The sequence below is a fragment of the Actinopolymorpha sp. B17G11 genome (genome assembly GCF_040196095.1).
Lineage (GTDB): Bacteria > Actinomycetota > Actinomycetes > Propionibacteriales > Actinopolymorphaceae > Thermasporomyces.
Map to the genome: position 1 here is coordinate 172,331 of NZ_JBEFTW010000001.1, position 57,097 is coordinate 229,427.

49 protein-coding genes (2 of these 49 cut by a window edge) are annotated in these 57,097 nt (G+C 69.6%); 18 read left to right on the forward strand and 31 right to left on the reverse strand.

Annotated elements, in window-relative coordinates:
* From ABN028_RS00770 to ABN028_RS00805, 8 genes are all read right to left on the reverse strand, one after another.
* A protein-coding gene (locus tag ABN028_RS00770; protein WP_349695214.1) for an NAD(P)/FAD-dependent oxidoreductase crosses the window boundary here: on the reverse strand, nucleotides 1-831 show its 5' portion. It extends 384 nt beyond the left edge of the window; only the first 831 of its 1,215 coding nucleotides appear in the window; its start codon is at nucleotides 829-831; its stop codon lies off the left edge, out of view.
* An 88-nt stretch (nucleotides 832-919) separates the two neighbouring features.
* Complete coding sequence (locus tag ABN028_RS00775) at nucleotides 920-1,414, reverse strand: 2Fe-2S iron-sulfur cluster-binding protein (protein WP_349329583.1); 495 nt, start codon at nucleotides 1,412-1,414, stop codon at nucleotides 920-922.
* Between the two features lie 11 nt (nucleotides 1,415-1,425).
* Nucleotides 1,426-3,375, reverse strand: coding sequence for a PepSY-associated TM helix domain-containing protein (locus tag ABN028_RS00780; protein WP_349695215.1), 1,950 nt, complete (start codon nucleotides 3,373-3,375; stop codon nucleotides 1,426-1,428).
* A 36-nt stretch (nucleotides 3,376-3,411) separates the two neighbouring features.
* Complete coding sequence (locus tag ABN028_RS00785; protein ID WP_349695216.1) at nucleotides 3,412-5,238, reverse strand: copper resistance CopC/CopD family protein; 1,827 nt, start codon at nucleotides 5,236-5,238, stop codon at nucleotides 3,412-3,414.
* On the reverse strand, nucleotides 5,235-6,209 hold the full coding sequence (locus tag ABN028_RS00790) for a DUF1775 domain-containing protein (RefSeq protein WP_349695217.1): 975 nt from the start codon (nucleotides 6,207-6,209) through the stop codon (nucleotides 5,235-5,237). The genes ABN028_RS00785 and ABN028_RS00790 overlap by 4 nt, the downstream gene beginning before the upstream one ends.
* Nucleotides 6,210-6,360: 151 nt before the next feature.
* On the reverse strand, nucleotides 6,361-8,838 hold the full coding sequence (locus ABN028_RS00795) for a YncE family protein (protein WP_349695218.1): 2,478 nt from the start codon (nucleotides 8,836-8,838) through the stop codon (nucleotides 6,361-6,363).
* Between the two features lie 472 nt (nucleotides 8,839-9,310).
* Nucleotides 9,311-10,423, reverse strand: coding sequence for a lactonase family protein (locus ABN028_RS00800; protein ID WP_349695219.1), 1,113 nt, complete (start codon nucleotides 10,421-10,423; stop codon nucleotides 9,311-9,313).
* Between the two features lie 115 nt (nucleotides 10,424-10,538).
* Nucleotides 10,539-11,156 (reverse strand): class I SAM-dependent methyltransferase, encoded by a 618-nt coding sequence (locus tag ABN028_RS00805; protein ID WP_349695220.1) that lies wholly within the window; start codon nucleotides 11,154-11,156, stop codon nucleotides 10,539-10,541.
* Between the two features lie 46 nt (nucleotides 11,157-11,202).
* On the opposite strand from ABN028_RS00805, the gene ABN028_RS00810 reads away from it, so the two are divergent.
* The 3 genes from ABN028_RS00810 to ABN028_RS00820 all read left to right on the forward strand — a co-directional run bounded on the left by ABN028_RS00810 (nucleotide 11,203) and on the right by ABN028_RS00820 (nucleotide 14,640).
* Nucleotides 11,203-11,655, forward strand: a complete 453-nt coding sequence (locus tag ABN028_RS00810) for a MerR family transcriptional regulator (RefSeq protein WP_349329576.1) — start codon at nucleotides 11,203-11,205, stop codon at nucleotides 11,653-11,655.
* A gap of 241 nt (nucleotides 11,656-11,896) precedes the next feature.
* Nucleotides 11,897-12,688, forward strand: a complete 792-nt coding sequence (locus tag ABN028_RS00815) for a YcnI family copper-binding membrane protein (RefSeq protein ID WP_349695221.1) — start codon at nucleotides 11,897-11,899, stop codon at nucleotides 12,686-12,688.
* Nucleotides 12,685-14,640: a copper resistance protein CopC gene (locus tag ABN028_RS00820; RefSeq protein ID WP_349695222.1), complete on the forward strand. Its 1,956-nt coding sequence runs from the start codon at nucleotides 12,685-12,687 to the stop codon at nucleotides 14,638-14,640. Before ABN028_RS00815 ends, ABN028_RS00820 begins: the two co-directional genes overlap by 4 nt.
* A gap of 52 nt (nucleotides 14,641-14,692) precedes the next feature.
* Here the strand turns inward: ABN028_RS00820 and ABN028_RS00825 are convergent, their stop codons facing one another.
* Genes ABN028_RS00825 through ABN028_RS00835 form a run of 3 tightly spaced genes read right to left on the reverse strand, consistent with a single transcriptional unit; the run spans nucleotide 14,693 to nucleotide 17,997 of the window.
* On the reverse strand, nucleotides 14,693-15,826 hold the full coding sequence (locus tag ABN028_RS00825; protein ID WP_349329573.1) for an NAD(P)/FAD-dependent oxidoreductase: 1,134 nt from the start codon (nucleotides 15,824-15,826) through the stop codon (nucleotides 14,693-14,695).
* A gap of 15 nt (nucleotides 15,827-15,841) precedes the next feature.
* A complete protein-coding gene (locus ABN028_RS00830) occupies nucleotides 15,842-16,402 on the reverse strand; it encodes a methylated-DNA--[protein]-cysteine S-methyltransferase (protein WP_349695223.1) in 561 nt (186 codons plus the stop codon).
* A complete protein-coding gene (locus ABN028_RS00835) occupies nucleotides 16,399-17,997 on the reverse strand; it encodes an AlkA N-terminal domain-containing protein (protein ID WP_349695224.1) in 1,599 nt (532 codons plus the stop codon). Before ABN028_RS00835 ends, ABN028_RS00830 begins: the two co-directional genes overlap by 4 nt.
* Before the next feature lie 276 nt (nucleotides 17,998-18,273).
* Between ABN028_RS00835 and ABN028_RS00840 the strand changes: the two genes are divergently transcribed.
* Nucleotides 18,274-19,455 carry a lytic transglycosylase domain-containing protein gene (locus tag ABN028_RS00840; RefSeq protein WP_349695225.1) on the forward strand — a complete coding sequence of 394 codons (1,182 nt, stop codon included), beginning with the start codon at nucleotides 18,274-18,276 and terminating at the stop codon, nucleotides 19,453-19,455.
* Between the two features lie 200 nt (nucleotides 19,456-19,655).
* Here ABN028_RS00840 and ABN028_RS00845 read toward each other — a convergent pair whose 3' ends face one another.
* The 5 genes from ABN028_RS00845 to ABN028_RS00865 all read right to left on the reverse strand — a co-directional run bounded on the left by ABN028_RS00845 (nucleotide 19,656) and on the right by ABN028_RS00865 (nucleotide 24,930).
* A complete protein-coding gene (locus ABN028_RS00845; RefSeq protein ID WP_349695226.1) occupies nucleotides 19,656-20,552 on the reverse strand; it encodes a DUF6807 domain-containing protein in 897 nt (298 codons plus the stop codon).
* Nucleotides 20,553-20,726: 174 nt separating this feature from the next.
* Entirely contained in the window at nucleotides 20,727-21,800 is a 1,074-nt protein-coding gene (locus ABN028_RS00850; RefSeq protein WP_349329568.1) for a Gfo/Idh/MocA family protein, read from the reverse strand.
* 425 nt (nucleotides 21,801-22,225) lie between these two features.
* Nucleotides 22,226-23,116 (reverse strand): SDR family NAD(P)-dependent oxidoreductase, encoded by an 891-nt coding sequence (locus ABN028_RS00855; RefSeq protein WP_349695227.1) that lies wholly within the window; start codon nucleotides 23,114-23,116, stop codon nucleotides 22,226-22,228.
* Between the two features lie 237 nt (nucleotides 23,117-23,353).
* Complete coding sequence (locus tag ABN028_RS00860; RefSeq protein ID WP_349329566.1) at nucleotides 23,354-23,512, reverse strand: hypothetical protein; 159 nt, start codon at nucleotides 23,510-23,512, stop codon at nucleotides 23,354-23,356.
* Between the two features lie 434 nt (nucleotides 23,513-23,946).
* Nucleotides 23,947-24,930, reverse strand: a complete 984-nt coding sequence (locus tag ABN028_RS00865; protein ID WP_349695228.1) for a carbohydrate kinase family protein — start codon at nucleotides 24,928-24,930, stop codon at nucleotides 23,947-23,949.
* A 151-nt stretch (nucleotides 24,931-25,081) separates the two neighbouring features.
* On the opposite strand from ABN028_RS00865, the gene ABN028_RS00870 reads away from it, so the two are divergent.
* The 7 genes from ABN028_RS00870 (at nucleotide 25,082) to ABN028_RS00900 (ending at nucleotide 32,628) form a co-directional block, all read left to right on the forward strand.
* Nucleotides 25,082-25,798, forward strand: coding sequence for a DUF4129 domain-containing protein (locus ABN028_RS00870; protein ID WP_349695463.1), 717 nt, complete (start codon nucleotides 25,082-25,084; stop codon nucleotides 25,796-25,798).
* Nucleotides 25,795-26,334: a hypothetical protein gene (locus ABN028_RS00875; RefSeq protein ID WP_349695229.1), complete on the forward strand. Its 540-nt coding sequence runs from the start codon at nucleotides 25,795-25,797 to the stop codon at nucleotides 26,332-26,334. Before ABN028_RS00870 ends, ABN028_RS00875 begins: the two co-directional genes overlap by 4 nt.
* Complete coding sequence (locus ABN028_RS00880) at nucleotides 26,316-27,395, forward strand: AAA family ATPase (RefSeq protein ID WP_349695230.1); 1,080 nt, start codon at nucleotides 26,316-26,318, stop codon at nucleotides 27,393-27,395. Before ABN028_RS00875 ends, ABN028_RS00880 begins: the two co-directional genes overlap by 19 nt.
* Nucleotides 27,392-28,774 carry a DUF58 domain-containing protein gene (locus tag ABN028_RS00885; protein WP_349695231.1) on the forward strand — a complete coding sequence of 461 codons (1,383 nt, stop codon included), beginning with the start codon at nucleotides 27,392-27,394 and terminating at the stop codon, nucleotides 28,772-28,774. Before ABN028_RS00880 ends, ABN028_RS00885 begins: the two co-directional genes overlap by 4 nt.
* Complete coding sequence (locus ABN028_RS00890; RefSeq protein WP_349695232.1) at nucleotides 28,771-29,349, forward strand: hypothetical protein; 579 nt, start codon at nucleotides 28,771-28,773, stop codon at nucleotides 29,347-29,349. The genes ABN028_RS00885 and ABN028_RS00890 overlap by 4 nt, the downstream gene beginning before the upstream one ends.
* Before the next feature lie 64 nt (nucleotides 29,350-29,413).
* Nucleotides 29,414-30,442 (forward strand): aspartate-semialdehyde dehydrogenase, encoded by a 1,029-nt coding sequence (locus tag ABN028_RS00895; RefSeq protein WP_349329559.1) that lies wholly within the window; start codon nucleotides 29,414-29,416, stop codon nucleotides 30,440-30,442.
* An 80-nt stretch (nucleotides 30,443-30,522) separates the two neighbouring features.
* Entirely contained in the window at nucleotides 30,523-32,628 is a 2,106-nt protein-coding gene (locus tag ABN028_RS00900) for a prolyl oligopeptidase family serine peptidase (RefSeq protein ID WP_349695233.1), read from the forward strand.
* Nucleotides 32,629-32,662: 34 nt separating this feature from the next.
* Here ABN028_RS00900 and ABN028_RS00905 read toward each other — a convergent pair whose 3' ends face one another.
* Complete coding sequence (locus ABN028_RS00905; RefSeq protein WP_349695234.1) at nucleotides 32,663-35,182, reverse strand: Tex family protein; 2,520 nt, start codon at nucleotides 35,180-35,182, stop codon at nucleotides 32,663-32,665.
* A gap of 102 nt (nucleotides 35,183-35,284) precedes the next feature.
* Between ABN028_RS00905 and ABN028_RS00910 the strand changes: the two genes are divergently transcribed.
* Together ABN028_RS00910 and ABN028_RS00915 are read left to right on the forward strand one after the other, a co-directional pair.
* Entirely contained in the window at nucleotides 35,285-36,955 is a 1,671-nt protein-coding gene (locus tag ABN028_RS00910; RefSeq protein WP_349695235.1) for a beta-N-acetylhexosaminidase, read from the forward strand.
* A 146-nt stretch (nucleotides 36,956-37,101) separates the two neighbouring features.
* Nucleotides 37,102-39,243 carry a glycoside hydrolase family 84 protein gene (locus ABN028_RS00915; protein ID WP_349695236.1) on the forward strand — a complete coding sequence of 714 codons (2,142 nt, stop codon included), beginning with the start codon at nucleotides 37,102-37,104 and terminating at the stop codon, nucleotides 39,241-39,243.
* Here the strand turns inward: ABN028_RS00915 and ABN028_RS00920 are convergent.
* The 3 genes from ABN028_RS00920 to ABN028_RS00930 form a co-directional block, all read right to left on the reverse strand.
* Nucleotides 39,231-39,929: a pentapeptide repeat-containing protein gene (locus ABN028_RS00920; protein WP_349695237.1), complete on the reverse strand. Its 699-nt coding sequence runs from the start codon at nucleotides 39,927-39,929 to the stop codon at nucleotides 39,231-39,233. The two genes, ABN028_RS00915 and ABN028_RS00920, sit on opposite strands and share 13 nt — an antisense overlap.
* A 95-nt stretch (nucleotides 39,930-40,024) precedes the next feature.
* Complete coding sequence (locus ABN028_RS00925) at nucleotides 40,025-40,273, reverse strand: ferredoxin (RefSeq protein ID WP_349695238.1); 249 nt, start codon at nucleotides 40,271-40,273, stop codon at nucleotides 40,025-40,027.
* A 29-nt stretch (nucleotides 40,274-40,302) separates the two neighbouring features.
* Nucleotides 40,303-41,517: a cytochrome P450 gene (locus tag ABN028_RS00930; protein ID WP_349695239.1), complete on the reverse strand. Its 1,215-nt coding sequence runs from the start codon at nucleotides 41,515-41,517 to the stop codon at nucleotides 40,303-40,305.
* Between the two features lie 115 nt (nucleotides 41,518-41,632).
* Between ABN028_RS00930 and ABN028_RS00935 the strand changes: the two genes are divergently transcribed.
* Entirely contained in the window at nucleotides 41,633-42,250 is a 618-nt protein-coding gene (locus ABN028_RS00935; RefSeq protein WP_349695240.1) for a TetR/AcrR family transcriptional regulator, read from the forward strand.
* A 62-nt stretch (nucleotides 42,251-42,312) separates the two neighbouring features.
* On the opposite strand, the gene ABN028_RS00940 is transcribed toward ABN028_RS00935, so the two are convergent.
* Nucleotides 42,313-42,801: a GNAT family N-acetyltransferase gene (locus tag ABN028_RS00940; protein WP_349695241.1), complete on the reverse strand. Its 489-nt coding sequence runs from the start codon at nucleotides 42,799-42,801 to the stop codon at nucleotides 42,313-42,315.
* 18 nt (nucleotides 42,802-42,819) lie between these two features.
* On the reverse strand, nucleotides 42,820-44,151 hold the full coding sequence (locus ABN028_RS00945; RefSeq protein ID WP_349695242.1) for an HNH endonuclease signature motif containing protein: 1,332 nt from the start codon (nucleotides 44,149-44,151) through the stop codon (nucleotides 42,820-42,822).
* Nucleotides 44,152-44,467: 316 nt separating this feature from the next.
* Here ABN028_RS00945 and ABN028_RS00950 point away from each other — a divergent pair, with 316 nt between their 5' ends.
* Nucleotides 44,468-44,704, forward strand: coding sequence for a hypothetical protein (locus tag ABN028_RS00950; protein ID WP_349695243.1), 237 nt, complete (start codon nucleotides 44,468-44,470; stop codon nucleotides 44,702-44,704).
* On the opposite strand, the gene ABN028_RS00955 is transcribed toward ABN028_RS00950, so the two are convergent.
* On the reverse strand, nucleotides 44,691-45,692 hold the full coding sequence (locus tag ABN028_RS00955) for an acetamidase/formamidase family protein (protein ID WP_349695244.1): 1,002 nt from the start codon (nucleotides 45,690-45,692) through the stop codon (nucleotides 44,691-44,693). The genes ABN028_RS00950 and ABN028_RS00955 overlap by 14 nt on opposite strands.
* 238 nt (nucleotides 45,693-45,930) lie before the next feature.
* Here ABN028_RS00955 and ABN028_RS00960 point away from each other — a divergent pair, with 238 nt between their 5' ends.
* Nucleotides 45,931-47,067: a mandelate racemase/muconate lactonizing enzyme family protein gene (locus ABN028_RS00960; RefSeq protein ID WP_349329546.1), complete on the forward strand. Its 1,137-nt coding sequence runs from the start codon at nucleotides 45,931-45,933 to the stop codon at nucleotides 47,065-47,067.
* On the opposite strand, the gene ABN028_RS00965 is transcribed toward ABN028_RS00960, so the two are convergent.
* Nucleotides 47,057-47,260: a hypothetical protein gene (locus tag ABN028_RS00965; protein WP_349329545.1), complete on the reverse strand. Its 204-nt coding sequence runs from the start codon at nucleotides 47,258-47,260 to the stop codon at nucleotides 47,057-47,059. The two genes, ABN028_RS00960 and ABN028_RS00965, sit on opposite strands and share 11 nt — an antisense overlap.
* 275 nt (nucleotides 47,261-47,535) lie before the next feature.
* Here ABN028_RS00965 and ABN028_RS00970 point away from each other — a divergent pair, with 275 nt between their 5' ends.
* A complete protein-coding gene (locus tag ABN028_RS00970; RefSeq protein WP_349695245.1) occupies nucleotides 47,536-48,666 on the forward strand; it encodes a Gfo/Idh/MocA family protein in 1,131 nt (376 codons plus the stop codon).
* Here the strand turns inward: ABN028_RS00970 and ABN028_RS00975 are convergent.
* The 3 genes from ABN028_RS00975 to ABN028_RS00985 all read right to left on the reverse strand — a co-directional run bounded on the left by ABN028_RS00975 (nucleotide 48,647) and on the right by ABN028_RS00985 (nucleotide 51,632).
* Nucleotides 48,647-49,657 (reverse strand): transketolase family protein, encoded by a 1,011-nt coding sequence (locus ABN028_RS00975; protein ID WP_349695246.1) that lies wholly within the window; start codon nucleotides 49,655-49,657, stop codon nucleotides 48,647-48,649. The two genes, ABN028_RS00970 and ABN028_RS00975, sit on opposite strands and share 20 nt — an antisense overlap.
* Before the next feature lie 14 nt (nucleotides 49,658-49,671).
* On the reverse strand, nucleotides 49,672-50,367 hold the full coding sequence (locus ABN028_RS00980) for a thiamine pyrophosphate-binding protein (RefSeq protein WP_349329542.1): 696 nt from the start codon (nucleotides 50,365-50,367) through the stop codon (nucleotides 49,672-49,674).
* Nucleotides 50,368-50,471: 104 nt separating this feature from the next.
* Nucleotides 50,472-51,632: a baeRF3 domain-containing protein gene (locus tag ABN028_RS00985; RefSeq protein ID WP_349695247.1), complete on the reverse strand. Its 1,161-nt coding sequence runs from the start codon at nucleotides 51,630-51,632 to the stop codon at nucleotides 50,472-50,474.
* Nucleotides 51,633-51,860: 228 nt separating this feature from the next.
* Here ABN028_RS00985 and ABN028_RS00990 point away from each other — a divergent pair, with 228 nt between their 5' ends.
* Entirely contained in the window at nucleotides 51,861-53,390 is a 1,530-nt protein-coding gene (locus ABN028_RS00990; protein ID WP_349695248.1) for a ferredoxin reductase family protein, read from the forward strand.
* A 33-nt stretch (nucleotides 53,391-53,423) separates the two neighbouring features.
* Here ABN028_RS00990 and ABN028_RS00995 read toward each other — a convergent pair whose 3' ends face one another.
* The 4 genes from ABN028_RS00995 to ABN028_RS01010 all read right to left on the reverse strand — a co-directional run.
* Entirely contained in the window at nucleotides 53,424-54,686 is a 1,263-nt protein-coding gene (locus tag ABN028_RS00995) for a glucarate dehydratase family protein (protein ID WP_349329539.1), read from the reverse strand.
* Nucleotides 54,683-55,624: a 5-dehydro-4-deoxyglucarate dehydratase gene (locus ABN028_RS01000; RefSeq protein ID WP_349329538.1), complete on the reverse strand. Its 942-nt coding sequence runs from the start codon at nucleotides 55,622-55,624 to the stop codon at nucleotides 54,683-54,685. Before ABN028_RS01000 ends, ABN028_RS00995 begins: the two co-directional genes overlap by 4 nt.
* 146 nt (nucleotides 55,625-55,770) lie before the next feature.
* Nucleotides 55,771-56,775 carry a hypothetical protein gene (locus tag ABN028_RS01005; protein ID WP_349695249.1) on the reverse strand — a complete coding sequence of 335 codons (1,005 nt, stop codon included), beginning with the start codon at nucleotides 56,773-56,775 and terminating at the stop codon, nucleotides 55,771-55,773.
* Between the two features lie 12 nt (nucleotides 56,776-56,787).
* On the reverse strand, nucleotides 56,788-57,097 hold the 3' portion of the coding sequence (locus tag ABN028_RS01010) for an RNA polymerase sigma factor (RefSeq protein WP_349329536.1). 266 nt of this gene lie beyond the right edge of the window; 310 of the gene's 576 nt are visible here — the last part of the coding sequence; the start codon falls outside the window, past its right edge — the gene reads right to left on this strand; the stop codon is at nucleotides 56,788-56,790.

Sequence of the window (57,097 nt, forward strand, 5' to 3'; positions counted from 1 at the left end):
GGCGGCGCAGTCGCCGATCGCGGAGATATCGGGGTCCGACGTGGACATGTGGGTGTCGACGACGACTCCGTTGTCGACGGCCAGTCCGGCTTCCGCGGCGAGCTCGGTGTTGGGCACCACACCGATTCCCACCACGACGACGCCTGCCAGCAGCACGGTGCCGTCCGCGAGCTCGACCGCCGTCACGTGCTGCGTGCCGTGCAGGCCGGCCACCGGGACACCGCGCACCACGCGATTGCCATGCCGCTCGTGCAAGGCTTCGTAGTGCTGGGACACCACCGGCGACACCGCCCGCCGCATCACCCGGTCCGCCACCTCGACGACCGTCACCGTCAGCCCGAGCTTCGCCGCTGACGCGGCGAACTCCAGTCCGATGAAGCCGCCGCCGATCACCACGATGTCGCGGGCGGTGCCCAGCCGTTGGCGGATGCGGTCGGCGTCGGCCTTGGTACGCAGGCCGAGTACGCCGTCGAGCTGGGCACCCGGAACGGACAGCTCCCGATTGCGGGTGCCGGTGGCAAGGACGAGATGCCCGTACTCCAGCTCGCGGCCGTCGGCGAGGCGGAGTCGGTGGCACTCGCGGTCGATGCCGACCGCGTGCCCGGCCACCAGTTCGATGTCGTGCTTGGCATAGAACGTCATCGGACGCAGCGCGAGCCTGGCGTCAGCCAGCGCTCCAGTGAGGTACGCCTTGGACAGCGGAGGCCGTTGGTAGGGGATGCCCGGTTCATTGCCGACCAGGACGACGCGGCCCCGATATCCCTTGTCCCGCAGCGACGCGGCCACCTGGTAGCCCGCCTGCCCGGCACCCACGATCACGACGGTGCTCATTGTTCGCTCACCGCTCCTCGTTCGCTCCGCGGACGGCTCGCTGCGCATCGCCAGCCACTCCGCTCACTGCGTCGGGTTCGCTCGGTGGTCACGTCTGCTCCTCGGGAACGGTGACGATGAGACCATCGAACTCGCCTGTGACCCGCAGCTGGCAGGACAGCCGACTGTTGGCTTCGCGAGGGCTCGCGGTGTTGTCGAGCATCGCGTCCTCGTCGATGCGCATCTCGGGCAGCCTGTCGAGCTGTTCGGGGTTGACGTAGACATGGCACGTGGCACAGATGAGGTTGCCGCCGCACTCGGCGACGATGCCATCGACGCCGCCTTCCAGCGCCGCCTCCATGACCGACATCCCCGTGCGCACATCGAAGGACATCGCGGAGCCGTCCTGCTGACAATAGGTGATCTTGGGCATCATCAAAGCTCCGACCTTTCCAAATGCCTTTCCGGTGGACGTGGGCGTCGATGCCGCGTAGAGGAAACGGTAATAAGGGCTTATTGCCGGAATGTTAGATTCGCTCTCAATGAGCCAGCCGTGCGTTGTGCGGTAAATGTTCGCCCCCCGCAATCCGCCCCCAGTGAGCATGCGCGGTGTCCTCACCAGGGGAGGTCGACGATGACGCACAGGTCAGCGATCCGAACCGTGCACGGCGTCGGACTGTCGGGCGGTGGCGGACTGGGCGGCTGAGTGGGGCTCGGTGACGTGGGCGACGGGCTCGGTGGTGGTTCCGGCGCGGTCGGCGACGGACTCGGCGCGGACGTGGGGGGTTGCTCGGTCGCGGTCGGCGTAGGCGTCCCGGCTGGCCCGGGTGCGCCGGGGTCCCGGTTCGGCCGCGTGACCGGCGGCGACCAGTCCGCGGCGGGCTCCGAGCCCGGTCGTGTCCGTTCGGGCGTCGGTGTGGGCCCTGTCACCGACTCCGTGGGAGTCGGCTCGCGGGTCTCCGGTGGTACGGCCGGGCGGGTGGGCGCCGGTGCGGGTAGCGCCTCGCCGATCTCTCGCGCGCCGAAGGGCCACAGGACGGAGAGCACGAGGACGACGGAGGCAACCAGGGCGGCCGACCCCGCTGCCACCGTTGCCGGACGCCTACGGAGTCGCCGTACCAGGGCCGTGGCGCCGGCACTGACGGTACCCGCGGTGAGCGCCGCTCGGGTGCGGAGCGACTGTCGACGCCGCCGGATCGCGTTGATCACCGCGTCGACGACCACGAAGCCAACCAGGCTCACGCCGAAGACCGGCAGCAGCCAGCCGAGCACGGCGGCGGTCACCACGACGCCAGCCAGGACGGTACGCGGCAGCTGCCGCCACGCCGGCGGAGGCGCTGACGCCCACGGGTCCTTGTAGGGGTTGCGCGTCCACCACATCCGGTAGCCGAGCCAGGCCAACGCGATCACGCCGAGCGCCAGCAGCGCCACGATGATCTGGTTGGCGAGTCCGAACAGCCTGCCGGTGTGGAACTCGACGCCGATGGTCGCGAGCTTGGCGCCCAGCGGGTAGTCGCTCCAGCCGATCCGTTCGATCACCTTCCCGGAGGAGGGATGGATCGCGATGCTGTCGTGCCGGAGGGGCAGGCCGACCGACCTCTCGGCGGCGGTGTACGGCCGACTCTCCGCGGCGGGGAGAGTCACCACCAACTCACCACCGAGCCCCTCCGCCGCGGCGACGGCCAGCGCCTCGTCGATGCCGATCCGGTCGGCGTTCGCCGGCACGTCGACGGGGGCTCCCGTGAGCGCCGGAGCTCGCGCGTCGAGTGGGTCGACCGCCTGCTGCGTACGACCGCCCGCGAACTGGGACATGGTCAACCCGCTGAGACCCAGGAGGAGCAGGCCGACGGCCAACCAGAGCCCGACCGGGCCGTGCACACCCAGCAGGCGCAACCGTTCCGCCTTGCTGCGGGTCGAGGGCCTGAGCAGCTCACCCCACCGCCGTCTGCGGCCCGGCTGGAGGAGCCACACGGCCACGCCACCGAGGGCGATGAACGGCAGCCAGCTGGCGGCGAGCTCGGAGTACAGCCGTCCAGCGTCGCCGAGGTGCAGGTTGCTGTGGAGATCGCGAAGCCAGGTGTTGGCGGGTAGCTGGTTGGCGACCGTGGTCAGCTCACCGTTGAGGTAGCCGGTGTAGGGATCCACGAACACCGTCCGGGTCGCGCCAGGCTCGCCGGAGTCGTCCAGGTCGGGCACCGACAGCAGGACACGTGTGGTGCGGTCCGGTGCGGGCGGCGGCATGACTGCCCGAACGGTGGCCTCCGGATGTGCGGTGAGTGCTGCCTCGACCTGGTGCGACATCGGGTGTGGTCTGCCGTCGGCGTTCTGGACGTACAACATCGAGTGGTACAGGCTGTCGTGGATCTGCGGGGTGAACACGTAGAGCAGACCGGTGAGGCACAGCACCACGAGGAACGGTGCGACGAAGATCCCGGCCAGGAAGTGCAGCCGGCGGGCAAGCACGCGGACGACGGTGCGCGTGTCGGCGGGTCGCGGTTTCCTGGTGTGGGAGGCCGGCCGCCGGACCTGCCGAGCGGTGTCCTGAGCGGCGTCCGATGTGGACAACGTGAACTCCTTCTGTGTGCCCTGGCGGGACAGCCGTCAGCCGACGTCCACGACGCCGGTGAGGGTTTGCCGATGCCCGCCGACGGACTGGATGGTCAGCGCGAGCTCCCACTCCCCGCGGGCCGGGATGGTCGCGGTGCTGACCAGGTGGCCCGGTGCGACCTCCTGGCTCGTCACCCGCACCGACCTGCCCGTACCGCCTGTTCGCTGGAGGACGGCCTTGACCGCGCTGCCGTCTTTGGGAGCGCCTTTCCGGTCGAGCACCGAGAAGTGCAGAGTGTTCTCGCCGACAGTGGCGGGGACGACGACCAGATCCAGCCAGCCCTTTCCGCCGGGGCCGCCGGTGTCGAACGCGAGCCGTGCCGGGGCGGGAAGCGTGTGTGCCGACCCCTGTATGGCCGACCCCTGTGTGGCCGACCCCTGTGTGGCCGATCCCTGTGTGACCGGCCGCTGTGCGCCGGTCGCCGGGAGCAGCCCGGGCTGGACGGCCACGAGGAGTGCCGTCACGGCCAGGAAGGTTCCGGCAACCCCGGCCTCGACCGCCATGAGCCGGCGAAAACCCTTGGTCGGAGCGACCGGCTGACGTCGCTTGCCCGGACCATGCCGCGGCCAGTCGTCGCGCCGGCGCAGCCACCAGCGGCCCGCGACGCAGACCGCCGCGAGTGCGACCACCAGCGCGGTCCTTGCGAGGAGCAGCCAGCCGGACGGGGTGGCGGTCACCGCGTCGAGGCCACCGAGTTGGCGCCAACTCTGGTAGCCGCCGGTGAGCACGAGCACGCCGAGGCACACCAGCGCGACGCGGAAGAACCGGGCACCCGCTTCGCGTGCGTCGGTGACCTCGCGGTTGCGCAGCGGCGCCGCGCACGACAGCACCAGGCCACCGACCAAGACTCCGAACGCGGTGAGGTGCACGATGTCGACGGCCACCTCGAGCGGCCCGAGCGCGGACGTGGTGTGACCCGGGAGGGCCCAGGTGGCCGCGAGCGCTGCCGTGCAGCCAAGGACACCGCCGCTTCGCAGCCACAGCTCCCCTCTGGTCTCGGGCGGCCGGGCGGCAACCAGCTCCGCAACGGCGAACCCGGCCAGCACGAGCACCAACAGCCGCGCCAGCAACGCGGCGCCCTGCTCCGACTGGAAGGTGGCTACCAGGAGCGCGGGGTCGAGAGCGTCGGTCAGCGGTGCCCAGGCCGCATAGGGTCCGTACGACACGAGAACCGCGAGCGTGGCGGCGACGAGCCCGAGCCAGGCGTAGGTGATCAGGCGGCGGACACGACGGGCACCGGCCGGCCAGATGACGGCGACGAAGAACACGGCGCCGACGAGCACGGCCATAGCCGCGAACGCGGCGAACCGAGCCAGCGTGCAGACCACCACGATGACCGTGCTCGGTTCGGTCTCGATCCGTGGGGCCGGATGCTCCCGGCTCCGGGACACGAAGTCGAAGGTGAACGTGCCGCCGACGGGTTCCAGTTGGCTGGACGGCAGGCTCCACGCCACGGCGTACGTGCCGGCGAACCGCGTCCTCGGCATCGGCACGGAGATCGTGTCGGCGCGACCGTCCACTCTGCTCGGACGGTCGAGGACGACCTCCCTGCGGTACGGGTCGGTCATGCGGACGGTGACGAACCCCGCGGGAACGGGCCGGTCGAAGGTGAGCAGCAGACGCTCCGGCCGCGCGGTCTCGCCGTTACCCGGCGAGGTGGATCGCAGCACGGCGTCGCCGGTGGATGGCGACGCCACCACGAGCAACGCGGCCCAGCACCCGAGTACGAGCAACGAGACCGCGATGGCTCGCCCGACGAGCGACGGTGTACGCGTGCCCTGCGCCGAGGCCCTTCGGCCTCGACTCTGGACAAGTGTCATCGGGTGCTCGCCTCGGTCGCCGCCGCCGTTCCCGCCTCGTCCGCCGGATCGGCCGCGTGGTCCGCCGGATCGGCCGCGTGGTCCGCCGGATCGGCCGCGTGGTCCGCGTGATGCGCGTGGTCGGTGTCGCCCGCCTGGTCGGCACTGTCCGGCTGGTCGGCATCGTCCGTAGCTTCGCCGGATGAGGCGCTCCGGTGCGTTCGCACCTGCCGGACGAGAGCGATCCCGAAGATCACCCCGATGCAGGCCAGTACCAGGACGAGCAGCAGGGTCAGGATGTCGTCGTCGGACTGCCCGCCCGACTCACCGGCGCTTTGGGCAGAGGCGCCTCGGTCGGCGGAGTCGTCGGCCGACTTGACGGCCGCGGCGTCGGCCGCCGGCGGGCTCGCGGACGGGGTGGCGACCCTTCCCGCGCCGATGGTGATGGCCGGCGCCACGGGGTTCTGCTGACTGGATGCCGAGGCGTCGGGCCACCTGTCGGTGTCGCCGTTCGCGTACGTCTGGGTCGCTTCGAGGGCGAGGCGGCCGTGGCGAGGAAGCGGCCCCAGCGTGACGAGGAACTGCTCGAACTGGCCAGGGCCGACGCGGCCGCCTTCCCACACGATGGACTCGGCGACCTCGCGGACGGCCCGACCCTCGACCTCGGCCGGCGGGTTCAGCGGCCTTGTCGAGATGCTCACCGTCCAGCCCTTCACGGGGGTGACCTCGACGATCGAGATCGGTGTGTCGTCGGGAAAGACGAGCGCGAGCCGGTTCGTCGACGTGTCCTGCCGCTCGTTGGCGAGCCGGATGGCGAACGTCTCCGTTCCTCCGCCCTTCACCGTGCCGGGCACGATCGAGACGCGGGCCGCGGCGGGTTCGGCCATCACGAGGACGCCGAGCGTGGTCGCGGCCATCGTGGCGAGCACAGTGGCTAGCACGGTGAGTACGAGAGTGACATAGCGGGGAAGGCGGGACTGGCAGAGCGCCATGGTGGGACTCCCTGGGGATGGCAAGGCCGGGACGACCAGTCACGAATGCACGAATGAAGGAGGCGGCCCTGAGCAGGGACCGTTCATGGAGACTCTGTTCATCGAGGGTGCGGCCCGGGGCAGGGCGATGCCCCGGGCCGCGTTCAGATGCCTACGAGCAGGCGTCTGGATCAATCGGGTTGAGCTGCTCGCAGGTCAGCTTCTCCCGCCAACCGGCGGGAACCTGCTGCGACCAGCCGTTGTAGACAATCGGGACAGGCAACACACCCTGTCCGCCCATGCCGTCCTGACCCGTGATGGTGTCTTCCATCGCGGTGCCAGGCTCCTGCGACATCACGAGCTGCCCAGCGATGGTGGCGTCAGAGATGTCGCCATCCATGTTCGGGTCGATGTCGATCACCTGTGCCGCGTTGGAGAACTTGTTGGACACGTAGCCGTAGTAACCGCCGCCCTTCTTGGCACCGAAGTTGATGCCGTGACAGCCGGCGTTACACGGCAGGTCCTTGACCACTTCGTTCGTCGACGGGTCGATCACGGAGACCGTGCCGCTGTAGGTGTTGGCCGCCAGCAGCGCCTTACCGTCCGGGCTCACCGGGAGCTGGATGGTGAGGCCACCGAATGGACCGCCCGTGGGCCCCGAGATCGGGTCGTAGTTCTCCCACAGGTCGATGCTGCTGTTGGTCACCAGTTCGCCATCCTGCATACACGCGTCCTCCGCGATGGAGATACACGAGATGCTTGCGCCGAGGAAGTCCGCCAGGTATGCCCTCGACGAGTCGGGGGTCATGCCCGTGGCGATCGGCAACTCACCGGTTGGTGCCTTGCGCCACGTCCCTGACTCGTTGTCGACGATGGTGGCGTCGTACGGATTGACGTTCGGGGTGACCGTCGTCTTTCCGTCATGGCTGAGCCAGAACGCATGCGGGTGCTGCGGCATGGCCTCCTGGCTCTGCGGGCCGACCGGTATGCGCCGATCGATCTTCGTGGCGCCCGGCGTGAGCTCCACGACATCGGTGCCACCGTTGATGGCCACCTGCACCTCGTCCGTGTCGGTCCGGGTCATCACGTGGGAGGGGTCTGGTCCCACCTTGACCGTACGAACGTGCTTGCCGCTCTCCCGCTCGAAGACGGACAGCTCGTCGTCGAACCATTCCGTCTGGTACAGGTACTTGTAGTTCTTGTCGGTCCACATGTTGTGCGGGTTGTTCATGTTGATGGCTGAACCGGAGATCTTGCGAGCGATCTTCCAGTTCTCGACATCGATCTTCGTGGCCGCACCCACCTTGTCCTTACCGGCGTACTCCTCCATCTGGGTGTCGATCCAGACCTCGCCGACCCCAGGGGTCTTCGGCGGACTCAGCGCCGGCAACTCCTTGGGGTACTTGAACTTCTGGTCGTAGTACGCATCCAGGTTGGGGATCAGCACCTGGTCGCCGTCCTCGTCGTACTGCAGGATCGGCGCCGGCGGGAACACCGGGTTCCAGCTGGAGGACTCGGTGTAGCTGAACTCCTGCCAGTTGTCCGGCACGGTGATCGTGAAGAACGACCGCACCAGTTGCTGGATGACGTCCGCGCTGGACGGGACGCTCAGGTCGCGCGATGTGACCTCGAGCTCCTTGCCGAAGTCGAGCCCGACCGTGAGCGGGTCGTCGATGACGGCCGCACCGAGCATGTACGGGTGGATCGTGCACGTCCACGCGTACAGTCCCGGCTCGGTGAGCTGGGTCGACGCCTCGCCCATGAAGGCACCCGGCTGCTCGAACATCGGAGCGCCCTTGGGCCGGATCAGCGAGGTGATGTCGTGCACCGACTCGTTGTCCGGACCCGCGATGTTGAAGGTCGCCGTGACCGCAGGGCCTTTCTGGGCGAACTTCGTGAGGTCATCGAGGGCCTTCTGCAGGTCGACGCCGACCGGCAGGCTGTCGAGGCTGATCGGCGCATCGACCGGAAGGTCGGCCGTCCGCTCGGCGAACTGCCCGAGCAGCGACTCCGCCTTGGCGGCGGCCGGAGCCGCCTCCTTGTTGGACTGCGCGATCGACGTCACGGCCGCCAGGGTGCTGTCCAGGTTGAGCATCTCGGACAGGTTGACCCCGGTTTCCCCGAGCAACGGCACCCCGCCGGTCGCACCCGACACGAGGCCGGAGAGCGAGTCGGTCAGGTTGGCGTTGGTCAGGCCAGAGGCCTGAGCCGACGTCAGTCCACCGATGCCTGGTACGCCGGAGGTCAGCCCCTCGACGCCCGCGGCACCGCCGGTCAGCCCGCCGACGTCCGGTGCGCTGCCGGTGAGTCCGCCGACGTCCGGAAGGCCGCCGCCGGTGAGTCCACCGGTCAGTCCGCCAGTCAGTCCGCCGGTGAGCCCGCCGACGTCCGGAAGGCCGCCGGTCAGTCCGCCGGTGAGCCCACCGACGTCCGGAACCCCGCCGCCGGCGAGTCCACCGACGTCCGGGACGCCGACCGGACCACCGACGCTCGGGATGCCGACCCGCGGCAGGACACCCACCGCGAGCGACTGACCGCCGAACAGGTCGAGCCCCGAGTCGAACCAGTTGCCGTTGCTGTCCTTCAGATCGAAGGTGATCGGTACCGGACCAGCACCGACGGGCAGCGCGGCCGCCTGCGGTGCTGCCATCGTCACCGTTCCGAGTGCCGCGAGCGCCAGGACCGTGGCCGCTCCTTTGAGACGTTTGCGTCTCCTCGACGCTCCCGGGGGAGCATTTTCGGGCATGAGGTTCCCTTCGTTCGATCCCAGAGGGTCGCTCGAACTGCCGCTTGATCCGACGGCACAGTTCGAACACAAAGAGTGAAATGCCTGAGAGGCGCCGAAATGGAGACGAGGTCGTAAATGCACCGTTAAACGGGCTTAACCCTCAATGCGGGATTTCGGTGATATGCCCGAATAGGGCGCGACAGTAGCCACCGGGGAAGGGCCGTCCTCTGCCGGTGTGCAGCACTCGTCCCGCTCAACGACGAACCGTGGTGATGGGTAACGGGTGTGCCGGGATCCCGTCCGACAGCGTCTTCCCGCCCCGGCGGGAAGACGCTGTGGGAAGAGCCCAGAAAGGGCCTGGTGGGCCCCGTCCGTGGTGGACGGGTCTGGCGTGCTAGCTCGGCGCGGGGAGGATGCAGCCGGGGCTGGGCACGGCCAGCACGTCGTCGGCCTGCTTCGGTACGCCGGTCACCGGGTCGAGGGCGAAGTGCGTGACCTCGTGTGAGCGCTCGTTGGCGACATAGAGATGTCCACCGAAGACGGCCAGGTGCCGCGGCCACGCCCCACCTGTGGGGACGTCGGCGACCGGCCGCACGCTCGCGCCCGACACCTCCAGGGTGCCGATGACATCGAGGCCGCGGTTGGCCACGTAGAGATGACGGCCGTCGTCACTGATCGCTATCTCCGACGGGTAGTTGTCCGCCGGGGCGCGCTGCACGGTCGACGGCGCGACGCCTCGACCCTCCATCGTTCCGGTCCGCGGATCGAGCGCGTAGGTCGTCACGGTGGAGTCGAGTTCGCCGGCGACGTGCACCATCCCGTCCGGTGCGAAGGCGAGGTGGCGGGGTCCTGCGCCCGGCGCCGTCTTCGCGACCGGTCCTGGCGTGAGCGTGCCGGCGTCGAGGTCCAGTGCGTACGTGAGGACGGCGTCGATGCCCAGGTCGGCGACGAGGACCTGGTGACCGCTCGGATCGATGCGTACCTGATGCGCGTGGGGTCCTTCCTGGCGGTCGGGGTTCGGGCCCGAGCCGGCATGCTGGATCAGGTCGGTGCGGTCGCCCACCGACCCGTCGGGCAGGATCTGGTGCACGGAGACGTGCCCGCTGCCGTAGTTCGCGGTCAATAGATAGCGCCCGGACGGATGAACTGTGAGGTGACAGGCTCCCCTGCCGCCGGTCGGCTGGGCGGTGCCGACCTCGGTCAGCTCGCCCGACGCGCTGACGGCGTAGGCGACGACCGACGCTGCGGCGGTTTCGTTGATGGCGTAGAGATAGCTGCCACTCGGATGCCAGGCGAGGAAAGCTGGCGAGGCTGTCTCGGCCACGAGTCCGACGAGTTCGAGTGCACCTGAGCGGCGGTCCTGCTCGGCCAGACTGATGCCAGCCCCGTCGCCTCCCGCTCCCACCGTGAACGAACCGATGTAGACCCTGCGGTGGTCGGTCGCGGTGCCGCTGCTCGCCATTGGCTCCTCCGTCTGGTTGCGCTCGCACGCCTCGACCGCAGCCATCCTGGCCGTTCCGCGCGCCAGGCATCTGGTCCTGTCGGCTGAGTGAGGAGCATGTCAGGGACTGCTCGCCGCATGCTAGGGGGTGTCTGATCGATCGTGATCCATCAGACACCCCCTAGCGGGATCTGAAGATGTCGAGGTTCTTCGACTGGCGGCGCGTGACCTGCGAGAAGAGTTTCTCGAGGCCGTGCTCGATCCGGTCCAGCTTGTCCTTCGGAAGGCGCAGGGACCGGGCGATCCGGGAGGGGTCCGTCCCTCCGTGCCAGGCGATCACCACCGTGCCGCCGGGGCGTACCACACGGTGGAACTCCTGGAGACCCGCCTCGAGGTCGGGCCAGATCGCGACGTTGTTGACCGACACGACGTGATCGACGCTCTGGTCCGGGAGCCCTGTCCGTTCCGCGGTCCCCACGCGCAGGTCGACGCGGCCCTCCCCGGCCGCGACCCGGTTGACTCTCGTCGCGACGTCCCGCATGTCGGGTGAGGGATCGATCCCCTGGATGAGCGCGGCGTCCGTACGCTCGACAAGCAACCGGACCAGGCCGCCTGGACCGTACCCGACCTCGAGCACCCGATCACCGGGCCGCACCTCGAGGTTGTCGAGAACGACGTGCTGCGGGTTCGTCCAGAGCATGATCCGCCCGGCCAGGCGTCCCCTGATGCCATTGGGCCTGGCGAACGGAGAGGTGACCGGCCGCTCCATGGCCCACGAACGTGCGAGTTCTGTCTCCATGGCCGTCAGACTGGCGCTTCAACCCGACTTGAAGTCAAATGGCGGCATGGATCTCCTGCCCATCGGTGAGGCCGCCACCAGCCTCGGGATGAACACGTCGGCGCTGCGCTACTACGACGAGAAGGGCCTCGTCCGGCCAGCGGCGCGCCAGGGCGGCCGGCGGATGTACGGTCCCGAGGAGTTGCGCCGTCTCGCGTTCATCCAGATCATGCAGCAGCTGGGGATGAGCCTGGACGCCGCCTCGGCTGTCCTCGACGAGCCGAGTGATCGCTGGCGCGAGGTCGTCAGTGAGCAGATCGAGATGCTCGAGCACCTCATCGCCCAGGCCAGAGGGGCTCAGCACTTCCTCGAGCACGCCGCGAAATGTCCGGCCGAGCACCCGGTTCGTGAGTGTCCGTACATGATCGATGCGCTTGACCGGCGGCTCGCAGGAGTACCCCTCGAACAGCTCGCCGCGGAGCACGGTCAGCCGGTGCCTGACGGATACCGCAGGCGTTAAACGTCTCGCACTGCCGAGAGCGGATGTGGTGACCGGATCGTAACGGTCGAGTAGTACCACTCGGCGTCGTTCGTAACATCCGCCTGGCTTTCTACCACGGTGACCGTATTTTCCCATCAACGAGCTTGCTCCGGCTCGTGGCGAAATGCGACCACTTCCGTTCCGCATCGAAGAAGGGAAGCCGATGGGCGCGTCGAGTTCGTCGTCTGGGGATGGCCGATCCCGAATCCGGCTGGCTTGCGTGCTCGCCGCGGTCGCCGGTGTCGTCATGATCCCGGGGCCCGCGCTTGCGCACGTCACCGTCAATCCGGACACGGTTGAGGCGGGCGGCTACGCCAAGCTCGCCTTCCGCGTCCCGAACGAACGCGACGACGCGTCCACCACGCGGGTCGAGGTGGTCTTTCCACAGGACAACCCGCTGGGCCACGCGTCGGTCAAGCCGGTACCCGGCTGGACATCGACGGTCACCATGAAGAAGCTCGCCGAGCCGATTGTGTCCGGCGACAGCGAGATCACCGAGGTCGTGTCGTCCATCGTGTGGAAGGGCGGCACGATCGGGGCCGGCGAGTTCCAGGAGTTCGAGGTGTCGGCCGGCCGGCTGCCGCCGGGCGAGGCGGCGCTCGCGTTCAAGGCACTGCAGACGTACTCGAGCGGGGAGGTGGTCCGCTGGATCGAACTCCCGGGTGCTGATGGCACGGAGCCCGAGAGTCCGGCACCGATGTTGACGGTCGCACCGCCCGAAGCGGCGAACGCGGGAGCCGGCGCTGCCGAGTCGCCGGCCGACGCGGCCGAAGACACGGCGGCAGAGGGTACGGCGGCGGAGGATGCGGGCGGCGGAGAGCCCGCTGGTCAGGCCGAGGCCGTCGCCGCGCAGGATCCGGGCGCCCGTTGGCTGGCCGGTGCGGGACTGGCCGCCGGACTGCTGGCATTGGGCGTCGCGATCCTGCGCCGCCGTCCGACCGGTGCCGTCCCGCAGACATCGACGACTGAGGCCGCGGCCGCCCCTGAGGAGCCGGCGAAGGCGCGGCGGTGAGTCGTCGTCGGCTGATCCGACGTTGTGCCACGGTCGTGGCGGCCGTGGTGACCACCTGGCTCGCTCTGCTCGTCGGAGCGGGCCAGGCGTGGGCCCACGCCGACCTGGTGTCGACCCAACCCGCCAATGGACAGCGCCTCGCGACCGCGCCGCACGAGGTGAGGTTGACGTTCACCGAGCCGGTCGACCTCGGGCTCGGCGCGGTGAAGGTCCTGGACTCTGCCGGCAGGTCGGTGAGAACGGGTGCCCTGGCGCACCCTCCGGGCGACGCCACCACGGTCGCCGTGCCGATCCGCGGCTCGCTTCGAGCCGGTGTGTACACGGTCACCTGGCAGGTGACGTCGTCCGACTCGCATCCCGTGCGGGGTGCCTTCGCGTTCACCGTCGGCGAGCCGTCCGCCGCGGCGGGTCCGGACCCGGCGGAGGCGAACGCGGGTACCGGGACGGGTGCAGGCAGGGGGTCGGCTGCGGTCGAGGCGGCCGGTGACGATGCGTACTCCCTGATCGGCGTGCTGTCGGGGGTGGTGCGCGCGTTGGCGTTCGCGGGCCTGGCGTTGTGCGTCGGCGCCCCGTACTTCGTGGCGGTCTGTTGGCCTGCTGGCACGCGTGATCCGCGGGCGCTCCGGCTGCTCCGGTACGGCGGGATCGGGCTCGCGGGCGCGACGGTCGCGGCACTGCTCTTCTACGGTCCGTACGTCGCCGAACTGCCGGTCGGAGCGATCGCCAGACCGTCGCTGTTGGCCGAGACGTTGCAGACCCGGCTCGGCGCCGCCCTCGTGGTGCGGCTGCTGCTGCTCGCCGTGCTCGCGGTCGGCGGATGGCTGCTGCTCCGCCGGCTCGCGCGTCGCGGCAGTGACCAGACGGACGACCGCCGGACGCGAACCCTGCGCGGCGCGGGCGTCATCGCGGGCGCCGCCGCTCTCGCCGCGACGTGGAGCGCGGCCAACCACAGCGCCGCGGGCGTCCAGGTGCCCGTCGCGATCGTCGCGGACGTGGTCCACCTCGTGGCGATGGCGGTCTGGCTCGGCGGACTTGTCGCGCTGGGTGTGGTGCTGCTGCCCGGCCGGGGGGTCGACGGCGTGCGCACCGTCGTACGACGGTTCTCGGCGACGGCCATGGCCTGTGTCGCGGCACTCGCCGCCACGGGTCTCTACCAGGCCTGGCGCCAGGTCGGCAGTGTCGCAGCACTCACCGGCACCGACTACGGCGGCGTTCTCATGCTCAAGGTGGCGCTCGTGCTCGTCATCCTGGTCCTCGCGTTCGGTGCGAGGTCGTGGGTACGCCGGCACGAGCGCCCGGCTGTCGCCCCGATCGCCCACTCGTCGACCCGCCGGCGGGGAGCGCCGGACCCTGCGAACAGCGAGGTCGCGAGGTTGCGTCGATCCGTGGTGGGCGAGGTCGGGGTCGCCGGCATGGTCCTGATCCTGACGGCGGTGCTCGTCAACACCGAGACCGGCCGCACCGCGCTGGCGAAGGAGGACAGCGCACGGACCGATGTGGCAGGCGCGACCGCGCTTGCGGGGGGCGATGCGCGTGGAACGACAGGTGGGCAGGACGGAACTAGGGGCGCGGCGGAACCTGGAGCGACGCCGACCATGCCGACCATGCCGACGGTCCCTGGGATGGCGACCATTCCCTACGACACCGGCGGACCCGGCGGACAGGGCACGATCCAACTCGTCGTCCAGCCTCCGAAGGTCGGGGTGACGACGATGCACCTGGCCACCGTCGGCAAGGACGGCCGGCCGGTGGACCCGGTCGAGATCAGCGCCGCCGCGAAGCTCACCGAACCTGATGTGGGGCCGATCAACCTGAAGGTCGCGAAGGCATCGCAGGGGCACTACATCTCCTTGCCGATATTTCCCCTTGCTGGACAGTGGACGATCACGGTGACGATTCGTACGTCCGATGTGGACCAGGTGACGGTGACGGCTCCGGTCGACATCGGCTGAGGATCTCCCGGCGCGACTTCTCGGGCTCGCCGCCGCTCAGTTTCGTCGGCGTTCAGGGCCGGTCGATCCGGAACGGCGTGAGGTCGAGCGGCGAGGGTTCATCGAGTGCGAGGGCCGCGGCGATCCGTCCGGAGTACGGTCCGGCGGTGAGGCCGGTGGCCCCCATCCCCGTCGCGACGACCAGTCCGTCGACACCGGGAACCCTCCCCAGGAAGGGGATCTCGTCGTCGCTGCGCGGCCGGAACCCGACCCGGGACTCCAGCAGGGTGGCGTCGGCGAGCCCGGGCGCGACGGTGAGCGCGTCGTCGAGGACCTCGCGGATGCCGCCGGCCGTGAGCCGGTAGTCGAACCCGGAGCCCGTCTCGCGCGTGGCGCCGCAGACGATCCGCCCACCCGGAAACGCCAGCAGGTAGTGCGCTCCGAGCGGCTGCACGATGGGCCACGCGGACGTGTCGACACCGGCGAGTTGGAGGTGGACGATCTGTCCCTTCTGCGGCGTCAAGGCAAGCTTGACACCGAACGGACGGAGCAGTTCCGGTGTCCAGGCGCCGGCCGCGACGATGACCGCGTCCGCTGGGACCAGGTCGCCTGCGGAGCCGCGGCCGGTGAGGCGTACGCCGGTGATCCGGCCGATGTCGTCCACGGCGAGCTGGGCAGAACCGGACCTGCGCGTCATGCCACGTCGGGCCGCCGCCCGGACCAGCGCGTCACGCATCATCCGACCGTCCACCCGCCCACCACCGGAGACGTGGACGCCGGAATAGTCCTCCCGCAACGGCGGAAAGTACCGGCGTACGTCAGCGGAGTCGACGCGGGTGACCTCGCCGACCGCCGGCGCCTCGGCCGCTCGTCGGGTGGCGAGTGCATGTGCGTCCGCGAGCGCGGCGTCGTCGGTGGAGACGAACAGCCCGCCCACCGTCGCGTAGCTGGGCTTGGTCTCGCCGTCGTCGCCGAGGGCTTCGATCAGCTCGGGATAGTACGCAGCGCCCGCCGCGTGCAGCTGGTAGGCGTCGACGTAGCGCTTGGCCGACGAGAGCCACGGGCAGATGATGCCCGCACCCGCGTCGGTGGCGCGGCCCGGATCCCCACGGTCGACCAGGACGACGTCGACGTCACGACCCCTCCGGGCGAGGTGATAGGCGACACTCGCGCCGACGATCCCCGACCCGACCACCACGATCCGCATGGTGTCCTCGGCCCGTCAGCCGAAGTCGCGCTGAAGTTGGACAGTGGCCTCGAGTTGGAGCAGGGTGCGCTTGCGGTCCATGCCGCCACCGTAGCCGACCAGCGTGCCGTTGGCTCCGACAACGCGATGGCAGGGCAGGACGATCGGCAGCGGGTTCTGTCCGTTCGCCGCACCGACTGCCCGGAACGCCGTCGGCGAGCCGATCCGCCGCGCCAGCTCGGCGTAGGACCAGGTCTCGGCGTACGGGATCTCGGCGAGCATCGACCAGACCTGTTGCTGGAAAGGCGTACCGCCGGTGTGCAGGGGCAGGTCGAAGTCCGTGCGTTCTCCGGCGAAGTACTCGTCCAGTTGGGTGATCGCCGCCCGCAGCACGTCGCTGTCGTCAACGTTGCCGCTGTCGTCAACGTTGGCAGGGTTGGCAGGGTTGGCAGGGCTGGCAGGGCTGGCGTCAACCTCGCCTTGCGCTGCGGGTGCGATGTCGACGAAGCGGATCGAGGTGAGTGTCTCGGGCCCTGCCCGGAGCTCGAGCGGGCCGATCGGCGAGTCCATGGTGCAGGTGTAATGGATGGTGGTCATGTGGCCCGTCCTCGAGGGTTGCTGTGCTCGGGTTGCCGGTCTCCGCCGAGTTCCCGGGGAGGTGCATGTGCGGTCCAGAGATACTGTGCGGCGTAGCTGCGCAGCGGGCGCCAGCGTTCGGCAAGCGCGGCGATGGTGGCCGGATGGTCGGCGACTCCGAGGTCGACGAGTGCGCGGCGGATGCCGAGATCCGTTCCAGGAAAGGCGTCCGGGTCACCGAGGCCGCGCAGCGCGACGTAGGCGGCAGTCCACGGCCCGATGCCCGGAACGTCGAGCAGGGCGCGTTCGGTCTCGCTCCCGTCCGCGCCGGGCTCGAGGTTCACCTTCCCGTCGGCGACGGCGGCCGCGAGCGCGGTGAGTGTCCTCGCCCGGGACTTCGGCATGGGCAGGCCGGTGGCGTCGGCGAGCGCGTCGGCGGCGGGGAACGTGTGCGTGATCGATCCGGCGGGCATGGCGAGTGGCTTGGCGTACGCTGCCACGAGCCGACCGGTGACGGTCCGCGCCGCCGCGACGGAGACCTGCTGTCCCACAATCGCGCGTACGGCCGTCTCGAACGGGTCGACACTGCCCGGCACGCGGAGGCCGGGCCATTCGCGCACGAGAGGTCCGAGCAGCGGGTCGCGGCCCAGCACGTCGCTCACGCCGGCGGGGTCGGCGTCGAGATGAAGAAGCCGGCGGCACCGCGCGGCGGCGACGCCGAGGTCGCGCAAATCATCCAACCGCAGCGCGCACTGGATGAATCCCTCGCGTGGCGTCAGCTCCACGATCGCCGCACCGTGGTGGAGGCGCACGGCACGGCGGTATGCCGGCGCGCTGATCCCCACCGCGGCCTCAGCCTCGCGCGCGGGACGACGCCTCCCGGGAGCCGGGTGCCGTGCGGGTTCGCCCGTCTCTTCCAGCCCGGGCACCATGCGGTCGGCGAGATAGCGCCACATGGCGTCCACGTCGTACGGAGGGCGATAGGGCAGGCGCAGCACGACGGCGCCGTTCGTCGGTGTCTGTTCCCGCGAGGCGCGTCTCACCTCGCTGGGGGACGCCGCGAAGACCGCGCGGATCGTGTCGTTGAACTGGCGTACGCTGCCGAACCCCGCCGCGAACGCCACGTCTGTGATCGGCAACGTCGTCGTCTCGAGGAGGAGCCGGGCGGTGTGCGCACGGCGGGCGCGGGCGAGGGCGAGCGAGCCGGCACCGAGTTCGGCGATGAGCAGCCGGTTGAGGTGCCTGGTCGTGTAGCCGAGCCGCGCGGCGAGCCCGGCAACGCCGTCGCGCTCGACGACGCCGTCGTTCACCAGTCGCATCGCCCGACCAGCCACGTCCGCGCGCACGTCCCACTCGGGAGAGCCCGGCACCGCGTCCGGGCGGCAGCGGCGGCAGGCCCGCAGTCCGAACTCCTGCGCGGCGGCGGCGGTCGGGAAGAAACGGGTGTTGCGACGCTTGGGCGTCATGGCGGGGCAGCTCGGCCGGCAGTAGATGCCGGTCGTCGTCACGCCGACATAGATCCAGCCGTCGAAACGCGGGTCGCGCGACTCGACTGCGCGGTAGCACTGCTCGCTGGAGGGCATCACGTTGTCGAGCGTGCCACCGCCCACCGACATCGGCTAGCGGGTATCGGACATGGTCGCCGACGACTTCTCGTTGCGTACGATCTCACGCTTGCCCGAAATGAGATGTGCATGGTCGTTTACAGCTGTTAGCCGCATATGGTCGGCTCTGGAAACGTGATCTTCCTACGTTCGGTTGAGGCGGTCGACGTGGACCGGGCCGAGGGCGGTGCCGACGCGGCGTGGCGAAGGCGTCGCGACCACCGGCATCGGGATGACTTGGGGGTGCCGATGAGGCGATCGGCGACAGCGCGATGGAGTCTCGCGGCAGTGGCGGCCATCGTGGCGTCCGTCCTGCCCGTCGTGGTGGATCAGGAGTATCTCCTGCTCACCACCGATCCGACCGACCTGGCCGCGGCCGCCGACAACGGCCGGCGTGCGGAGCCCGCTCCCGACGGCGTACCCACCGAATGGTGGCGGTTCGGCTGGTGGGTGCGGTCAGGACCGGAGCGCGCGCGTCCGACGCCATCACCGGAACCGAAGGTCGCGGGCCCGGCCGTCACCTCCGGCCGTACGAAGGAAGACGCCGAACCGGTGGCGGCCGCGTCCGGCGGTCGGCTCGGCGTGCCCGCCACCGTGCTGTCGGCGTACCGGAGGGCGGCCGCCAGGGTTCGGGTGCTCGACCCGGCCTGCGGCCTGTCGTGGGAGATGCTGGCGGGCATCGGCAAGATCGAGTCGGGTCACGCCTGGGGTGGCTACGTCACCTCGCGTGGTGACACCGTCCGGCCCATCCTCGGTCCGCAGCTCGACGGCTCGCGCTATGCGGCGATCTCCGACACCGACGGCGGCCGGCTCGACGGCGACACCCAGTGGGACCGCGCGGTCGGGCCGATGCAGTTCATTCCCAGCTCGTGGGAGCATTTCGCCGCCGACGGCAACGCCGACGGGACGAAGAACCCGCACAACGTCTTCGACGCGGCACTCGCCTCCGGTCTGTACCTGTGCGTGGGGCAAGGCGACCTCAGCCGCTCGGGGGACCTGCGCGAAGCGCTCTACCGTTACAACCATTCGACGTCGTACGTCCAGAGCGTGTACGCCTGGATCCTTGCCTATCGCCAGGGCGGGGCGACCGCGACGGCGGCCGACGTCTCCCAGGTCCGCGCTGTCGGTGGCGGAGGGGATCCGTCGTCGCCCGGACGGCAGTCGCCGGAGCCCACTGCGTCGCCTCGGCCGACCGGGCAACCGAATCCGGGGGGGCCGGGGCCTGGAGGGCCCGCGCCCGGAGAACCTGCGCCCGGAGAACCTGCGCCCGGAGAGCCTGCGCCAGGAGATCCCGGGGAACCTGGGCCGGAAGATCCGGGTCCCGGTCCGTCACCGGATCCCACGCCGGCGCCCGGCCCCACACCGTCGCCCTGGTGCCCGGTGGAGTCGCTGCCGGTGTGCGTGGAACTCCCGCCGCTCGACCTCGGCCTCGACCTCGATGGCGAGGGAGCGGCCCATCCGGACCAGTGAGCCCAGCCCGACCACTGAGCCCAGCCCGACCAGTGAGCCCAGCCCGACCAGTGAGATGAGGGGCGCCCTCCTCCAGCCGGGTATTGCATGGGGGCGCCCCTCATCCAACAGGTTCGTGACAGGGGTCCCCTCATCCGCTCCGCGGTTGTATGGGGGGCCTCATCTCCTCCGCGGTTGTATGAGGGGTGCCCTCACTCCAGTTACGGCAGCGTGCTGAGGACCGACTCGACCTGTTTGGCGTCCCAGGGGGCGCCCGCGACCACGACCGTGTAGCGCAACGTCATCGTGGCCCCGTCGGCCAGGTCGTGAACCTCGTCGAAGAACGGGGCCGGGCACACGCAGGCGTACGGATCGTCGCGGACGAACCACTTGGTCGGATGCGAGACGTTGCCGTTCTGGTCGCGGAACACCACCGTCGACGTCGCGTCGATCTCGTCGTGCCTGCCGACGTAGGCCAACCAGCGCGCCCGCTCACCCATCATCGCCGGGCCGCCTGGGCCGTCGGAGGAGAGAACCGTTCCCTTGTTGAAGGATCGCGGTCCGCGCCAGAAGAGTCCTGCGTAGCCGGCGTTCGGACGCCCTTCGGTGGTTGGACTACCGAACCCGATCGACTCGCCGCGACAGTTGGTCAACGCGGTGGTGAACGACAGCACCCATGCGTCGGTGTCGGCCAGGACCGAGAAGCGCAGTTGCCGGAGTTCGGTCAGCCAGATCTCGCCACCTTGGGTGATCCACGTCAGCCGTTCGTCGACGCGCGCGATGCCGCCGTCGACGTCGACCGTGTCGAATCCCTGGTGTGCTTGGGCTCCGTTGTTGGGCAGGCGTACATATCCCTCGTCGCGAACGAACGTCGGCCCGCCCCAGAAGTTCTCCGGCCCGACGTTGGGCAGCGCCAGCGAGATCCCCTTGTGCCACACGTGATCGTGCGGGCGGTAGAGCGAGACGAGCTTGCCGTCGAGCGTACGCAGTGGATGCAGGTAAGGCCGCGGCGACTCGACCTGGGCGACGTCGGAGTTGTAGACGTACCGGCACAGCTCCACGTCGTCGGCAGTCACCGTCAAGGCGCTGTTGACATCGGCGATGGCCAGCTCGCTCATGCTGGTCTCCTTTCGCATGACCGCTGCGGTGCCTCACTCCGGCACACCTCGTTCCTCGGCGTAGCTGCGTGGGGGCTCCTCGCGCTCATGCTGGTCTCCTTTCGCATGACCGCTGCGGTGCCTCACTCCGGCACACCTCGTTCCTCGGCGTACCTGCGTGGGGGCTCCTCGCGCTCATGCGTGGGACCTTCCGTCGAGCTGGTGGTAGAACGGGTTGTCGGGCGTGAGATCGCTTCGGCTCACCCGCTGGCAGGTGAACGACGAGGCGTAGATTCCGGTGACGATCTCGACCGTACGCCGGAGCCCGGCACCGGTCGTGGCGGGCCGCTTGCCGGCCTGGAGGCTGGTGAGGATCTCGCCGAGCTGCGCCTGGTGCGAGCTCCGCACGTCCTCCCCTGCCGGTGGCCACGGCGGTGGGTCCTCCTCCATTCCCTTCACCGGCGTGTAGGTCCACGAGTCGACGGCGTGGCTGTAGAGGTGGCTCACCTCGAGTGTGCCGCGTACGAAGTCGAACCGGAGGTAACTCTCCTCGCGCGGTGACAAGATGCTGTTGACAAGCGTCGCGACCGCGCCGTTGGCGAACGTCATGTAGCCGACAGACACGTCCTCGGTGTCGACCTTGCGGGCCAACCGCGGCGCGTGCGCGGAGATCTCGGACCACTCGCCGAGCATGTGTCCGAGCAGGTCGAGCTGGTGGATGCCGTGACCCATCGTCGGGCCGCCGCCCTCGGTGTCCCAACGACCGCGCCATTCGACCTCGTAGTAGGCGTCGCCGCGGTACCACAACGTGTTGCACACCGCGACGAGCGGCCGGCCGAGGCGGTCCTCCTGGACGAGCTTGTACGCGGCTTCGGCGGCGGTCCCGAACCGGTGCTGGAAGATGCCGACGAAGTGGCCGGCGCTGCTCTTCTCGGCCTCGGCGATCCGGTCGAACTCGGCGAGTGAGATGCACGGCGGCTTCTCGCAGACGACCGACGTGCCGGCGTCGAGCACCTGGATCGCGTCGGGGGCGTGGGCGCCAGGCGGCGTGCACAGGTGCACCATGTCAAGCTGCTCCTGCGCGAGCATGTCGGCGAGGCTGGGGTACTTCCCCGGGACCGACCACTCCTCGGCGAACTTCTCCAACCGCGTCGCGTCGACATCGGTCGCGGCCACGAGGTCCACCTGGTCCGGGTAGGCCTTGAGTGCCCGTGCGTGGGCCCGGGCGATTCCGCCTGTTCCGACGATCGCAGCCCGCAGTCGTTCCATCGGCCCTCCCGGGGAATGCGCTTTCCGTGTGCCGGGGTTCCGCGTGTGAGCATGTGAACGCGGCGCGCGGAAGCAGAGTTGTACGTACGGAGTGGAACGCTCACGCTACCCCGCAGGCGCCCGCTTGGTCACGTTGCTGACCCGCTACGGACACCCACCGCAAACTTTCGACGCCCGACGCTCCGCCCTCCCGTGGTCATGATCGTGATCGTGAAGGATTCGCGGACTGATAGCCCCGTTTCCCTTCCTGGCCCGGATCCACTTCATGATCCCTACGATGGGGCTTCCAAACTCCCGTGATCATGAAGGCGAACGGAACGCTGAAGCTGAAGTGGGCCATACATCCGGAAAACCTTCATGATCACGATCATGATCACGGGGTGGAGCCGTTCGCGGAGCGGCCGCGTCGTGCGGTGGGTCCGGTGTCAGCCCTGGGGGAGAACGACCGGTACGCCAGAGAGCAGCCCGCCGTCGACCCGGTGCGAGGCCCCGGTGATGAACGACGCCCGGTCGCTCGCGAGGAACGCCACCAGCTCGGCCACCTCGGCGGGCCGAGCGACCCGACCGAGTGGGTGGCTGCGGCCCCACTCCTCGACCAGTTCGTCGACGCTGCGTTTACCGCGGTAGAGATCGGCTGCCCACCGCAGCATCGGCGTGTCGACCGAGCCGGGGCACACGGTGTTGACGCGGATCTTGTCCTTCGCGTGGTCGATCGCCATCGCCGTCGTGAGCCCGACGATGCCGGCCTTGGACGCGGCGTACGCGGCGACCCGATCCTGCGCGACGAACGCCTGGACCGACGAGACGTTGACGATCGACCCGCCGCCGCGGGCGCGCAGGTGCGGGACGGCGAATCGGGCGGTGAGATACATCGCCTTGAGGTTGACCGCGAGGACCTCGTCCCAGAGTTCCTCGGAGGTCTCCTCGACGGTGCCGTAGCGCTGGATACCCGCCGAGTTGACCAGGATGTCGATCCCGCCGTGTGTGTTGGCGGCGTCGTCGACGAACCGGCCTACGTCAGCTGAGCTGGTGACGTCGGCGACGACTCCGGTCACCGCCGGCTTCCCGCCTCCGGCACCTGCGCCTCCGGCACCTGCGCCACCGGCACCTGCGCCACCGGCACCGGCACCCGCGCCACCGGCACTGCTGTCCGCGGCGCCGGCGCGGACCTCCGTCTCGGTCGCGCGTACCTGGTCTGCGACGTTCCCGCAGAAGACCACCGTGGCGCCCCCGGCGACCAGGCGTTCGACGACGGCCCTGCCGATGCCGGACCCGCCTCCAGCGACGAGCGCGACCTTGCCGTTGAGCTCGCCCATGGGTACCCCTTCCGCGCGGCTACCGAGCGACAGTAGGCGATGCGTACCGGAGAACGGGCCCGAACGGGCGGGGTGCGGACGAGCTCGACCGGACCCGGCCGGCTTCCGGTGTCCGCCGACGCGAGCTGGCAACGGCCGTGGCGGGAGATCATCGGCTGCTGACGATCGGGTGGGAGCGGTGGCCGGGTACGCCGAGCCCGCGTCGCCCGCGATGACCTCTCGAGGGCACCAAGAATCTCAGTGGTCGTCGTCGTCCCAGGGATGGAACGCGCGGTCGGTGGTGTGGTCCCAGTCGAGTCCGCCCCTGGTGCTTCTCACCGATCCGACGATCATTGAAATGATCATGATGCTGATGGCTCCGGCGGCGAAGATCGCCACAAGAATCTTCCAGTCCATGGCCTCTCCCCGATCGCCGGCCATCGTTCGGGTGATGAAATCCCCACAGTTCGTACGCCGCTCGGCGGCCCGAGATCCCGGCACACGCCGGACGATCAAAGGACATCGCACGTTGTGGAATATGAGCTCTGCCCGAAGGGCGGAGCACGTCCAATGTGTTCGTGATGTGCGATCCAGGATGCCAGCGATCAGCCCGATTGTGCAGCGAGTTGTGAAAATGTAGCGGAACGAAACGTTTTTCGCGTCCAGTCAGCCAATTTCGTGCCTGGCCAGCAAACCCGGCCGGATCAAACGGCTGCGCGCAGGCGGTAAAACATAGACACACCCAAGTTACGTAATGCATATGAACAATTACTGTTAGACAGTAATTCTCGACGTACGTATGTCGCGCGACCATGTGCCAGGTCTCGACCCGCTCGCATCCTCATGCGGCGTCATGTGTCGCTGGCGTTATTTGTCGCGTTGGCCAGTTCGCTGGCCGTCGGCGGGTCGGCCCCCGGCCGGGTACAGGTCAGTGCCGCCGCGGTACAGGCCCGGCGGAGCACGTCGGGAAGGGCGCCACGCACAGCTGAGTCGTCCGGCCCTGGTTGGAGCGTACGGACCTGAGCCGTGCGCAGACGCGACAGCAGGTCGCGGTCGGCGAGCCCGCTGAGTAGCGCGGCGCTGAACGCGTCGCCCGCCCCCACCGTGTCGACGACCTGGACGCGAGGGGCAGATACCTCCACCACCTCGCCTCCCGCAGCCAGCGCGAGGGCACCCTCGGCGCCCAGGGTCAGGACGACGAGCGACGGTCCGAGGCCGCACCAGTGGCGGACCACATCGACCACCGGCTCCCCCGGATAGAGCCATCCGAGGTCTTCCGCGCTGGCCTTGACGACATGGGCGTACGACACCTGCCGCTCGATCCGTTGCCGTGAGGCGTCCCGGTCAGGCGCCAACTGCGGTCGTACGTTGGGGTCGAGACTGATCGTGACGGCACCGCGTTCACGTTCACGGCGGAGGTACTCCTCGAGCACGGCCGCGCCCGGATCGATGGCCAGGGCGAGAGAGCCGGTGTGGAGGGCTACCACGTCCTGGGGCAGAGGGGACGGCAGCTCGGTGGTCGTCCACTGCCAGTCGGCCGTGCCCTCGACGTAGAACTCGTACGCCGCCGACCCGCTCGGGTCGAGAGTCGCGATGGCGAGGGTCGTCCGCTCGGTGGCGGGTACGGCATGGCGGAGCGAAACGCCGTTGGTGCGCAGATGCTCGCGAAGGCGGGCGCCGAACGAGTCGCCGGAGGTCCGGCAGAGGAAGTCGCAGGGTTGGTCGAGCCGGGCGAGCCCGACGGCGACGTTGGCCGGACTGCCGCCCGGCGTCGCCTGGAACACTGCGCCGTCGCCTACGAGGTCGATCAACGCCTCGCCGATGACTGTGATCACGGGTCGTGTCCTCCCAGCCAAGCCGATGTGTACGGACCCCGCCGCCTTGGTGGTGCCGCGACGACATTCATAGCAGCGTGGTGCCCCAGCACGTTCATGGTCACGATCATGATCACCAGGAGAGTCCCTGAGGTCTTAGGGTGTCGGGGTGATGGAGGTCGACCGGACGCTACGACGGGCGGGTCCTGTTGTCGTCGTGCTCGGGCTTCTCGCCCTGATCACGACGATCGCCCTCGTCTCCGGACCGAGCGCCACCCGCCTGCCGACCCCGGAGCGCACGGCCGGCACGCCGGCGGCCCCACCGCCACCACCGCCCGCACCCGAGATCTCGTCGAGCGCCAGCCCGACGGGGGCACCCGCGGCCGCCGACGTACCCGCCTGGGTGGGCACCATCCTGCTGGTCGTGCTCGCGCTCGTCACCGTCGCGCTGCTGGCAGGCGTCGTGTACCTGTTCCGCCGGTACGTACGCATCAAGATCAGTCCACGGCGGCCGCGTCCGGTCCTGGAAACGGTGTCCGAACCCGTGCCGGCGGCCGAAGAGCTGCACGCCGCCGTGGCCGCGGGCATCGAGGAGTTGGCCGACGACTCCGCCGACCCGCGCCGCGCGGTGATCGGCTGCTGGCTACGTCTGGAGGCAGCCGCCGCCGCTGCCGGAACCGAACGCGAGCCGCACGACACCCCCGCCGACCTGGTAGGGCGGGTACTCACCGCCCACGAGGTCAGTCCGGAACCGCTGCGCGTGCTGGCCGAGCTCTACCGGCAGGCACGGTACGCACCAGACGTCGTCGACGAGACGATGCGCGACACGGCACGGGCCACCCTGACCCGGCTCCGGACCGAACTCGGCCGCCCGGCGGTCACGTCGTGACGCCCCGCCGAACCGTCCGCCAGGCACTGGTGGCGGTCGCCCTTTCGGCCGCTGTCGCGGGGATCCTCTACGCCGCGAGCGGGGCGGTGTTCGGCTGGAAGATCCCGTACCTCCTCTATTTCGTCGTCGTCCTCGCGGTCGTCGCCGGCCGCCAGGTCGCGGCCGCCGTCGCCACCCCACCGGTGCTGGAGTCGCCGATCCGGGAGGACACCGAGGTCCGGGCGTACGGCGTCCTCGACCGGCCGTTCGCGGAGGTACGCCGGTGGGAGGATCGGTTCGAGCTGATCCACGGCGATCCCGCGTACTTCCGGCGTACCGTCCTGCCGGAGATCACCGCGGTCGTCGACGAGCGCCTGCGCACCGCCCATGGCATCAGCCGCGCCCGCGATCCCGAGCGCGCGCAGGAGCTCCTGGGCCCGCGGCTGTGGGAGTTCCTGGAGACCGGAAGTGTGGGGCAGCGCGCCCGGGCACCGTCGCCCGCCGAGTTGACGCTCATCGTGAAGGAGATGGAGGACCTGTGGCTGCGACAGCACTGACGATTCCGGAGGTCAGCCAGAAGTGTCACCAGGTCCTGGACGCGGTGGGCGAGGTGATGGTCGGCAAGCGCGACGCACTGGCGCTCGTCCTCGGCGGCGTTCTGGCCGGTGGCCACATCCTGCTGGAGGACCTACCCGGGCTCGGCAAGACGTTGACCGCGCGGTCGCTGGCGCAGGCGTTGGGCGTGGAGTTCCGGCGGATCCAGTTCACACCCGACCTGCTGCCGGCGGACGTAACCGGGTCGCTGCTCTACGACCAACGCAGCCACGACTTCACGTTCCGCCAGGGGCCGGTCTTCACCAACCTGCTGCTGGCGGACGAGGTCAACCGGACCCCACCGAAGACGCAGGCGGCGCTGCTCGAGGCGATGCAGGAGAAGCAGGTGTCGGTCGAGGGCACGACCTATCCGCTACCGTCGCCGTTCCACGTCCTCGCGACCGCCAACCCGATCGAGTACGAAGGGACCTACCCGCTGCCGGAGGCACAGCTGGACAGGTTCCTGCTGCGGGTGTCGTTCGGCTATCCCGACGCAGGCGAGGAGTTCGACGTGCTGCGCCGCCGGATGGCCCGCCGGCGTGAGGAGGCGGTCGTCCCACCCGTGGTCGACGGCCCCACGCTGCTCGCCATGCAGGCCGCGCTGGAAGACGTCGTGGTCGAGGACTCGCTGAACCACTATCTGATCGAGATCGTCCGGGCGACCCGCGCCGACGAGCGCGTGCTGGTCGGCGCCTCGCCGCGTGGATCGCTCGCGTTGCTGCTGCTGGCCCGGGCGAAGGCCGTGCTGGACGGGCGTTCGTTCGTCGTACCCGAAGACATCAAGGAGCTTGCGGCTCCCGCACTGGCGCACCGGATCACGCTGCGCCCGGAGATGTGGCTGCAACGGATCGAGCCCGAACGCGTCGTGCAGGACGCCGTCGCGGCGGTGGCGGCGCCGGCGAGCGGTGCGCTTCCGACGTACTCCGCCCAGGACGATGCTGCCGCCCAGGACGGCGCGCCCGCCGAGAGTGCGGGTGCCGCCAAAGGCACGGCGTCGGCCAAGGGCACGGCGTCGCAACGATGACCACGACCGGAGGCACGCCCTCCCCGCCTACGGTGTCCGGGCCACCCGACTGGACGCCGACACCAGCACTGGGGCGGGCCGTGGTCCTGACGCTGGTCCTCCTCGTGGCCGCGGTCGTCACCGGCCGCGCGGACCTGGCCGTCCTGGCGACACCGTTCGGGATCGGCACGGCGGTGGCCCTGCGCTACCGGCCCCGGCGACCGCCTCAGCCGGCGCTCGCGACCAGGCAGGCGCACGTCGTCGAGGGCAACGAGCTCGGCATCGACATCGGGATCGGCAACGACGACGAGTCGGCGTACGACCTGGTGGTCATTCGACGGGAGGTCACGGCCTGGCTGGCCGATCACGACGCCGGCCGGCCACTCGCGGTGACCGTCGGAGGTGAGCGACGCGCCAAGGTCACCGTGCGAGGTGAGGTCGCGCGGTGGGGGAGGCACACGTTCGCGCCCGTGCAGGTCCAGGCGGTCAGCGGCGACGGGCTGCTCGTGAGCCGTTCGACGACATCGCCGGCGTTGGCGCTGAAGGTGTTCCCGCGGACCGATCCGTTCGATGCCGACGACGCGATGCCGAACGCCGCCGGCCTGGTGGGCGCCCACCGGTCCCGCCGGTACGGAGACGGCGGCGAGCTGGCTGGCATCCGACGCTTCGCACCGGGCGACCGGCTCCGGCGGATCGACTGGCGCGCCTCACTGCGTACCCGCGAACTCCACGTCGCGCAGACCCTCTCCGACCGCGACGCCGAGCTGGTGCTGGTCCTCGACGTGCTCCATGAGGCGGGCGGGTCCTCGGCGGGGGCCAGCGGGCAGAGGTCCACTGGTGGCGCCATGAACGCGGGCGTGGACGGAACCGCCAGCGTGATCGACACCACCGTCCGCGCCGCCGCCGGGATCGCCCAGCACTACGTCGGCCGTGGCGACCGGGTGCGATTCCTCGAGTACGGCGGACGCAACCGGGCGCTGCGCGCGGGCACCGGACGCCGGCACTACCTGATGGCGCTGGAATGGTTGCTCGGCGTCCAGTCCGGCGAGGGGCCGCACGACCCCACCGAGGGGATCTTCCGCCGGCACGTACTCCCGACCGCGGCACTGCTCATCGTGCTCACCCCGTTCCTCGACCGGCGCAGCGTCGCGGCCGTGGCTCGGCTGGCACGGAGCGGGCGGTCGGTGGTCGCGGTCGACACCCTTCCGTCGTACGCACGACCGGCGGCGGGGCGGCCCGGTCCGTGGTCCGACGCCGCGTTCCGGATGTGGCGGCTCGAACGCCAGAACACCCTCGCCCAACTCCTCGAGCACGGCGTCCCCACGGTGACCTGGGCAGGGGCCGGCAGCCTCGACCAGGTCCTGCGGGACGTCTCGCGGATCGCGGCGGCGCCCCGATGACCATCGTCACGCAGGTACGCGACTCGGTGGCGGCCGGTGTCGGGGCCACCCGGCGGGTGACGCTCGGCGGGTTGGCGCTGCGGCTGCTCGGGTGGGTCGCCGGTGCCGGTGCCCTGCTGCTCGCCATGCCCGGGCGTGCCTACAGCCTCGCGCCTGCGCTGGTCGTCGTCGTGGCCGTCGTCGTACCGCTTGTGACGGTGGTGCTGCCCGGGCGGTGGCCGGTGCTGGCGCTGGAGCTTCTGGCGGTGGGCGGGTGGGTGGCGGGGACGGCCACGTCCGAGGCTCGGGTGGCGTTCCTCCCGGTGCTGGCGCTGGCGGCGGCGCTCTATGTGCACCACAGCGCGAGCGGGTTCGCCGCGGCGGTGCCGCTGAACGTCCGGTTCCTTCCTGGCGTCGTACGCCGATGGCTCGTACGTACCGGCGCGGTGCTCGGTGTGACGGCGCTCATTGCGGCGGTGGCGGTGCCGCTCGACGCGCGGGTGGGCGACGTCTCGACGGTGGTGGTTCCCGCGCTGGGCGTCCTGCTGGCGATCCTCGTGGCGGGACTGCTTGCGTATGCCGTCCGCGAGCGATGAGAGGGCCGGGCCTGCGGCGGAATCAGGTCGCCCAGCGCGGGCGGCGTCTCGTAGCCTGGCGCTCATGCGGATCGGAGTAGTCGGCGCCACCGGCCAGGTCGGCGCGGTCATGCGGCAGTTGCTGACGGATCGGGCGTTCCCGGCCGAACAGGTCAGGTTCTTCGCCTCGGCGAGGTCGGTGGGACGCACCCTGCCGTGGCAGGGCACAGACATACCCGTCGAAGACGCCGAGACTGCCGACTTCGCCGGCCTCGACCTGGCGCTGTTCTCGGCGGGCGCCGGCACGTCCCGCACGGTCGCGCCGCGGATGGCCGCCGCGGGTGCCGTGGTGATCGACAATTCCTCGGCCTGGCGGATGCATCCCGAGGTGCCTCTCGTGGTGTCCGAGGTCAATCCGCACGCCCTCGACTCGATCCCGAAGGGGATCGTCGCCAACCCGAACTGCACGACGATGGCCGCGATGCCGGTTCTCGCACCACTGCACCGTGAGGCCGGCCTGCGGCGACTCGTGGTCAGCACTTACCAGGCCGTCTCGGGCTCCGGTGGCGCCGGTGTCCGTGAGCTGGACGAGCAGCTCGCCAAGGCCGGGGACTCGGCGGCAGCGCTCGCCCTCGACGGCAACGCCGTGGAGTTCCCGGAGCCGAGCGTGTTCCCGACCACTGTGGCGTACAACGTGCACCCACTGGCTGGCGCGCTGGTCGATGACGGCACCCTCGAGACCGTCGAGGAGCAGAAGCTCCGTACCGAAAGTCGCAAGATCCTCGAGATTCCCGACCTTGCCGTGTCGGGCACCTGCGTACGCGTTCCCGTCTTCACCGGGCACTCGTTGTCGATCAACGCCGAGTTCGACCGTGAGCTCTCGCCGGAGCGCGCCGTCGAGCTGCTCGCCGACGCTCCCGGGGTCGAGGTGACCGACCTGCCGACGCCGCTGCTGGCCGCCGGCAAGGACCCGTCCTATGTCGGGCGGGTACGCAGGGACCCCGGTGTCGCACACGGTCTGGCGTTGTTCGTGTCGGGCGACAACCTCCGCAAGGGCGCGGCGCTCAACGCGGTCCAGATCGCCGAGCTGCTGGCCGCGCGCCGCGTCAGCTGACCCGGCCCTCGTGCCCTCCCCGGTCGAGGGTGGGTGAGCGGGCCCCGCTCCCCTCGCACGGGTGCGTCACAATGGCGGGCATGGACGAGACCACACCGGTCGGCACGACACCCGCCGACGGCACATGGGCGGGCGCGGTGCCGGCCGACTCGGGCGACGGCGACGATCCGTACCTCTGGCTCGAGGAGGTCTCCGGCGAGCCCGCGCTCTCCTGGGTCCGCGAACGCAACGACGAAACCCTGTCCGTCCTCGCCCGGGGTGAGCGGTTCGAGCAGGTACGCGGTGAGGCCCGTGAGGTGCTCGACTCCGACGAGCGTATTCCTTACGTACACAGGCGCGGTGATCACCTCTACAACTTCTGGCAGGACGCCGAGCACCCGCGTGGACTGTGGCGGCGGACGACGCTCGAGAGCTACCGGGCCGACGAGCCGGACTGGGAGGTTCTGCTCGACGTCGACGCCCTCGGTGCGGAGGAGTCGGAGAACTGGGTGTGGCGTGGGGCCGCGGTGTTGCGGCCGGAGTACCGGCGCTGCCTGGTTCCGCTGTCCCGCGGTGGTGCCGACGCGACGGTGTTGCGCGAGTTCGACCTGGAGACGTTGTCCTTTGTCGAGGACGGCTTCTCCCTCCCCGAGGCGAAGAGCTTCGTGGGATGGATCGACGAGAACCGGGTCTATGTCGGCACCGACTTCGGACCAGGTTCACTCACGTCGTCCGGATACCCGCGCATTGTGAAGGAATGGCGGCGCGGGACTCCGTTGTCGGAGGCGGTGACGGTCTTCGAGGGCAAGCCGGACGACGTGTCGGTGTCGGCGTTCCACGATCACACCGAGGGTTTCGAGCGTGACTTCGTACGTCGCGCCATCGACTTCTACTCGAGTGAGAAATACCTGCGGGTGTCCGCCGACGTCACCGGGGCAGAGGGTCTTGTCAAGATCGACGTCCCGCATGACGTCGACGTCTCGGTGCATCGGGAATGGATGCTCATCCGCACCCGCACGCCGTGGACGGTCGGCGTCACCACGTATCCCGCGGGTGCCTTGTTGGCGGCGCCTTTCGAGGCCTACATGGCGGGTGAGCGGGACCTGACGGTGTTGTTCGAACCCGATCCCCACACGTCGTTGAGCTATTTCGCGTGGACGCGCCACCATCTCATCCTGGGCACGTTGGCGGATGTGAAGAGTCGGCTGGAGGTGTTGACGCCGGGCGCCGGTGGGTGGGAGCGAGCGCCGCTTCCGGGAGTTCCCGAGATCGGCAACACCGAGATCGTCGGCACCGATCCTGACCACAGTGACGAGTACTTCCTCAATTCGAGTGGCTTCACCGAGCCCTCGACGCTGCGCTACGGCCAGATCGGCGGGTCGATCGAGGTGCTCAAGCAGGCACCGTCGTTCTTCGACGCCTCAGGCCTCTCGGTCCGGCAGCTTTTCGCGACCTCCGCCGACGGCACGAGGATCCCGTACTTCGTCGTCAGCCCTGCAGGTGCGGACGATTCCGGGCCGACCCTGCTCACCGGTTACGGCGGATTCGAGATCGCGTTGACGCCAAGCTACAGCGGCGTGATCGGCCGCGGCTGGCTGGCGCGCGGTGGTACCTACGTCGTGGCCAACATCCGTGGCGGTGGAGAGTACGGGCCGGAATGGCACCGTTCGGCACTGCGTGAGAACCGGGTGAGGGCGTACGAAGACTTCGCCGCTGTGGCGAGCGACCTGACCAGCCGCGGCATCACCTCGCCACCCAGGCTCGGCATCCAGGGCGGCAGCAATGGCGGCCTCCTCATGGGCGTGATGCTCACCCGCTATCCTGAGCTCTTCGGCGCGATCGTGTGCCAGGTGCCGTTGCTGGACATGAAGCGCTACCACGTGATGCTCGCGGGCGCGTCGTGGATGGCGGAGTTCGGTGACCCGGACGAGGAATCGGACTGGGCATTCCTGCGCAAGTACTCGCCGTACCACCAGGTTGCCGCGGATCGCCCTTATCCGCCGGTGCTTTTCGCGACGTCGACCAGAGATGACCGGGTGCATCCGGGCCATGCCCGCAAGATGGTCGCGCGGATGCGTGAGCTCGGCTACGACGTTGCCTACTACGAGAACATCGAAGGTGGGCACGGCGCTGCCGCCGACAACGAGCAACTGGCGTTCAAGAACGCGCTGGCACTCGAGTTCCTGTGGAGAAACCTCACGCGCTGAGCCGTGCCGGTGGAAACGAAGCGCCCCGCCCGCGTCAGCTGCCGCCTGACTTGTCACGGTTGCCGTCGCCGAGCAGGCCTGCGCGCCGGAGTGCGTCGGCCATGGCGTCGTTCTCCGGTCGGCCACCGCCGGCCGCGCCCTGGCGGTTCCCCTGGCGCGGTGCACCGCCCGTGCGTGGTCCAGGCTTGCCGCGCCCGCCCGGCTTGCCCCGCCCGCCCGGCTTGCCCCCGCCGCCGGGACTCCGTCGTTCGTCGGGCTTCCGGTCCGGTGCGGTCGTACCCTCCGGCTCGTCGTCGAGGCGCAGGCTGAGGGAGATGCGTTTGCGGGGAATGTCGACGTCCATCACCTTGACCCGAACGACATCGCCGGACTTCACGACCTCGCGCGGGTCACTGACGAAGGTCTTCGCCATCGCCGACACGTGCACGAGCCCGTCCTGGTGCACACCGACATCCACGAACGCACCGAAGGCCGCCACATTGGTGACGACCCCTTCGAGGACCATGCCACGCTGGAGGTCGGCGATCTCCTCCACACCGTCGGCGAACGTCGCGGTCGTGAACGCCGGACGCGGGTCGCGGCCCGGTTTCTCCAACTCCGCAAGGATGTCGGTAACCGTCGGCAGGCCGAACGTGTCGTCGACGTACTCCGTCGGCCGGATCTGGCGTAGGACCGCGGTGTTGCCGATCAGCTCGCGGAGGTTGCCGCCCGTCGCCTTCAGGATTCGGCGTACGACCGGATAGGCCTCTGGGTGCACACTGGAGGCGTCGAGCGGGTCGTCACCGTCGGGAATGCGGAGGAACCCCGCGCACTGTTCGAACGCCTTCGGTCCGAGCCTGGGCACCTGCGTCAGCGCGCGTCGCGACCGGAACGGTCCCTTGTCGTCCCGGTGCGCCACGATGTTGCCGGCAAGTGTCTCGGTGATGCCGGAAACCCTTGTCAGCAAGGGCGCGGAGGCGGTGTTGACGTCGACGCCAACCGCGTTGACGCAGTCCTCCACGACCGCGTCGAGGGACCGGGAGAGCTTGGCCTCGGCGAGGTCGTGTTGGTACTGCCCGACGCCGATCGACTTCGGATCGATCTTCACCAGCTCCGCGAGCGGGTCCTGCAGCCGTCGGGCGATGGAGACCGCACCGCGCAGGGAGACATCGAGGCCGGACAGCTCCTTCGAGGCGTACGCCGAGGCCGAATACACCGACGCACCGGCCTCGGAAACGACGATCTTGGTGAGGCTCAGGTCGGGATGTCTCCTGATCAGGTCGGCGGCGAGCTTGTCGGTCTCACGCGAGGCGGTGCCGTTGCCGATCGCGATGAGGTCGACCTTGTGCTGGGCGGCTAGCCGGGCGAGCGTGGCGATCGACTCGTCCCAACGCCGCTGGGGCACGTGCGGATAGATGGTGTCCGTCGCGACCACCTTGCCCGTGGCGTCGACGACCGCGACCTTGACGCCGGTACGGAATCCGGGGTCGAGACCCATCGTCACCCGGGTGCCGGCGGGTGCGGCGAGCAGCAGGTCGCGCAGGTTGGCGGCGAAGACCCGGACGGCCTCGTCCTCGGCGACCTGACGCAGCCGCATCCGCAGATCGATGGTGAGGTGGACGAAGATCCGCGTACGCCACGCCCACCGCACCGTGTCGGCCAGCCACCGGTCACCTGGACGGACCGTCCGTTGGGCGCTGGGGTCCGCTACCGCGGCGAGGGAGTCGGAGAGGCCGTGGCGGTCGGCGATCCGGCGTTCTGCGTCGACTGGAGCGTCGGCGTCGGCGGGGTCACCGGCGTCGAGGGCAACGTCGAGAACCTCCTCCTTCTCGCCGCGGAACACCGCGAGGATCCGGTGCGACGGCAGGGCACTCAGTGCCTCGGCGAAGTCGAAGTAGTCGGCGAACTTCGCACCGGCCTCCTCCTTTCCGTCGCGGACGCGTGAAACGAGCCGGCCGCGCGACCAGACGAGTTCGCGCAGCTCACCGATCAGGTCGGCGTCCTCCCCGAACCGTTCGATCAGGATCGCGCGAGCGCCGTCGAGAGCCGCGGCGACGTCGGCAACGCCCTTGTCGGCGTCGACGAACGCCGCCGCCTCCTGGTGCGGGTCGCGGGTCGGGTCGGCGAGCAGCGTGTCGGCCAGCGGCTCGAGGCCGGCTTCGCGGGCGATCTGCGCCTTCGTCCGCCGTTTCGGCTTGTACGGAAGGTAGATGTCCTCCAGACGGGCCTTGGTGTCGGCCCCCATGATCTGCGCCTCGAGCGCGTCGTCAAGCTTGCCTTGCGTACGGATCGACTCGAGAATCGCGGCGCGGCGTTCCTCCAACTCGCGCAGGTAGCGCAGGCGCTCCTCGAGGGTCCGCAGCTGTGCGTCGTCGAGCGCGCCGGTCACCTCCTTGCGGTAGCGCGCGATGAACGGCACGGTCGCTCCACCGTCGAGCAACTCGATCGCTGCCCTGACCTGACCACCGCGTACGCCGAGTTCGCCGGCGATCCGTTCCTGCACGGTCAGCTTTGTCTGCGCCGCCTGCACTGCCTGCGCCGTCTGCGCTGTCGTGTCCGGGACTGCTTCAGTCACACCATCCGCCTTCGCGTCGAGGTCCCGTTCATTCTGGACCGCCCGGAGGGCGCCCGCACTCCCGGGCCCGACGAAGGATCCCGCTGGTGATGGTACTTTCCGATGAGCACCGGCATGGTCGAGATGGTGCGGGGGACGCAGAGGTACTTCATCGAGTCCAGACCTCAAGGAGATGACGTCGTGATTCCCTGGCCGATGTCGTACGCGAAGGACGAGGGGTCGTTCGTTCTCGACGATGAGGTGGTGCTCGACGCCCCACCCGAGCTGCGGGACATTCTCGCCCGCGAGTTCCGGGGATCCGGTCCGCGCTGGGCGGCGGCAGGTGGTGCGGGGGACGGGAGTGCCGGTGGTGGCGGTGTGCCACGGCGGATGGTTCTCGAGATCGACACCGCGCTTCCCGCGGAGGGCTACCACCTCGACGTGACACCAGATCTGGTGCGGGTCCGCGGCGGCGCGCCGGCGGGGGTCTTCTACGCGATCCAGACCCTGAAGCAACTCCTGCCGCCCGAGGTCTACCGGGCCGCCCACGCGTCAAGGCCGGCATGGTCGGTTCCGTGCTGTCGGATCGAGGATCGGCCGGCCCACAGCTGGCGTGGCTGCCTGCTCGACGTCGCGCGGTACTTCATGCCCAAGGACTTTCTCTTCAGGTTGATCGACCTGCTGGCGTTGCACAAACTGAATGTTCTCCAGCTCCACCTCACCGACGACGACGGATGGCGGGTCGAGTCGAAACGCTATCCGCGGTTGACGCAGGCCGGCGCGTGGCGGGAGGAGACCCGCTGGTGGTGGGAGGAGCGGGGTGACGGAACTCCCCACGGCGGCTTCTACACCCAGGCCGATCTGGCCGAGATCGTCGCGTACGCAGGGCAGCGCTTCATCACCGTCGTACCCGAGATCGAGATGCCGGCGCACACGGGCGCGGCGATCACGGCCTATCCGGAGCTCGGCCACCACCCCGACGCGCCGCCACGGTCGTCGATCCCGCCCGATCACGACGACGTCCTCAATGTGGAGGACGGCACGCTGGAGTTCTTCCAGAACGTCCTGGAAGAAGTGCTGGAGATCTTTCCCAGTACGTTCATCCACATCGGTGGCGACGAATGCCCCAAGGAACCGTGGCGGAACAGCCCACGCGCACAGCTGCGGATGCGTGAGCTCGGACTCGCCGACGAGGACGAGTTGCAGAGCTGGTTCATCACCCAGATGGACTCGTGGCTGACCGCACGAGGTCGGCGGCTGGTCGGCTGGGACGAGATCGGAGAAGGTGGTCTCGCGCCCGGCGCGACCGTGATGTCGTGGCGCGGGCAGGAGGGCGGCATCACGGCCGCCCGGGCCGGTCATGACGTGGTGATGGCGCCGACCTCACCGACCTACCTCGACTACTACCAGTCCGAGAGTCCTGATGAACCGCTGGCGATCGGCGGCCACGTTCCCCTCGAGGCGGTGTACGCCTACGAACCCGTCCCGGCAGCGCTGTCCGATACCGAGGCCTCCCACGTGCTCGGAGCGCAGGTCCAGCTCTGGACCGGATTCCTACCCGCCGGGCCCCAGGTGGAGTACATGGCCTTTCCGCGGGCATGTGCCTTCGCCGAGGCGGTGTGGCGGTCGCGCCGTGACCGGCCGTACGAAGAGTTCCTGGAGCGGCTCGACAATCACCTGCACCGGCTCGACGCACTCGGTGTGAACTACCGCCCGCTTTCCGGGCCGCTCCCGTGGCAGCAGGGCGGAACCGGTCGCTTCAACCGTCCCAACCAGCCACAGATGGTCGACTGACCGGCCGCCAGCAACCACCCGCACGCCCGCGGTCTCGCTGCTCGTCCGCACGCCCCGCGCCGGCCGGGTAGGCAGGGCGTACCGAGCGGACCGCGTACTCTCGACCCGATGCGGGTGCTCATGGTCTCGGGTCGTGGAGGCGGTTTGTGCAGGTAGGTCCAGGTCGCCGACGGTGGCGTCTTGCTCTGGTCGGGCTGGCGTTGCTGGGGCTTTCGGGAGCTGGCGGCCCGTTGGGTGTCGGAGCCGACAGCGCCCTGACGGGAGACCTGCCGGAGGCGGCCGGCGGCAAGCAAGGGGGCCGCCAAGAACCTCCCGATGGCCCGGGACTCCCGGTCTTACCTCGCCCGCAACAGCTGGAGCTCGGGGACGGCAGCATTCCGGTGCCGCGGGACGTCCAGGTCCTCGCCGGTCCAGCCGTGGACCGGGCGAGCACGGCCCTGCTGGTCCAGGTCCTCGAATCCGCGGGAGCGCGGGGAGTCGACGTGGAGACCCTCGGGCGCCCGCGCGTACGCAAGGCGGCCTTGACAGTGACCGTCGGCGCGCTGGGGGATGACCGCGTGGTGGCGGCTCTGCGTACGGCGGGCGGACGGATGCCAGCGGATCTCCCCGCCGAGGGTTATGTCCTTGCCAGCCGCGCATCGCCCGGTGGCGACGCCGTGGTGTTGGCCGGCGTGGATTCGGCCGGTACCTACTACGCCGTGCAGACGCTGCGACAGCTCGCGGGACGCCAGTCGATTCGTACCGCAACGGTCGTCGACTATCCCTTGATGCGCCTGCGCGGTGCGATCGAGGGTTTCTACGGCCGTCCATGGACTCATGCCGAACGCATGGACCAGTTGGCGTTCTACGGCCAACTGAAGCTCAACACCTACATCTATGCGCCGAAAGATGATCCCTACCACCGTGGCAGATGGCGCGAGTCCTACCCGGCGGCCAAGCTCGCCGAGCTGGGCGAGCTCGTCGACCAGGCCCGGTCTCACCACGTGCGATTCACCTTCGCGCTGTCGCCGGGCGTGTCGATCTGTTACAGCGATCCGGGCGACCGGCGGGCGTTGGAGGCGAAGCTGCAGGCGGTGTACGACCTTGGCGTACGCACGTTCTCCATTCCGCTCGACGACATCGACTACACAAGGTGGAACTGCGCACGAGACGGGGATCGCTATGGCGAACCGTCGGCCCAGTCCGCGGCACGGGCGCAGGTCGACCTGCTCAACGCTGTCCAGCAAGGCTTTCTTGACTCCCACACTGGCACGCATCCGCTGCAGATGGTGCCGACAGAGTACGGAGATCTCGCCGAAACGCCTTACAAGGCGACGATCCGGCAGGACCTCGACCGGAGGGTGGAGGTGATGTGGACCGGCACGGCCGTGGTGCCACCCCGCATCACTGTCGCAGAGGCCGGTCGAGCAGCGGCGCTCTGGGGGCGCAAGGTCTTCGTCTGGGACAACTACCCGGTGAACGACTACGACCGTTCAGTCGGCCGGCTCTTCCTCGCGCCGTACTCCAACCGCGAGCCCGGCCTGCATCGGCAGCTTTCCGGCATCGTCCTCAACCCGATGAACCAGGCGGCGGCGAGCAAGGTCGCCTTGACAGGCGGCGCCGACTTCACCTGGCACGACCGGGGTTACGACGCGGCAGTGACCGCACGCCACGCGGCGGCGCAGCTCGCTGGGGGTGACGAAGCGACGACCGCCGCTCTGGCGGCGTTCTTCGATGTCGAGCACCTGATTCCCACGTTCGGCGAGGAGTTGTGGCAACCGCAGGCACCGGAGCTCTCCAGGCGGTTGGCGCGGTTCCGCGCCGCATGGGCCCGTGCCGACAAGGAGGCCCCGCCGTCCACCGACGCCAAGGCGAAGGTCAACGCGAAGGCGGCAAGGGAGGCGAAGGCGGCAGCCATCGGCGAACTCCGCCCGTACGCCCACCTGCTCGCCGACGCGCCGACGCGGATCAGGGCAGGTGTCGCGGATCGTGCGTTCGTCGAGGACTGCGCACCCTGGCTCGACGCGCTCGACCTGTGGGGGGAGGCGTTCGTCCGTACTCTCGACGGCCTGCAGGCCAGGGTTGACGGCGACGGTGAGACCGCGAGGCGGTCGTTCGCTGAAGCGGAGGAGCTTGCGGGCAAGGCGGAACGCGTCACCACGATTCCGGGCGAGACGCGTCCACAGGGACAGGTGCGGGTCGGCGACGGAGTGCTGGACGCCTTCCTCGCCCAGGCGGCGGCGAGGGCCGGACCCCGCCGCGCGTACGCCGCCTTCCGCCGACGGCTGGCGCCGGGTCAGGAGTCGTGAGGGTTGCGGCGCTGGTCGTCGGGTGTCTCGATGACGATGCCGAGCGCGTTCGCGAGGGCGTACGTCAGGGCGATCAGGTCCTGCGGGTCGATGACCGCGCCGCGGAGGCTGGTCACGCTGCTGATGCCGTCCAGAACGCAGTTCTGCAGGCGGGTGCCGCGCATGTCGGCGTGACTGAACTGCGCCGCGGTGAGGTCGCAGTCGATGAAGTGCACGCCGCGCACGTCGGCGTTGGTGAAGTCGGCCTGGCTGAGGTTGCACCCGACGAACCGCACGTTCATGAAGGACGTGAACCGGAACGCCGTCAGATCCAGTCTGCACTCGCTGAACACCACATCGCGGAGGGTTCCGTCGATCCAGCGGAATCCGGTCGTACGCAGCCCACGTAGCTCGCACCGGATCAGTGACGAACTCGTGGCGCCGAGGTTCGCCAGGTTGGAGCTCACGAACCGGCAGTCGGCGAAGGTCGCCTTGGCCAGCGTGCATCCGCTCAGATCCGCCTGGGTGAACTCGCACTCCTCGACGTCGACCAGTCGGGCGTCGCGGTCCGGCATGCGTAGCCCGGTGAACGCGAGACCATGCAGATGGGCGTCATCGGCAATGTCGTGAAGGGCGAGGTCCGCCGCGACCGGCGGCGACGCCATCCGCGGTTTCGTCGGCGGGCGTAGCTTTCGCGGCGGTGGCACGATGCGACCCTAACGTGAGGCCCCGACGTGGACGCGGCAGCAAAGGAACCTGGGCGTGGGCCAGCGTCGGAACCGGCGTTGGCCTGGGAGCTGCCTCAACTGCCGTCGTCGTCGCCGCCGCTGTCGCTGCCGCTGTCGCTGCCGTCGTCCCCGGCGGGGATCGTGATGGCGCCGGACGGGCACAGCGCAACCGCACGGCGCGCCGCGTCCTCGTGAATGGCGGGCGGTTCGGGCATGAGGACGATGACCCGGCCGTCCTCCTCGTCCTGATCGAAGACGTCGGGCACGGTGAGCGCACACATGCCGGCGCTTGCGCACCGCTCCCGGTCGACGGCGATCCGCATCGTCACACCTCCTGATCTACCAGGCCGATCTACCAGGTCACGGGGAGGCTGTGCACACCGTAGATTGCCATGTTCGTTCGCATGCGTACCTCCTGGTCAGGGATCGCGACACGCAGGGTCGGGAATCTCTGGAAGAGCGCGGCGTAGGCGATCCGCATCTCGATCCGGGCGAGCTGCTGTCCCAGGCACTGGTGGATTCCGTGGCCGAACGTGAGGTGACCGTGCCCCGCCGCTGGCCTGGCGATGTCGAGGACGTCGGGATGGTCGAAGCGTTCGGGGTCGCGGTTGGCGGCGGAAAGCGAGAGTGCGATCGATTCTCCGGCCCTGACCAGTTCGCCGCCGATCTCGACGTTTTCCAGAGCGGTTCGTGGCGGGCCGATGTGGACGATCGTCAGGAAGCGAAGGAGCTCCTCGACGGCGGATTCGATCAGTGTCGGATCTGCTTGGAGGGCCGCCAGCTGGTCGGGATTCTTCAGCAGTGTGTAGGTGCCGATCCCGAGCATGTTCGCGGTGGTCTCATGACCGGCGACGAGCAGGAGGACGGCGATGTTGGTGAGTTCCTCGTCGGTGAGGTCTCCGGCGCTGATCAGGCCGCTCAGCAGGTCGTCGCCGGGCTCGCCACGCTTGCGGACGACCAGTTCATGCAGGAACGTCTGCAGCGACACGAGGGCGCCGCCGGCTTCCTCCGGGGTCGTGTCGAGCCTGAGCATCAGCCTGGTGTCCTGCTGGAACTGGTCGCGGTCGTCATAGGGGACGCCGAGCAGTTCGCAGATCACCAGCGACGGGATCGGCAGGGCGAACGCCTGCACAAGGTCGACCGGCGACCCGTGCCGTTCCATGGCGTCGAGGTGCTCGGCGGTGATCTCGGCGATCCGCGGCTCCAGTTCCTTCATCTTTCGTACGGTGAACTGGCCGGTGAGGTGCCTGCGGTAGCGCGTGTGGTCCGGCGGGTCCATGCCGATGAAGAAACCTGGCTCGGCCGGCCGGTGATCGTCGCGCGCGAGCCCCATCGGCACCGGACTGCGCAGCAGGTCGCGGCGGCGGCTGAAGCGTCGGTCCGCCAGCACCTCGCGGGCGAGGGCGTAGCTGGTGACGAGCCAACCCAGGTGGCCGTCGGGGAACCGCAGGCGGCAGATCGGCCGATGGCCGCGGAGGGTGGCGAGCTCCTCAGGCGGGTCGAGCGGGCGGTTGCGGACGGTGGGCAGCTCCGGCACCACCGAGGTCTGGGACGTGGACTCCGCCATCGTGGGCTCCCTCCGTGGGGCGGGGTCGAGCGGGGTTCGACTCTCTTTCCAGCAAACACCATCGCGAGAAGTATTACAACCGATGTAAAAAGTGGCTTGGTGTAACCTGGCGGCTGTGATCCAGAGTCAGGGGCTCCGCGAACGCAAGAAGCAGCGCACCCGGCAGGCGCTGGTCGCCACCGCGCTCCGGCTGTTCGCGGAGAAGGGCTACGAGCAGACGACCGTGGCCGAGATCGCGGCCGCCGCCGAGGTGTCGACGAAGACGTTCTTCAACTACTTCCCGAGCAAGGAGGACGTCGTCTTCGCCGACGCGGGTCAGCGGATGGACGTCGCTCTCCAGGTCGTCGCCGACCGGGCTCCGTCCGACCCCCTCGACGAGGTGCTGCTGCGGGTGGTCGAAAGCGTCCTGGAGCTGGTCAAGTCCCGCGACAGCGACGTCGCACCCGACCTGTTGCCGGTGCGGGCGAGCGTGCTGATGACTGCGCCGGCCCTGCAGGCGAAGGCGCTGCACCTGATCTTCGCCATGCAGCGGCAGTTGGCGGAAGCGCTCGCCGCGGCGTACCCGACTCGGCTGGACGAGGTCACCGCGGCCGCGATCGTGGGTTCCGTCGTGGGCGCCGGCCAGGCCGCCGTGCTGGCCAGCATCGAGCGCGGAGACTCGCGGGAGGAGAGCTTCGCCGCGGTAAGCACGGCCGCCCGCATCGCGCTGCGCGGTATCGAATCGTTCCGCTGAGTCGGCCGCTGTGAGGTGTGATCCGCGCGCCCGACACGCGACGGGAGGGCCGGGCTGCCGGGCTACGGGCTACCGGACTGCCCGGGCTGCTGGGCTGCGGTCCACACGAGGTAGCGGTCGGCGGGTTCGAGTCCGGCTCTGCGGTAGAACGGCATGGCGCGCTCCGTGGGATGGAGCAAGACGCGCGAGAGCCCTTGCTCCTCGGCGTACGTCAAGGCCGCATCCAGCAGTCGCCGGCCGAGGCCGACATTGCGATGGTCTGGTCGTACGAAGAGCACACCGATGTAAGCCCAACCGCCGGGATCGCGGTCGGGCATGGGCATGCGAGCGTGAACGAACATCTGCAGCATCCCGGCCGGTTGGCTGTCGGCCTCAGCGAGCCAGCTGACGCTGCAGTGGTCGGTCGCGGTCATCCAGTGCGCGAACCTGGCTTCGAAGTCGGGGTCAGCGTCTGGAGTGACGCCCCGGCGTTCGATCGTGTCTGCCCGGCGTAGCCATGCCAAGGCGTGAACGTCGGCAGTCGTCGCCACGCGGATCATGGGTTCGCTCACGTTGGTCGATTATCCCGATCACGTGCGCAGTCTGGTGTTGCGGATGGGTTCTCGGGTCTTGCTGATCCAGTCGGGTGGGGTGAATTCGGGTAGGCCGTTGTCTGCTATCCGGACTTGCCAGGCGCCTTGGTGGATGAGGCGGTGGTGGTGGCCGCAGAGGAGTACACCGTTGCCGACCGTCGTGGGCCCGCCTTTGAGCCACGAAGTCACATGGTGGCCTTCGCACCAGGAGGGTGGGCGGTCGCATCCTGGGAAGGCACAACCTTGGTCCCGGAGCTCGAGCAGCCGGCGGGTCTTCCCGGTAAACAGCCGGGTGCCGTCGGTGAGGGCTTGCTCACCGTTGACGGTGCCCCAGAACGAGACCTTGGCATCACAGGCGAGGAGTCCGGTGGTGTGGGCGGAGATGGGGGTGCCGGTGCGGAGCAGCGTGCCGTAGCCGGTGCCGCCCGCGAGGTTGTCCACGTCGATCCGGATGACCAGGTGTGGTTTCTCCCCGGCATGGGACGGTGAGGCACCGGAGTTGAGGTAGCGGCGGAGCAGCTCGTGCAGTCCGTCACCGAGCCGCTGGCCGGCGGTGCGGGTGTCGGGCCCGTCCGCGTCGGTGGGCCGGGGTTTGGCGAGGGGTTCGAGTGCGGTGCGAAGCATGTCGGTGGTTACCGGGTCGAGTTTCCCGCGGAGGAAACTCGACCTCGAGTATGGGTCGTCACTGATCGACAGCTCCCTTGCCCGGGCGGCTCGTTCTTCGTCGGCGGCGAGGTTCTTCGCCAGGATCTGGTCGGCGAGTTCGGGGTCGACGGTGTTGAGGATGGTGGTGCCGATCCGGGCAAGGTCGTGGGGGTGGAAGGTTCGGGCGTGGTCGAGCATTGCTCGTTCGGCGTCGAACCGCACATCCGGGCCTGCCTCGGCGGGTAGGTTGCCGATGGTGTGGGCGATCACCTCAGCCGTCTCCACACTGATGTCGCCGGTGTTCACGGCGGTCTGGGTCATCACCAGCGTGGTGTCCAGGTCACGAGCGAGTCTCACCCGTCGGCTGGCCTGGCCAGGACGCATCCGCAACAGCCCGGAGATCCACTTCGCGGTCGAGGTGGCACCAGCGGTCCTGCCCAGGTCGCGGCGGTCGACCTCCCGCATCCCGGCCAACAACGCCGCATCCACCTGGCCAACAAGACTCTGCAAATCCACCAGCAGGCCTGTCAGTTCGTCGTCGGGCATCGACCACAACACCGGCGGCGACTCCCCACCCAACCGGGCACGCATCCGCGACACCAGCACCGCAAGTGGATGCTGGGCAGTCGGGGCAGCGGGCATGGTGCCCGCCGCGTCCGCTGTTTGCGTCGTGGTCGTTTCCATGATCCAACGCTATAAGCGACCACCGACAACCCGACCCCGAAAACCGTGCCCAGCAAGGCGATTCCACGAAATCGCTTAGAAGAATCTTCTCCGGCCAGGACGTGGTCGAACATCGGCAGCCAACCGCGCCGCCGCCAGCGACGTACCCGCGAACGCCTCGTTCGGCAACTCTCACGATCGCCGCAAGGCATCGCCGTCGGTAGGCTGATCAGCATGGGCGAACCAGGTGAGCCGGTGTTTCCCTGCGGTAGCACGGTCGTACGCCGGGATGTCTTTGCAGGGAAGGTCTGGACCGCGACCCCGTGCCGGAACATCCATGACGATGGAAACCTGGTCGCGCTCGCGCACTGGCCGGTACGGGCGGCGGCTCGGCCTGGTGTCGGATGCCGAACACGACGGCGTCGGGCGGGCACGCGAGGAGGTCCTTTCCATGCTGGGCGAACGCACCAGGCTATTCGCCCAGGAATGGACCACGTGGCGGCCCGATCCGGTTTGGCGATGGCCCGTCCTGCCCGATGACGTACTCAGCCGGACCGGCCTCAGTGGAGGGTAGCTGCGGCCGCACGAAGATGCTGGTGGATGCCGTCGTACGCCGATGACACTGGCAGCAAGTCCTTTGCCAGCTTGACGACTGAGCTGTAGTTGGTGTCGACGACGTTGGCGAGTGGTGCCTTCGCGGTCTGGGACAGCAACTGGTAGCCGTCCATGGGGTCGAGGGAGTACAGCTCGCCCAGCCAGCGCACCATCTCGACCTGGGCGATCCGCCAGGCGTCCTCGAGCGGCCGACTCGAACCGATCGCCATCAACGAGTCGTCGTGCTCGATCCGCGGCCACGCGGGCGCACCACCCTTGACGAGTTCGACGATGACCGTGACGTTCATCGCACCCTCGACGGCGGTTCCGCAAGCCTCGCCTTCGCCCTGCCGGTAGTGACCGTCCCCGATGGAGAACAACGCGCCAGGAACGTTGACGCCGAGATAGCAGGTCGCGCCGGCGCGCATCTCGGGAGAGTCCATGTTGCCGCCGAAGCGTTCCGGGACGAGCGACGAACGTACCTCGCGCCCACCCGGCGCCACGCCCACCGTGCCGAGCATCGGCTCCAACGGAAGGTCGACCCGGAACTCGCTCCGCAGCGCCTCGAACGTCAACGACTTCTTGTCACGGTCGAGATGGTAGATCCACGTCATCTCCGGCAGCGGATCCTGCAGTGTCGCCGTCTTGTCGGTGCTCGTCAGGCCGCCGAAGAACGGGATCGTGGTCGACACCCCCCAGTCCCGGGCCGGCTCGAGATCGACGAAATGCAGGACGAGAGTGTCGCCGGGCTCCGCACCCTCCACGTGGAACGGGCCGGTCTGCGGATTGACGTGGTTCATGTCGACGCAGACCGAGGGCAGGTCCTCCGCCTTCCGGATCCGGCCGGAGTAGGCGTCCTCGGTCCAGAGCCGAAGGGCGGTCCCTGGCTTGACCGACATGATCGGCTGGACACCCCCGAAGGTCCATGCGTACTGCTCGAAGGTGGGTGTGTACTCGATCGTCTCCATCCGCCGCAGTCTCCCTCCGGTGCCGGGTAGGTGGACAGGTCCAGCCGCGCAGCGACCCGCCGCGCAGGTGCCCGGATCATCGTACGGCCGGTAGCCTCCCAGCGGACGTCCGAAGAGATCGGACCATCTGATCTTTGCCGTACGTCGTCACCCGGTAGAACGCCGGAGCAGCGACCAACCGCCAAACGACCAGACGAACGAACGCCGAACGCCGACCCGCCAAGCCTGGAGAGGTTTCATGACGATCACAGACGTACGTGCCCGGGCCGTGGCCGTCCCCCTGAAGCGCACCGCACGGATGTCCACCCGAGTCCTGAGCGACCGCCACTACCTGCTCGTCGAGGTGACGACGGACGACGGTACGAAGGGGCTCGGCTACTCCTACGCCGGTACGTCGGGCGGCCAGGTCCTCGCCTCCTCCGTCGAGCTTTTCGAGCCCGTACTCCGCGACGCCGACGACACCGACATTCTCGGCCTGTGGGACCGGCTCTACCAGGAGACCCTGCTGACCGGCCGGCGCGGCGTGGTCATCCGCGCGCTGTCCGCGGTCGACATGGCGCTGTGGGACGCGAACGCCAAGCGGGCCGGCGTTCCGCTCGCCGTCCTGCTCGGCGGCACCACCGCGCGGCCGATTCCGGCGTACGCCTCGGGTGGCTACTACCGTCCGGAGGACGGGCCGTGGGAGACGGTGGTGGCGGCCGAGATCGAGCGGAACCGGGCGCAGGGTTTTCGTGACCACAAGATCAAGGTCGGCGGCCTGACGGTCGAGGAGGACGCCAAGCGGGTGAAGGCGGCGATCGACGCGATCGGCGGCACCGGGCGGCTCGGCCTCGACGCCAACAACGCCTACCGCAGCGTGCCCGAGGCGGCGCGAGCGGCGCGGGCGTTCGAACGAGCGGCCGGAGACGTGGGCCTGTGGTGGTTCGAGGAGCCGCTCTCGCCAGACGACAACGCCGGCCACGCCGCGCTCGCGAGCCAGATCGAGATGACCGTGGCGACCGGCGAGATCCACCAGACCAGGTGGGAGTTCCGGGACCTGATCGAACGCGGTGGAGCCGACATCCTCCAGCCCGACGCCGGCGTCCTCGGCGGCGTGAGCGAGTGGCTGCGGGTCGCACGGGCGGCCGAGACGTTCGGGATCCAGGTCGCGCCGCACTGGCACGCCAACATCCACGCCCACCTCGCGGCGGCGGCCCCGAACTGCATCGCGATCGAGCACTTCACGCTGGACAAGGACATCTACAACTTCGAGGAGTTGCTGACGCCGGCGAGCCGGCTGGTGGTCGAGGACGGCGCTGCCGTGCTGGGCGACCGACCGGGCATCGGCCTCGAGTTCGACGAGGACGTGGTACGTACGTACGAGCTCACCCGCTGAGCGTCAGGGCGCCCGGCCGCCGTCGCACCAGCCCGCCGGATCGGTACGGGTCCGACTCCGCCGCCCGTCGGCCGTCCGGGCGACGACCCGTCCCTGCGGAGCTGCCGGAGTTGCCGACGTTGCCGGGGTTGCCGGAGTTGCCGGGGACACTCGAGGCGAATGACCACGCTGAGTAGGTCTGTGGTCTCCTCACAGGCGTCGACACCTTGCCCGGCTGCCATACGCCTGGCTGGCCTGGCCGCTTGCCTGGCTGGCCTGGCGGTTGGCATGGTCCGGCTGGTCCTGCTGGCTCCGCTGGTCCTGCTGGCTCCGCTGGTCCGGCTGGTCCCGCGCTGGTCGCGCTGGCGCCTGGCGGCCGGCCCGGTTCCCGGGAATCTGTGGCCAAGCTGGTCGCGGCCGCAGGTCCGATCACTCCCGGATACCGGGTGAAATGGTGGTGGTGTTGTGGATCCGGCGAGAGGTGGACGAGTGAGTCGCGGACCGGTACGGGTAGGCGTTCTCGGCTGTGGCGTCATCGGCGACGTCTACATCGCCAACCTGGGTGGACATCCCGAGGACGTGACGGTCGTCGCCTGTGCGGACCTCGACCTGGCGCGTGCCGAGGTCATGGCGGCCAAGCACGACGTCCCGCGGGTGCTCGCTGTCAACGAGCTCTTGCGCGACCCCGAGGTGGAGCTGGTCGTCAACCTCACCTGGCCGGCGGCGCACGTGGAGCTGAACCTCGCCGCGCTGGAGGCGGGCAAGCACGTCTACAGCGAGAAGCCGCTCGCGCTCACCCTGGACGAGGCGCGCCAGACCCTTGACGAGGCCGAACGAAGGGGTCTCCGGCTCGGCTGCGCGCCCGACACCCTCCTCGCGGACGGGAACCAGACCGCTCGCCGGTTGGTCGACTCCGGCGAGATCGGTGCGGTGCTCGACGCCAGCAGCTGGTTCTATGCGACGTCCCCCGGGCCAGCGGCACGCCATCCCGCACCAGACTTCTTCTACCAGCAGGGTGCGGGTCCGCTGTTCGACATGGCGCCGTATCCCCTGTCCACGTTGGTCAATCTCCTCGGCCCGATCCGCCGTGCATGGGGTCGCGCCAGCCGGCAGGTCGACGAGGTGGTGGTGGGAGAGGGCCCGCGCGCGGGTGAGCGCCTGCGCGTCGACGTTCCGCTGTCGTACGCCGCCATGGTGGAGTTCGTGGCCGGTCCCACCGCACACATCGTGACGACCTGGGAGTCTGCCGCCGGCCGGGGCATGCTGCCGGTGCAGGTCAGCGGGACGGCCGGGACACTGTGGACGCCCAACCCGAACCGGTTCCAGAACGCCGTACGACTGCGGAAGAGCGCTGCTGACGGCGACACCGGCGTGGAGGTGGCGCCGCAGCATCGCAACACCGCGTCCGAGGCCAACCTGCGCGGGCTCGGCGTGTGGGAGATGGCGGTCGCGATGCGCGAGGACCGGCCGCACCGCTGCTCCGCCGCGCTCGGCTATCACGTCCTCGAGGCCATGATGGCGATCGAGGAGTCCGCTCAGACCGCTGCCGTGGTGGAGATCGCGAGCACGTGTGAACGGCCGGACCCGATGCCCGAGGTCCTCACCGCAGAAAGCTCGTGATGGACCGTCGCAGCCCTGCCGGGTCGAGGCCGTAGAGGCGGTCGTGCTCGGCCGGTGTGCCGTACTTCCGGAGCTCCCTGCGGTCGACGCCGAGGGACAGCACCCGGTGCGGGCGGTCGACGAGCGCCGCGTCGATGATCCGTGCGGAGGTCCCTGCGAGGTACGGCTCGACCAGCACGACATCGACGCTGCGATTGGCATGCGCGGCGGCGGTGGACGCTTCGGTCAGCGCCCGCAGGCCGGCGACATCGAACGGTCGCACCGTCGCCGCGTACCCGACTCCGACATCCAGGCCGGCGGTCGCTTCGAGGACGCCGTCCAGCATGGGTCCGACGGCGACCACGACTGCCTGCCCACCGCTGCGTACCTGCTGCAGAAGGCCATCCGCCGCGCCCGGCTGGGCGGCGGCGTTGGCGCGATTCGACAGTCGTACGTACGCCGGGCCGCTGTCCCGCATGGCCGCGCGGATGAGGGCGCCGGCCTCGTCGGGATGGCCGGGCACGTGGACCGCCCACTCCGGCAGGGTGTCGACCAGCGCCACGTCGCCGGGTGAGTGGTGCGTACGCCCGCCTTCGGTCCAGTCGTACGACGCGCCGACGCTCACCAGCACGGCGGTGGCGTCCTGGTGGCCGAGGTCGAGCTTGATCTGTTCGAAGGAACGCTCGATGAGGAACGGAGCGTAGGAATGGGCGATCGGCCGCATGCCTGCCAGTGCCAGTCCGCCTGCCACGCTGAGCATGAGCGGTTCGCGGATGCCGACGTTGAGGACCCGGGTCGGATGCCGGCGCGCGGCCGGCTGGAACAGGTCCGCACTGATGTCGGCGAGCACGACGGCGGTCCGGGGATCCTCGTCGAGCAGGTCGCTCGCCACCTGGACGAACCGGGTCCGCATGTCCGGCGTCGCTGACCCCTCGTCCACTCCTACCAGTTCGGTCGCCGCGGTCGCTTCCGCTTCCGGAGTCGCTTCGGCTGTCCCGGTCGCCTCGGTCATGTCGCTCGCTCCGTTCAGTCCTTGGGGTCGACGACGGCCACGACGACCGTCGGCTGGTGCGGCGCGGTGGCGCGCAGGGCCGCCTCGATCGCGTCGTGGTCGCGGCCGTCCACGGTGTGTGTCAACCAACCATTGACACCGAAGCGGCTCGCCACGCCGCCCGGCCACCCGTGCGTGGCGGACTGGTTGTCCACGACGACGGCGGTGAGGTTGTCGAGACCGCTCGCGCCCGCGTAGGCGATGGCCTCGTGGTTCGTGCCCTCGTCGAGTTCGGCGTCGCCGACCAGGACGACCACCCGCGAGTCCGCGTATCCCTGTGCCCGCAGGCCGAGCGCCTCGCCGACGCCCAACGGAAGGCCGTGCCCGAGGGAGCCGCTGGAGATCTCGACGCCGGGGATCAGGGCCCGGTCCGGGTGATGGCCGAGCGGGGAGTCGAGGGTCCCGAATCCGGTGAGCCAGTCCTCGGGGATGAAACCCTTCGCCGCGAGTACGGCGTAGAACGCCATCGGGCCGTGCCCCTTGGACAGCAGGAACCGGTCACGGGAAGGGTCGTCGACGGTCGTGGGCGAGACCCGGAGCACCCGGTCGTAGAGCACCCACAGGACATCGAGAGTCGAGGTCGCACTCGACCCGTGCTTTTCGTCCCCGGTCATCTGTGTCATCAGCCGGGGCAGCTCGTCGTAGCCGAGAGTCACGTCGCTTGCGGTCACATCCAGCAGCCTGGCACGGCGCAGACCCCCACAGATCGGTCAACGGGTCCGCACCGGATCGGTCGTTGGACCTACGCCTTGGGTCAAGGGCGGTCCGGCTGCGCTCAGTAGCGGAGGATGGCGGCGATGTCGCCGCCACCGGGCACTTCTGGGCCGTTCACGGCGTACACCCGCCCTCCCTGGGTCAGCGTGTCGACCGCGGCACCGTCGAGCAGTTCACAGTGCGGATGCCCGCCGCTGGCACCGAGTTCGACCACCTGGGTCACGTTCGCGAGGCGATCCCAACACGACGGACGTCCGGCAAGGAGCAGCGTCTCGACCCGGCCCTCCCTGGCCGCGGCCGCGACAGCTTGTACGTCATTGGCGGCAAGGCCCGTGCCCAGCAGGTCACTGATCCGCTCGGCGGCCCGTTCGGTCTCCTGCTCGCGGATCCCCGCCACGATGGGCCAGGCGATCGCGTGCAGTTGTGGGGCGGAGTACTGGTCGGAGTTCTCCCGGACCGCCTGCTCCGTCACGTGCGGGTAGGTGTTGACCTCCCGGTAGATCGCCACCAGATAGTCCAGACCCACCAGGACCATGGGCAGGTCACGTCCGCCGACGACGTGATGCATCCCCTCGGCGACCCGGTGAAGGAAATAGCGGACGTCGTCCTTCTTGACGTCCTTGTCGGCCGCGCCGTGGCCGTAGAAGATCCCGACCCCGGCTCGGCCACCGGTCGGACCCGCAGCGACCCAGGGAACGCTGTCCGCGCGCGTCGGTCGCGGTTCGACGACCTCCCGCATGTTGGTCGGGACACCGGTGAGCTCGACTTCCTCGATGTGCTGGAGGCTGCCTTCGAGCAGTCGTACGTTCTGTTGGCTCAGCGCCAGCACCAGGAAACGTCGGTCGCCGGTGAGGACGGGCAGCAGCGGTCCGACGACGACGTGGTCCCCGACAGCTCCCACGGTGGGTACCTCGACCGGAACGCGGAACGACCGTTGCCAGCCCTCGCCCAGGAACATCGCGAGGCCGTCGCTCGTGTACTGCCAGGCAAGTCCGTCGGTGTGCAGATCCCATGCGGGAGCGAGGATCTCGGCGATCTTCGGCGTACGCACACCCTGCCGGGCCAGGACCGACTCGACCTCTCGGAGCAGGTTCCGCCATCGGATCCGCTCGGCCGGCACGTCGTTGCCGGACCGGTCGGTCGGCATGAACAGCGACACCTGGGTGCCCGGATGATCGCGCTGAATCAGGAACTCGAGATCTTGCCTGCGAAGAAGATCCATGCCACCCCCCATGCCCCGTTACCCAGGGCGATCGGGCATACGGCCACTCTACCCACCGTGGACGTGGGTGCGCTTTGTCCGGTACGCCCGAGAGCGCGACCGACGGTGGCCCGCCGGCCAACGCCCGAAACCGCCGCGAACCAGGTGCGCCCACACCGTCGTACTCCCTCCAGACACCGAAGAACGGCGGTCGGCGTGGTCTGCCGCTGGAGCGCAGAGGAGACGGGCATGTCCAGATTCCAGCGTCTGAATGTGAACCCCGCCGGCGCCACGGCTCTTCCGGTACTCGAACCCTTCCAGGTGGCCGGGCCGGTTCGCAGCGGTACGACGAAGACGCTTCCGCAGGCGCCCGGCGAACAGTGGAGTGCTGGCACTGGTGGCGACGCCCAACAGCGGGGCGCCGCGTTGGCCATGTCCGTCGTCAGGGAGTGGGCGAAGGTGCATCCGGTCGGCGCGCTCTGGGCGGGAATCGGGTCAGGCATGCTGATCATCACGATGATGTGGCTGGCCACCAGGGTGCCGGCCGCGTCGTTCGGTGCCGCGATGGTCAACGGTGGAAGCCTGCTCGGTCTCTACGCGGGCTTTCTCGTCGTCGTGTTGCTCGCGCTGATGGCGCGCATTCCCCTTCTCGACAAGGCGATCGGTGCCGGACACCTGTCCAGGGTGCACGGCCGGATCGGCGGGTACGTCGTCCTCCTCGTTGTGGCCCACGGCCTGCTCATCTGGTGGGGGTACGCGGTGAGCGCGAACGCGTCCCTTCCCGCCCAGGCGGTGACGCTGATGCTGGGGTATCCGTACGTCGGCCTGGCCACACTCGGCTCCGTGCTCCTCGTCGCCGTTGGTTTCTACTCGGCGCGCGTCGTGCGACGCCGGGTCTCCTACGAGGCGTGGTACGTCCTCCACCTCGGCACCTATCTCGCTATCGCCCTGGCGTTCGGACACCAGATCGTCGACGGTGCGTTGTTCGCGGCGCTTCCGGTCGTGCGGGTGTGGTGGATCGGCCTGTATGCCGGCGTTGCCATCCTGCTGCTGTGGTACCGATTCTGCGTTCCGTTGTCGAACGCCCTGCGCCAGCGGATGGTCGTCACCCACGTACGCCAGGAAGCCCCTGGTGTCGTGTCGGTCTACTTCACCGGCCGGGACCTTGCGAGCTTTGCCGCCGAGCCAGGCCAGTTCGTCAGGCTGCGGTTCCTCACCAAGGCGACGTGGCGGCAGTCGCATCCGTTCTCGCTGTCGGCGGCGCCGAACCCGCACTGGCTTCGCGTCACGATCAAGGCCGTCGGCGACCACACCAGCGTGTTGCAGGTGCTGCGCCCGGGCACCAGGGTGATGGCCTCGGGTGGGTACGGCGCCCTCACCGCTGCCCGCCGCACCCGGCCGGGTGCCGTCCTCATCGCTGGTGGTGTCGGCGTGACACCGCTGCGGGCGTTGTTCGAGTCGCTGTCCACGACGCCTGGTCAGCTCACTCTGCTCTACCGTACGAGCACACCGGACGACGTGCTCTTCCGGCAGGAACTCGACGCCATCGCGGCCGCCCGCGGTGCGCAGGTGCATTACCTGGTGGGGAACCGGGGCGACAAGGTTCGCGCCGACCCGCTGAACCCGACCGACGTACGACGGCTGGTTCCGGACATCGCCGAGCGTGACGCCTACGTGTGCGGCCCGGCGGGCATGGCGAAGGCTGCGAGTGCGCTACTGCGGTCCTGCGGAGTGCCGGCGGAGCGGATCCATCGCGAGGACTACGCGTTCGCCAGTTGACCGGCTGGGCGACGCTTGGCGCGCCTCTGGGCCTCACCAGGTGCCGCGAGGTGGTTGGAACTCGGGCCGGAACGTCCGCATGTAGCCGCCGTCGTCACGGCGGCGGATCCCGCAGCGGAGGTACTGCTCATGGAGTCGGGCAAGGGCATCCGGGTCGAGTTCCACGCCGAGCCCGGGCCCTGCCGGCACGGGCACCGCACCGTCGACGATCCGCAGCGCGCCGGGCCGCACCACGTCGTCGAGCGTCCACGGGTAGTGCGTGTCGCAGGCGTAGGACAGATAGGGCGTGGCGGCGGCGAGGTGCACCATGGCGGCCAGGCTGATGCCGAGGTGGGTGTTGGAATGCATGGACAACCCGATGCCGAACGTCTGGCAGATCGTCGCGAGCGTCTGGCACATCCGCAGGCCGCCCCAGTAGTGGTGGTCGCAGAGGAGCACGCCGATCGCCTTGCGGGCAACGCCTTCCGGCAGGTGGTCGAAGGCGACGACGCACATGTTGGTGGCGAGCGGCATCGACGCCTCGCGCGCGACCTCTGCCATGCCGGGAATCGACGGCGTCGGGTCCTCGAGGTATTCGAGCACGCCGTCCAGTTCGTCTGCGACCTTGACCGACGTGGCGACGGTCCAAGCGGCGTTGGGATCCAGGCGCAGCGGGAGGTCGGGAAACGCCTCACGGAGCGCGCGGATCGCCGCGATCTCCTGCTCTGGTGGGAAGACGCCGCCCTTCAGCTTGAGGGACGCGAAGCCGTACGTGTCGACCATGGTGCGGGCCTGCGCGACGACGCCGGCCGGATCGAGCGCCTCGCCGTAGGTCTCGTCGGCTTCGAAGTCCGGATGGCCCGCCCACTTGTAGAACAGGTAGGCGGCGAACGGAACGGACTCGCGGACGGCACCACCGAGCAGATCGGCGACCGGCACACCGAGCGCCTTGCCCTGGGCATCGAGACACGCGACCTCGAACGGCGAGTACGCCTGCAGGACGGCGCGGGCGGTCGACGGGGCGCCGGTCAGCCGGTCAGGGTCCTGGCCGCCCGGTGCGCCGGTGACGACCGCCTCCACCTTGCCGCGGATGGCGTTGACGTCGAAGACCGACAGCCCGACGAGCGTCGGCGCGATCCGCTCGAGACGCGCCAGGAGGGTGTCGTCACCGTAGGTCTCGCCGAGTCCGACGACCCCGTCGGCGCAGACCAGTTGGACGATGGTCCGCAGTGCGTACGGCTGGTGCACACCGGCGACGTTGAGCAGCGGCGGGTCGCGGAACGCGACCGGGGTGACGAGGACGTCGCGAATGATCATCTGGCGCTCCCGGTGTCGTGGGACGGGTTCGGCAGGCCGGCGCGAGCCGTGGCGATGATCTCGGCCAGGCGGTCGACGTGCGCGGGAGTCGGGTCGACCAGCGGCGGCCGCACGCCTCCCACCGGCAGGCCGGCGAGGCGCGCCCCGGCCTTCACGAGCGCGACGGCGTAGCCCGGCACCTGGTCGCGCAACTCCGCGAAGGGCAGGTAGAAGTCGCGCAGGAGCGCGGTCACGCCGGCGTCGTCACCGGATGCGAAGGCGGTGTGGAACGCATGGGCGATGTCCGGCGCGAAACAGTGCACCGCCGACGAATAGCGGGGGACGCCGATCGCCCGGTAGGCGAGGGCGCTGAGCTCCGCGGTGGGCATGCCGTTGAGGAAGCAGAAGTCCGCCGCGTGGGGGTGCCCGCTGCCACGGATCGCCGTGACCGTACGCAGCAGGGCGTCGACGTCGCCGATCCCGTCCTTGAGCCCCGCCACCGAGGGGATGTCGAGCAGGTCGAGCGCCGCCTGCCGGGAGAACACCGCGTTGGCGCGCTGGTAGACGATGACGGGGATGCTCGCGCCCGCGGCCGCGTAGCCGACGTGCCGGACGAGGCCGGCGGCGGTGGACGAGACGAGGTACGGCGGAAGCAGCAGCACCCCGTCGGCGCCGGCCGCGGCCGCCTGGGCGACGAACTCGCGGGCCAGCCCGGCACCGCCGCCCGCCCCGGCGAACACGGGGACCCTGCCGGCCACCGTGCGTACGGCCGTGGCCACGACGTCGCGGTGTTCCTGCAGAGTCAGGGCGGTGAACTCGCCCGTGCCGCAGGCGACGAACACCGCCGCGGCACCGGCCGTCACCTGCTGATCGACATGCGTACGGAGAACGTCGAGGTCAACCCGGTCATCGGCGTCGAACGGCGTGAGCGGGAAGGAGAGTAGTCCGGTGAAGTCCACGCCCCCGACCGTAGCCGGGGCGCTCCCCTCTCCCGCCCTCACGTCTCACCAGGCCAACTTGCCAGGAGTGGCCAACGAGTCAGATCCGCCCCGGCTGGCAGGTCGGCGGGCCCGGCCAGTGGTCTCAGGCGGGCGGCGTGCCCGGGTCAGTGCTCCCAGGTGAGGGTGCGTCGGCAGGTTCCGGGAGTCGGGTTCTCGATCCCGTTGTGGACGATCACTTCGCGGCCGTCGGGGTCGGTGTAGCACTCCTCGACGGTCGGCCCGGTCTTGGAGGAGTCATAGACCAGCGTGCCGTCGGTGTCGTAACCACGCAGGATCGTGCCCGGTGGATTGATACCGATCACCAGGTCGTCCTCGTCAGGCGTGCTTTCCGGACCCACCTGCGAGGTCCGGCCCGGCGGATCCGGCACCGGTGCGAACCAGAATCCGTTGCGCAGTACGGCTTCCCGCTCGGGCTCGCCCTTCGCCTGAACCGTGACGGTCGCGACTGGACGCGTGACGAGGCCGAAACCGTCGCTGCGCATGTCCACCGGTGCGAACAGGTGCGGAATGTCCTTCGCGGCGGCCGAGCCGAACGCCGAGGACGAGAGCGGGTTGCCGCGGCCGTCCCGGACGCACACGACGTACTCCCGGCCCTTGCGGGTGACGAGCCAGGACGCGGAGACCCAGGGGCGGTGCTCCTCCGGCAGGGTGATGCCGACGTACGGCACGTGACCGTCGAACATGCCCGGCGCCCCCGATGCGCAGTCACGCAGGTAGTCCCGCGTCTCCTGGTGGCTCAGCTCCCGCGCCACCGGCGCAGGCTCGTACGCCGCCAGGGTCGGTTTCCCCCTCGACTCACCGGTGGGTTCCCCGCCCGGTGAGGACGTGGGTTCGGACGTGGGTTCGGACGTGGGTTGCTCCGTGACCTCGGTGCCGCCTTGCGGCAGGCTGCCGGCCGGGCCGATGCGACTGTCGCTTAGGCCGATGTTCTGGACCACGACCGTGCCGCCGACGGTGAGTGCCGCGACCGAGGCGGCCGCGACGATCGGGACGACTGGCCGGCGGGGACGCACCGCCCGTTCATGGTCGATGATCCTCAGCAGCTTCGCCCGGCGTCGCTGGTGGTGGGGGAGCGAACGCTCCGGCGGCGGTGACAACAGGGTGTTCATGGATGGACCTCCTCAGCGTTCCTGCGGCAGGACCAGCAGGCCCTGCAGACGTTGACGGGCGCGTGACAAGCGCGACTTGACAGTGCCGACGGCGATGCCGAGTGCGACGGCGGCGGCCTGCTGGTCCAGTCCTGACCAGATGCAGAGTTCGACGACCTGACGTTCGTGCCGGGGCAGCCGGTGGACCGCCCGCCGGACTTCTGCCATGCGGCGTTCGTCGTCGATCTGGGCGGCCACCTCGTCGGCGTGGTCGGGATGTTCGTCCCGGGCGACGCCAGCCCTGGCGAGGGCGAGCCGGTAGCGGCGTACGGACCGCCACTCC

What these genes read in the sequence shown, in the direction of transcription:
- ABN028_RS00775 (WP_349329583.1), bottom strand. Translation starts at nt 1,414, where the DNA reads ATGCTCACTGGGGGCGGATTGCGGGGGGCGAACATTTACCGCACAACG.
- ABN028_RS00785 (WP_349695216.1), bottom strand. Translation starts at nt 5,238, where the DNA reads ATGACACTTGTCCAGAGTCGAGGCCGAAGGGCCTCGGCGCAGGGCACG.
- ABN028_RS00790 (WP_349695217.1), bottom strand. Translation starts at nt 6,209, where the DNA reads ATGGCGCTCTGCCAGTCCCGCCTTCCCCGCTATGTCACTCTCGTACTC.
- ABN028_RS00795 (WP_349695218.1), bottom strand. Translation starts at nt 8,838, where the DNA reads ATGGCAGCACCGCAGGCGGCCGCGCTGCCCGTCGGTGCTGGTCCGGTA.
- ABN028_RS00800 (WP_349695219.1), bottom strand. Translation starts at nt 10,423, where the DNA reads ATGGCTGCGGTCGAGGCGTGCGAGCGCAACCAGACGGAGGAGCCAATG.
- ABN028_RS00805 (WP_349695220.1), bottom strand. Translation starts at nt 11,156, where the DNA reads ATGGAGACAGAACTCGCACGTTCGTGGGCCATGGAGCGGCCGGTCACC.
- ABN028_RS00810 (WP_349329576.1), top strand. Translation starts at nt 11,203, where the DNA reads ATGGATCTCCTGCCCATCGGTGAGGCCGCCACCAGCCTCGGGATGAAC.
- ABN028_RS00825 (WP_349329573.1), bottom strand. Translation starts at nt 15,826, where the DNA reads ATGCGGATCGTGGTGGTCGGGTCGGGGATCGTCGGCGCGAGTGTCGCC.
- ABN028_RS00830 (WP_349695223.1), bottom strand. Translation starts at nt 16,402, where the DNA reads ATGACCACCATCCATTACACCTGCACCATGGACTCGCCGATCGGCCCG.
- ABN028_RS00835 (WP_349695224.1), bottom strand. Translation starts at nt 17,997, where the DNA reads ATGTCGGTGGGCGGTGGCACGCTCGACAACGTGATGCCCTCCAGCGAG.
- ABN028_RS00845 (WP_349695226.1), bottom strand. Translation starts at nt 20,552, where the DNA reads ATGAGCGAGCTGGCCATCGCCGATGTCAACAGCGCCTTGACGGTGACT.
- ABN028_RS00850 (WP_349329568.1), bottom strand. Translation starts at nt 21,800, where the DNA reads ATGGAACGACTGCGGGCTGCGATCGTCGGAACAGGCGGAATCGCCCGG.
- ABN028_RS00855 (WP_349695227.1), bottom strand. Translation starts at nt 23,116, where the DNA reads ATGGGCGAGCTCAACGGCAAGGTCGCGCTCGTCGCTGGAGGCGGGTCC.
- ABN028_RS00860 (WP_349329566.1), bottom strand. Translation starts at nt 23,512, where the DNA reads ATGGACTGGAAGATTCTTGTGGCGATCTTCGCCGCCGGAGCCATCAGC.
- ABN028_RS00870 (WP_349695463.1), top strand. Translation starts at nt 25,082, where the DNA reads ATGGAGGTCGACCGGACGCTACGACGGGCGGGTCCTGTTGTCGTCGTG.
- ABN028_RS00885 (WP_349695231.1), top strand. Translation starts at nt 27,392, where the DNA reads ATGACCACGACCGGAGGCACGCCCTCCCCGCCTACGGTGTCCGGGCCA.
- ABN028_RS00890 (WP_349695232.1), top strand. Translation starts at nt 28,771, where the DNA reads ATGACCATCGTCACGCAGGTACGCGACTCGGTGGCGGCCGGTGTCGGG.
- ABN028_RS00895 (WP_349329559.1), top strand. Translation starts at nt 29,414, where the DNA reads ATGCGGATCGGAGTAGTCGGCGCCACCGGCCAGGTCGGCGCGGTCATG.
- ABN028_RS00900 (WP_349695233.1), top strand. Translation starts at nt 30,523, where the DNA reads ATGGACGAGACCACACCGGTCGGCACGACACCCGCCGACGGCACATGG.
- ABN028_RS00910 (WP_349695235.1), top strand. Translation starts at nt 35,285, where the DNA reads ATGAGCACCGGCATGGTCGAGATGGTGCGGGGGACGCAGAGGTACTTC.
- ABN028_RS00925 (WP_349695238.1), bottom strand. Translation starts at nt 40,273, where the DNA reads ATGCGGATCGCCGTCGACCGGGAGCGGTGCGCAAGCGCCGGCATGTGT.
- ABN028_RS00930 (WP_349695239.1), bottom strand. Translation starts at nt 41,517, where the DNA reads ATGGCGGAGTCCACGTCCCAGACCTCGGTGGTGCCGGAGCTGCCCACC.
- ABN028_RS00945 (WP_349695242.1), bottom strand. Translation starts at nt 44,151, where the DNA reads ATGGAAACGACCACGACGCAAACAGCGGACGCGGCGGGCACCATGCCC.
- ABN028_RS00950 (WP_349695243.1), top strand. Translation starts at nt 44,468, where the DNA reads ATGACGATGGAAACCTGGTCGCGCTCGCGCACTGGCCGGTACGGGCGG.
- ABN028_RS00955 (WP_349695244.1), bottom strand. Translation starts at nt 45,692, where the DNA reads ATGGAGACGATCGAGTACACACCCACCTTCGAGCAGTACGCATGGACC.
- ABN028_RS00960 (WP_349329546.1), top strand. Translation starts at nt 45,931, where the DNA reads ATGACGATCACAGACGTACGTGCCCGGGCCGTGGCCGTCCCCCTGAAG.
- ABN028_RS00975 (WP_349695246.1), bottom strand. Translation starts at nt 49,657, where the DNA reads ATGACCGAGGCGACCGGGACAGCCGAAGCGACTCCGGAAGCGGAAGCG.
- ABN028_RS00985 (WP_349695247.1), bottom strand. Translation starts at nt 51,632, where the DNA reads ATGGATCTTCTTCGCAGGCAAGATCTCGAGTTCCTGATTCAGCGCGAT.
- ABN028_RS00990 (WP_349695248.1), top strand. Translation starts at nt 51,861, where the DNA reads ATGTCCAGATTCCAGCGTCTGAATGTGAACCCCGCCGGCGCCACGGCT.
- ABN028_RS00995 (WP_349329539.1), bottom strand. Translation starts at nt 54,686, where the DNA reads ATGATCATTCGCGACGTCCTCGTCACCCCGGTCGCGTTCCGCGACCCG.
- ABN028_RS01005 (WP_349695249.1), bottom strand. Translation starts at nt 56,775, where the DNA reads ATGAACACCCTGTTGTCACCGCCGCCGGAGCGTTCGCTCCCCCACCAC.